This is a genomic window from Pedobacter kyonggii, assembly GCF_004310665.1.
Lineage (GTDB): Bacteria > Bacteroidota > Bacteroidia > Sphingobacteriales > Sphingobacteriaceae > Pedobacter > Pedobacter kyonggii.
Map to the genome: position 1 here is coordinate 1 of NZ_SIXF01000003.1, position 57,671 is coordinate 57,671.

Here is a 57,671-nt window from a genome sequence, read left to right on the forward strand (position 1 = left end):
ATGTTTTCACTTGATCGATTTTTTATTTAAGGGTTTTTATTTTCTAGTCTGGAAGTTTGCTTCTGTGTGCTGATATGGGAATATGAAGTTTTGGGTCTTTATTTGACGCTATTTTGGCTTCTAGATAGCTAATTTGATGATTCTTTTCAGGTTTACAGTGAAAATAGCAAGTGCACCCTGCATTTCCATACCATCTATTCCATAGGCTATTGCCCGTCCATATCCGTGAACGTTTTTTAACTCGCTGTTTTTGGCTTCAATCTTGTATCGGTGCCGGGCTTGGTTCTTGTAATATTCAGTCTCCTGAAAGATCATTTGCTCCTTGTGCAAGTCTGATTTTATGGATACCGAATAGCTTTTAGTTTTTGCGCCAGGCTTGTAGCAATTTTCCCTCAATGGGCAAACCTTGCATTTTTCAACATCAAAATAATAAGTATCTACCTGATTGATCCCATCCTCTTTTTTCCCCTGCCTTGCTTTTCTAATAGCCAGATGTCCCGCTGGGCAAACAAACATGTCAGCATCCTTATTGTAATCGAAGCTGTCCCCGTCTTTTCTAAAGCCCTGTGTTATCGAGGGGTTCAGCTTTGCCACGATTTTGATGTTCTTATCATTCTCACCCTTAAGTCTTAGATTTTCCTTACCCGAATATGCTGAATCGCCAATTATTGTTTCAACTGCTATTCCATTCTCCTGGCTCATCTTCAAAAGATTTGGTAACTCCGGACCGTCACCTTTTTCTCCTGAAGTTACCACCGCGGCGGTAATGATTCGTTCCTCTGTCATTGCTAGATGGGTTTTGTAACCAAAAAAACTGCTGTCAGCTGTTTTGTGTCCCACCCTCGCATCAATATCCTTGGATAGGGTATAGTTGCCCTGAGTATCCTCTACAGTCTCTTTCAAAAGATTGAGTTTCTCTTTTACAGCTGGCATTTCGCTTAATGTCTGATCAGACTCGATAAGTTTTTGCAATTCCTTGCAGTATTTAATTTCCTTTAGGATATCGTTTGAATCGTTTTTCTCCGGCATTTGACTCCTGAAATCATCATCCATCAGATACACTGCCTTGCGCAGCAACTTTGAACSTTGCCTAAGTACCTCAACAGCTGAATATGGGTTGGATCTGGAAAGTGAGTGCGTCGCGTCAACAATGATAGATTTGGATTTGATAATACCTTTTTCAAGAGCCAATGAAACGGTTTTACCAATAAGTAAATTGAGCAGGTCCATATCCTTCAGCCTAAGCTTTCGGAACATCCGAAACGGTAAATATCGTTTTCAAAAGCAGATATTTGAACATACGCACAGGGCTCTCTGCCGCACGCCCATTGTCCTGACAGTATTTATCCAAAAGCTCGTTATATATAAAACTAAAATCTATAAGCTCGTTAATCTTGCGCAGCAGATTCTCCTTAGGGACAATCAGATCGTAGAGCCTGGAAAATTCGCTAAACTGGATTTTTTGTTGTTGAAGAAGCATTTTAAAGGCCGTTCTGGTACACCTTTAAAATACAAAAAAAAGGAGCAGAAATTATTAATTTCTACTCCTTTTTTCTGACCCAATCTTGAAGGGACTTTTTCAGTGCCCTCGATTTATACGGGGCATTTATATTTTAATCGCTATTCACTTATTTTTTGCTGTATTCTGCGTTTAAACCTTTAATTACTTCTGAAGTAACATCTAAACTTTCGTCGGCAAATAAAATAGCGCTGTTACCTTTTGAGTAAGTTAAAACCATTTTATAACCTTTTTCTTTAGCATAACCTTTTAAGTAATCGGCCACTTTATCATAAAGTTTTTCATTCTCAGCAGCTTGCTCATTCTGTAAAGCACCACCAGCATTTTGTTGGTAAGTTTGTAGTTCTTGTTGTTTACGTGCTAAACGCTCTTCAGTGCTTTTACGTTGATCGGCAGATAAAGTTTGTGCCGATTGTTGATATTGTGCAACTTCTCTTTGAAAAGCCTGGCCTTTAGCCTGCATGTCTGCCTGAGCATTTTTGGTCTTACCTTCAAATTTCACTTTTAGGTCTTTGAAGTATTCATATTTTGTAAGTAACGAGTCGGAGTTTACATACACAATTTTCTCAGTTTGAGAAACTGCTGCAGTAGTACCCTCTGTTTTTTTAGTTTCAGTAGTTTTAGTGTCTTTGTTCTGGCATGCAGAGAAAGCAGTTATCAAAGTTGCTGTTGCAAGTAAACCAAAGGTTTTAAAGGTTCTTCTTTCCATTCTTGTTTAATAAATTTTAGCAAACTTATATAAATTAGTTTTTATATCCAATTTAAAGAAAGGCCTATCGTAACACAAGTTGCTGCAGAGTAGATTTTGCGTTGGGCCGTTGGTTAAGTATTTAATTTACTAAATGCTAAGCACCTACCACTAACCGCGAAATCTGATAAGTGATGATTTGAAAAGCAAGGTCAGTATTTCAAACAGTTGTTCGTCCCGCTGTCCGCTTTATTTCATGCCCGCTGCCATCGGGTTTAGGTGGCATGGCTAGTAATGGCTATTTGGGGTCGCTGGGTGGCAATAGCAAATTTCAAAACACCAAACGTTCCTACAGAACGAAAAAATGTTTCATTTTTTTTCTACCCATGAGGCGTTGCTCTGGAACGGGTTGGCGGATTAGAAATGTTAACGCTTAATGTCCATGTGAGGCTTAAAATGAGGATGAGGCTTTCCTCTGGAACGGTTTGCGATTTAGAAATCTTAATCCTTAGCGTCCCCTTAGGGACGTTTCGTGGGTAGCCAATTAAATAATTGGCGTTTTCGTTTTGTAGTAACGTTTGGTGGGGCTGGTGCGATAATCCTATAATATTTGCAGGTTGTGGCCACCTAAACCCGATTGAAATGGAAAGCTCCCGCTTCTTCTGCGGGACTTAAAATGGAAAGCGGGAAGAGACATGGATTGGAAAGCTGGTTTTGCTTTCCAAAACCTGATTTAAACCTGTTTTAATCGCTTTAACTGTAATCTCTTAACAGCTCAAAATTTATCCACATATTAGTTTAAATGCCAAAATTTCCGTATTTTTGATACTTATTGTTTTTAATTAAAATATGAGCGAAGAACAGGATTTAAAGTCAAATTATTCGGCAGATAATATACAGGTTTTAGAAGGTTTAGAAGCGGTGCGTAAGCGCCCTTCAATGTATATAGGTGATACTGGTGTAAAAGGTTTACACCATTTGGTTTACGAGGTTGTAGATAACTCAATTGATGAGGCTTTAGCCGGTCATGCAAATACAATCGACGTTAGAATTTTAGAGGGTAACTCCATCAGGGTTGAAGATAATGGTCGTGGTATTCCGACTGGGATTAATACAAAAGAAAATAAATCGGCGTTAGAAATCGTAATGACGGTTTTACACGCAGGTGGTAAATTTGATAAAGATACCTACAAAGTATCTGGAGGTTTGCACGGTGTGGGGGTAAGTTGCGTTAACGCTTTATCTACACATTTAAAAGCCGAAGTTCACCGTGAGGGTAAAATCTGGATGCAGGAGTATAACATCGGTAAACCTTTATACGATGTTAAAGAAGTGGGTGAAACCGATAAACGTGGTACTATCGTAACTTTTAGTCCGGATGCTACCATTTTTACACAAACTACTGAATATAAATACGATACTTTAGCAGGTCGTTTACGTGAGTTGGCTTTCCTGAATAAAGGAATTAGATTAACCCTAACTGATGAGCGTGAGAAATTGGATGATGGTACTTTTTTATCAGAAGTTTTTGAATCAGAAGGTGGCTTAAAAGAGTTTGTTACATTTTTGGATGGAACAAGAGCATCTTTTTTACCAGAACCAATTTATATCGATGGTATTAAAAATGGCGTTCCGGTTGAGCTGGCTTTTCAGTACAACGATAGTTACTCAGAAAATGTGCACTCGTATGTAAACAACATCAATACACACGAAGGAGGTACACACATTGCAGGTTTCCGTAGAGGTTTAACACGTACGCTAAAAAGTTACGCCGATAAATCTGGCTTATTGAAAAACCTGAAAATGGAAATCACTGGTGATGACTTTAGGGAAGGTTTAACAGCTGTAGTTTCGGTTAAGGTACAAGAACCTCAATTTGAAGGCCAAACCAAAACTAAATTGGGTAATACCGAGGTAATGGGTGCGGTTGATATTGCTGTTGGCGAAGCTTTAGGAGCTTATTTGGAAGAAAATCCGAAAGAGGCTAAAATGATCGTTAACAAAGTGATCTTAGCTGCTACGGCCCGTGCTGCAGCACGTAAGGCGCGTGAGATGGTTCAACGTAAGAGTGTAATGGGTGGTTCTGGTTTACCAGGTAAACTTGCCGATTGCTCAGACAGTGATCCTGAAAAATGTGAGATCTATCTGGTAGAGGGCGACTCGGCGGGTGGTACCGCTAAACAAGGTCGTGATCGAAACATTCAGGCTATTTTGCCACTAAAAGGTAAAATCTTGAACGTAGAAAAAGCGATGGAGCACAAAATTTACGAGAACGACGAGATTAAAAACATGTTTACGGCAATCGGTGTAAGTATTGGTACGCCAGAAGATGATAAAGCATTAAACCTAACTAAATTACGTTACCATAAAATCGTAATTATGACGGATGCTGATATTGATGGTTCTCACATTACCACTTTGATCCTAACATTCTTCTACCGTTATATGAGGGCATTAATCGAAGCAGGTTATGTTTACATTGCATCTCCACCACTTTATCAGGTTAAAAAGGGTAAAGATTTTGAATATTGCTGGAATGATGTACAACGCGATGCGGCTGTACAACGTATTAAAGGTAATGGTAAAGAAGATAGCGTACACATCCAGCGTTACAAAGGTTTAGGTGAGATGAACGCAGAACAACTTTGGGATACTACTTTAAACCCAGCTACACGTACTTTATTACAGGCTACAATTGAAAGTGCTGCAGAATGTGATCATACTTTCTCTATGTTAATGGGCGATGAAGTTGCTCCACGTAGAGAGTTTATTGAGCGTAATGCGAAGTATGCAAAAATTGATGCTTAACCCCTAAATCCCCTGAAGGGGACTTTAAAATACGAACAACCCTCTTCAAGTTAAAACTTGGAGAGGGTTTTTTTGTCAGATTCGTCATTGCTGAGGCAAGAAGCAATCTTAATGCTTTGGGTTTTACCAGCGAACGTTGTAAGATTATTCATTTTGCATATGTTCTTAAAGGCATTCATGAGCTCACTTCGTTCGGTTATCTTCGTGCCTAGCAATGACGATCACTTTATCGTGGTGTAAGATGTTACCATCTTACACGATATTGAATTTTTCTAATTTGGGTGGATTTAATTGTCACAAGTCAGATGGTAACATCTGACTTCACTATAAAAGACAAAAGCCATTCGTAATCAAATGGCTTTTTGTCACTATAAATTTTCTAAAAAGATTCACTCCATCCAGAGCAAACACATTTTGATTAACTAACCATCTCAAAAACGAGATTTATTTTAAGCCCCTACAGATTACAAAATGTAATATGACCCTACAGGTGCCAATTCGGTTTGAGGTTTGTCCTCGTATATTTTATTGTCATCCAGCATCTGGCAAAGATCCCGTTCAATAGTCCTGCAGATTGTTGTAGTTGGTGTATCTGTAGGTTTATTTTCAAAAGGATCCTGAAGATGTACCGCCATTTTTTCAACTAACAAAAAGAATGCTGCAATAGCCACTACCAAAGGCACTTCCATGTAACCAAAGTATTCAATTAAGCCAAAAGGCAGTAATACGATGAATAAATGGATAGACATGTTAATGTATTTGCTATAAGTAACCGGAAAAACGGTGTTTTTTATTCTTTCCGATCCGCCCATGTGGTTACATAAAGCTGTAATGGTTTTATCGATTTCTATTTGCTGGTATTTATTAATCCAACCTTCTTGCAGTGCCTTTTTTAAATCCATGGCGTGTAACTCCAGTATCGTTGTAGTTACATTTTTACGTTTTTTAATAAAAGCGATTTCCTCTGCACACAGGTATTCTTCCAAACCTTTGCGTGGGTTAAAACCTCTTAGCGATTGGCTTAAGGCATAACACCAGGCAATCTGTCTTTTGATAAACTTCGCCTTAAATTCTTCAATTTCATCTGATCCGTAAGGATTTTCGACGAAAGATAATATCTGGCGGGAAAGGGTTCTAGAATCGTTAACAATAGCACCCCAAAGAATTCTGGCTTCCCACCATCTATCATAAGCCTGGTTAGACCGAAAAGCCAATAGAAGCGAAATGATTGTTCCTAGTAGCGCTGGTACTGCAACAGGAATGGAAATGCGTGTAACATGAAAGTTTTCATACAATATCACAATGCCTATAGAGTAGGCAATAACAAACATAAGTTCTTTTTTGATCTTTCCGAATATATAAGTGAGCGGAATATTATTTCGTAACAGCATGATATAAAGTTTTAAATGTGGTAATTAAGCGTTTGCTTCTTGCAACTGCTTTTCGTGAATTTTTGTATCGATTAAGTTTTCGCTAGCATGAACAGTCAATGTATTTAATTGAATTACCTCGCAGCCTGCACGTTCTGTTAATATTTTAGGGTCTATGCTATATTTGTTAATTGGCGTAAAATTGTATTCTTTTAAGTAGGCAATACGTTCTACATCAAAAGCTTCAATAAAGTTTTTGAAAGCAGCCACTGTACTTCCGTAAAAATATTCGATCCCAATGGTATTGATCTGAGTAGGATATTTTGCCTTGGCTTGATTTATTTGCTGGTAAAACTCGTCGCTAACATTTTCGTAATCACGACTGCGGCGACTTAACATCAACATATCAGTTATCGAATCTGATAATTTAAAGGCATGTACAAAAATGATGTTTAAAGTTTCGTTTTTTTGATTTTGAACAAGTGCATCAATAATTTTAATGCTTTCTAATTTAAAGTCGGTTGGTACTAATACTGTTTTCATCGCTATATCTTGTTTAAATGAATTGAAAAATTATTTATACAAGTTTAGCCTGATGTTATTATAGCTAAATAAGAGCGAGATTAGAATGAGATTAGAACTCACTCCTTTTTTGAGTAGCCAGTTTGCGGATTCACTAGTCATTAGTTCATTTGTGGGATAGCATACAATATGATCTTTAATAATTGGCTGCTCTATTGATTACTCGGCTAGTTACTAACCTCAGTTCAATCATTAATTGCGTAAGTTAAAGAGGCTATAAAACATTCATTTATAGATTCAAATATTAATCGAAGTCAGGTTACTAGATTGATCTACAACTAAGCAGTTTAAACAATAATCCTTATATCAATGATCAATTTTTTCAATGACCAATAACTACTGCTCAGCGATCAGAACTCGAAAACCTTAATATTCTTAATTTCTTAATGGTTAAGCGAAAGATGAATTGATAACTAGTTTTCAGCTCCTAATGCATTGATGATCAATAATCGACATCCAATAAATAAGCGCAAATTAATTAAGCTCTCAACCATGGAACTAATAAACTTTTCATAGGCAATAAAACCTTAATCTCTGTGCCAACCCCTTCCTGCGATTTGATGGCAATACTACCTCGGTGTAAACGGATAATATTTAATGAAAGGGGTAAGCCAACGCCATATCCCTTAAAATCATTGGTATTAGATGCGCGATAAAAAGGTTCAAATATATGTTGTATATCTGTTTGCGGTATTCCAATCCCTCTATCTGTTACAGCAATTGAGAGCATATTAGCATTGCTTTCGATACTAATGTTTACCAGATTCTCATTTGAGTATTTACAGGCATTGTTTACAATATTACTGATGGCAAGCTTAATCAGGTTTTTGTTTACCCGCAGTGTTAGTAATTCATCATCATCAGGAAGTTTGGTGAAGTCGATTTCTATTTTACTGTTGGGATGTACCTGGTTAACTGATTCTTTAATTTCCCATAACAGTTCGTCCATCCGTACCTCTTCCCAGGGTTGGTTTTTTCCATTAAATCCAGATTGTGCCAGACCCAGTAAACTGGTTAAGATATGCTCTAATCTTTCTGCCTCATCTTTAATTTTAGATAAGGCTTTGTGTTGTTTAGGGTTATCCTCAACGGTTTTCATCGCTAGCTCAACCTCGCCACTAATAATAGTTAATGGTGTTCTTAACTCGTGCGAGGCATTACTGATAAAGTTATTCTGCGTTTCGAAAGCTGTTTCTAAACGGTTAAGCATGTTATTAAAGGTTTGGGCCAATTGCGACATTTCATCATTGCCTTTTTTTACATCCAACCTCAAATGTAAATTTTCTGCCTTTATCTTTTTTACGCTCTTAATTATATTTCTCAGGGGCATTAACATGTAATTGGAAAATTTCCAGCCAACTACAAAAGATAAAATAACAGAAAGGAAAAAACCGATAATCAAGATTCTTTGGAGGTCTTTTAACTCCCGAAAACCAAAAGGATCATTTGCAGAAACAATTACAATGTATCCGTTATTTGGGTTTTTAAAGAATTTTCCGGCGTAAAAATGATTTTCGACTCTATAACGCGCCATAGCACCCGCTTTTATCCGGTTATAAAAGCTGGATGGTAATATACGGTCAACTTTATCTAATGATTTTCCTGCTTCAATGATATACTCTTTTTCTGAAGGTAGGCGCTCCAGGTATTGATTACGCATTTTTGCATAAACTTTATTGTTGCCATCTTCATACAATTTGATCTGGGCAGCAATATTAACCCTGGCCTCTAAACGCTTATAAAAATCTTCAAAGGCGAAATCGTTAGAAAAATACCAAACAAAACCACTTAATAAGGAGATAATAATTGCCGATAAAATGGCGAAAAGTAAAGTAATTTTCTTGGCTATCTCCATTTATTTTTCCTTTAATATATAACCCAAGCCTACTGCGGTATGGATAAGCTTTTGATCGGCATTTTTATCTATTTTTTTGCGAAGATAATTAACATAAACATCAACCACATTGGTGCCAAGGTTAAAGTCGATATCCCAAACGTTTTCTAAAATGTCTATCCGAGATAAAATTTTAGATTTGTTTTTGGCCATGTACTCGATCAGCCGATACTCTGTTGCTGTAAGTATAATTTCCTTTTGGTTTCGTTTTACCGTTTTTGCGCTTAAATTAATTTGGAGGTCTGCTACGGAAATAATCTGATCTTGCGAAACCACACCATGATATCGCCTCAACAGCATTCTTATCCTCGCAAAAAGTTCAGCAAATTTAAATGGCTTTATTAAATAATCATCTGCACCATTATCTAGTCCGTTTACCACATTTTCGGTAGTGCCTAAAGCCGTAAGCATAATAATAGGTGTATTTGGTTTATGTTCTTTAATGATTTTACAAAGTTCCAAACCATTTATTCCAGGTAGCATAATATCGAGAATAATCAGGTCGAACTGATTATCTAAAGCCATCTGTTTCCCAATTAAACCATCGGGGGCTATACTTACAGTAAATCCCTCATCGCTTAAACCTCTCGAAATTACAGATACAACACTCGGTTCATCTTCTACAAGTAATAAATTCATTTGCTGGCAAGTAATCTAAATAATAGGGAATTACAAAATATTAATTGATGATAGCTGGGTTTTAATGCTTTTTTAACGCAAAGCCGACACAATTGTTTGAATTATCGGAAATTGACGTAAAAAAAGGCCTCTCGGGCGAGAGGCCAGTTATGTTTAACCACAGAGGGAACGGAGGAATGTCACAGAGTCCGCAAAGGTTTTTCTTGCACTTTAGGCTTCCATCTTTAAAAGATTTGCTTCACAGAACTGTCGGGCTCTTCGCTGCGCCCAGAATGACAATACTCCGTGCTTTCCGTGCCTCCTTGGTAAATCCTTTGACTCCGTTCAGGATGATACAGCGTTTTAACTTCCTTTCTCCGATTTTTCCTTTAAAGACTTTAATCCGTCTTCGAAATCTTTGCCAATCATATTGTCCATAAATAAACAAAACCATTTATTTATTATTCCTTTACTTTCACCACTCATGGTCCAGATTACTTTATTTCCATTAGTTTCTTTTTCAATATCGAAACGGGTATCTGCAACACTTTCCATAGGTTTGATGAATTTCAATTCCATATCAACCATTTTGTTGATTTCAACCGTATTGATTTTCATTTGTCCGTTACCACTTTTTTCTCCATTCCATTGGTATAGGTGACCAGGTTGAGCGATATTTCCTGTAATGGTTACCTTAGCTTGTGGGTCCATTTTAGACCACGCGTTCCATTTATAAAATTCATTATAATCGGCAATGTTTTTATAGATTACACTATCTGGAGCATTAATTGTTATTGTCCGATTAACAGAATAGCTTTTTGGTAAAAAAAAACTACCTCCAATAATGATTATTGCCAATACGACAATAATACCAAGTAAGATTTTGAGGAATTTCATAATTTGATTTTAGTTTGGTTACCTAAATTTATAAAGAAACCAGCTTAAATCAAAGTAAAATTCACTAAACAATTTTGATCTTCGATTGAGGCGAATTGATCTTAAAATGCATTAAATCGGCAATAGACTGTGCCTTTTGTTTAATCAGATCTGCATTTTCTCCTACAAAAAGATCGTCGACAGTTTGGAAGAAAAGGTTTTTCCAGGTTTCAAATGCTTCAGTTTGCAAGGGTGTTTGTTCATTTAGTGCAAAATGGGTGAGCATAGGATTACCTTTGTAAATTGCTTTTCCGAAAAGAATGCTTTCCCAGAAATCGTACATTTTAGGAAGGTGGTGCGACCAGTCTACTTTTGCAACGTCGGTAAATATTGGCCCAATCTGTTTGTTAAGCGCAACCTTTTTATAAAAGGTATCCACTAGAACGATAATATCTTCTCTATTATGAATATCTTTTTTCATGGTACAGTGATTTTAAACTTAAAAAACCCAGAACAATCAATGACAGGAATTTGATGGTGTCGACAATGATGTACAAAATATGATGATAACTTTTGATTGGAGCATTGCCTACCAAAACCAGTTTAGCCCTTTCATCGAGTAATGGTAATAGCCAAAAAGTATCTGCCATTAAAAGGATAGTAACGGAGAAAAGTAAAATACTACGGATGTTTTTTAAGGGGGCTGGTAGGGAGCAGACTAAAATGATGATGACCAATACGATCTCTATTTTATTAAGTGCCTGAAAAACCAATTGTCCGATACCTAAGCCAAGTGGAATTGTAATCCCTGGAGCCTGGAATTTTAACGGAGCTTCCAAAAAACTAATTCCACCAATTAAACCTGCCCAAAAAATAACACAAAAGGTTGTGATTAACTTTTTCATCAGGTTCAAATATCATTTAAAATAGCTTAATAAAAATGATTAGCGTCATAAAGAAAAATTACATTTATCTATAAAGCCTAAGAATCATCTTTTTGTAATTAATAACGGCCTTATATTGCATTAATATATCTCCACCAATAATACTCATGATAGGTGGGTGGCCAAACTGTTGGTAGGTTTCGCTAACCGATTGCAGATCGAAAGCCACGGTTTCGTAGTTTTTGATCTTTAACGATCCGATTTTTACCTCAGGAATAGTTGCTTGAATGGTGGTTGTGGTAGTAAAAAGGGTAGCAGCGTTAATCTCATCAGATACTTGCAGTGTTTCTGATAAATGTTGTTCGATTAATGATTTATCGAAAACACTCCGCGATGCACCAGTATCTAAAACAGCAAAATGTTTTTCCTTAAAAACAACAACTTCCACCAAAAGGTGGAAGCCGTCATCTTGTAAGTTTATTAGTTTTAGTGGGATTGAAATTGATCTCATTGTGTATTGATGTCTACTGCCCTTCGACTACGCTTAGGGTGACAATTTATTTAAGTGTAAAAAAAATGCCGCGGAAATACGAAGTACACGAATGATAAATCTATTCCGCGCTTCTGTGTTTCCGTGGCAAAAAAATGATTGTATGTTTCTGTGTCAAAAAATAATGATGTAATTAGTATTAAATCAATTTCATTTCTGCCAATACACTGTTCATATTTCTTACGGCATCGGCACTTTTGTTAAATGCGGCCTGCTCATCCTCGGTTAATCTAAAATCGATGATTTTTTCCCAACCATTACGACCAATAATTACTGGTACACCTAAACAAATGTCTTCCTGTCCGTATTCTCCTTCAAGAGAAACACAGCAGGTAAACAGTTTTTTTTCATCCCGCAAAATGGCTTCAACCAATGCTGCGCCTGCTGCTCCTGGGGCATACCAGGCCGAAGTTCCGATCAGGCCAGTTAAAGTAGCACCACCAACCATGGTATCAGCTGCAACTTTATCAAGCGTAGCTTTATCCAATAAATTGCTTACCGGTAAACTTTGGTAGGTAGCTAAACGGGTTAAAGGAATCATGGTAGTATCGCCATGGCCTCCAATTACAAAGCCCTGCAAATCGTTCGGGTTGCAATTTAAAGCCTGCGATAAATAAAATTTGAAACGGGAGCTATCTAACGTTCCGCCCATACCGATAATACGGTTTTTAGGCAGACCCAAGGATTTTAATGCAAGGTAAGTCATGGTATCCATCGGATTACTGATCACGATGAAAATGGCTTCCGGAGAGAATTTTAAAATATTTTCGGCAACACCTTTAACAATACCCGCATTAATGCCGATGAGTTCTTCTCTGGTCATCCCTGGTTTGCGGGGCAAGCCTGAGGTAATTACCACCACATCAGAGCCGGCAGTTTTGCTGTAATCGCCAGTTACACCGGTAATTTTGGTGTCGAAACCCAAAAGGGTAGCAGTTTGCATCATGTCGATCGCTTTGCCTTCGGCAAAACCTTCTTTAATATCTAACAGGACAAGTTCGTTCGCTAATTCTTTGCGGGCAATATTATCTGCACAAGTGGCACCAACTGCGCCTGCGCCAACAACCGTTACTTTCATATATTTTATTTTAATGGTTTGCGTATCGTTCAATATTAATCGAAGGTAGAAATAAATATAAGGTTTAAAAATCCTTTTCAAAACTTTATAATTTGATGATGGTTTACTTAATAAGTTCGAAAGCAGTAGTATTAAAGCAAAGGTCAATTATGGAAAACAAGCTAATTTCAAATATCGATTATAGAGCCTTTAAAGGTAAAAATGTAACGGAATTAATAAGATAGAGCGTTTTAGCTTTTCCTTTGCTGTCATTCTGAGCGCAGCGAAGAATCTTATCGTTACCTTGTAGGATGTATTGATTGTTTTTTGAAAATGTACGTTCAGGTTTTCATAGGCGAGTTCAGTCCCGCTCTTTGCTAAATTCCGATGAAAAAATCGGAATACCGCTTTCGATCGGGTTTAGGTGCTGCCAATTGTGCTGCTATCCTGGGCTGAAAACCCTATGAAGATTGTCTCACCCTTAGGGCATTACCCATTAAACCTACCAGGTTACAAAACCTGATAGTTTTTTAGTTAGATGGTTTTATAATTTTCTTGATCTCGTCTAGCGTATATACTTTATAAACAAAACCAAATCGCTTGGTGTTCTCTTCAACTGTTGTATCAAAACCAGCTTTCTTACGTCTTTGGTTTACGTTTTTAGCATCTTTAATAGGAATAACATATTCGAAAAACTCTTTTTTCCCTGTTTTAGGATTGGTAATCTGCATAGAATAAACCTGTGTTCCATAAATCTGTTCTTTCCCTTCGTTACTAAGCTTTCTATCCAACATCATTGCAGTATATTTAAACGGTAGTTCACCTTTTTTGCACGCCTTTTTAATGAGCGGGTAGTATTTAGGAATAATACTAGAGTTATGCTGTATTACATAAAATACTGAAGTATTTGTTGGTTCGCCTACCAGGGTTTTTCCAGGATAGCCATATTTTGCAATAATGGCTTCAACTTTTTTAAGATGAATGGAGTCTATTTCTTTCATTATTTTCCATTGATTTTTCTTGAGCATCTCTTTCGAAGAATTAAATAATGCTGCAATGGTATCTTTTCTTTTTTCGGAGGTTTCAGTATCACCAAATTCTCTGATGCCTTGATCGTGTTGTAAAATAGAATCTAGCTGCTTTTTTAATTCTATATTAATCTGCTGTTGTGCAGATACAATTGAGACGGTTCCCAAAATAAAAAGAAAAAGTAAAATGAATTTCATAGCGTATCCCGGCAATTTTGAATTGTAGTATATTACTAAAATAGTAGTTTTTTGATTGATATCTTTCTTGTTAACCAAGTTTAACTTTATTTAACAAGCTAATATATCCTCCTCTTTGCAAACAATAACTATTTTAAAGATTTTTTGCATTAGATTTTTTGACTGGGGCTTTTTTAAGTTTTGACTACAGACTTTTGTTTTCTAAACCCGATAGGAGCGAACACGTAGTGCAACGAAGTAAAGCGGAGAGCGGGACTGAAAACCCCGATGAAAAACTGCACCACCATTTCCGAAAAAATAAAAGGGTCAAAAAAGAATAGGCTTGATAATGTGCTTTAAAAAACCTATCAGGTTTGTCAACTATATTTTTGTTGATAAAATCCTGACAACTTCAACCCTCAAATTCCTTATTTTTGAAGAACCGTTATTATTCTGAAACGGTTAATTCTTTACTGCACAATATGTACTTAATTTTTGATACTGAAACCACTGGTTTGCCACGTAATTATAATGCACCCATTACCGATACGGATAATTGGCCGCGTTGTATACAGATTGCATGGCAACTACACGATGAGATGGGGAGATTGGTTGAACATCAGGATTATCTGGTTAGGCCAGAGGGATTTAATATTCCGTACGATGCGGAACGGATACATGGTATTTCTACCGAACTTGCTGCCGAACAAGGTATCGGTTTCGACGAAATGCTGGCCAAGTTTAACGAAGTATTAAACAAGGCCAAATTTATTGTAGGCCAGAATGTTGGTTTCGACGTAAACATTATGGGCTGTGAGTTTCACCGTTTTGGTATAGCTAACCGTTTGGCCGAGATGCCTGTGCTAGATACCTGTACCGAAGTTACCGCCCAGCTTTTACAATTGCCGGGAGGTAGGGGCGGAAGGTTTAAACTGCCAACCTTAACCGAGCTACATTCTTATTTGTTTGGCGTTCCTTTTAACGAAGCCCACAACGCAACTGCCGATGTGGAAGCAACTACACGTTGTTTCTTGGAATTGGTAAAAAGAGAGGTTTTTAAAAAAGAAGAACTACAGGTTGACGTAGAATATTTTCCTCGTTTTAGAGAAGTAAACCCAGCTACGATTGAAGGAGTTGGTTTAAAACACATCAATTTAAAAGCTGCTTCTGATGAAATCCGCAAGCGTTTACAAAAAGCTGAGGGCGGAGGGATTTCGAAACAGGAGCTCGCAGGAAACAAGCAGGAACTTGCTGCAGCAACTTTTGTTCATTTACACAACCATACTCAATTTTCTGTATTACAAAGTACCATCAGTATTCCCGATCTGGTAAAAGCTGCGGCAGCACAAAAAATGCCTGCGGTAGCCATGACCGATCATGCGAATATGATGGGGGCTTTCCACTTTGTAAACCATGTTTTAAACCATAACAAAGCTGCCGAAGCAAAAAATGCTGCCGCAATTGAGGCGGGCGAGCGCCCAACAGAAGTGGTAATGACACCGATTGTTGGGGTAGAATTTTTTGTTTGTAACAATCACTTAGACCGGACCGCAAAAGATAACGGTTACCAGATGGTGCTGTTGGCGAAGAATAAAAAAGGCTATCACAATTTAGCTAAAATGTCTTCTATCGCTTATACCAAAGGTTTTTATTACGTTCCACGTGTCGATAGGGAAGTAATTGAACAGTATAAAGATGATATTATTGTTTTATCGGGTAATCTATCCGGAGAGATTTCTAACAAAATTTTAAACATGGGCGAAACCCAGGCTGAAGAAGCGCTGATATGGTGGAAGAACATGTTTGGTGACGATTTCTATGTGGAGGTAATGCGTCACAACCAGGAAGATGAAGACCGTGTAAACGAATCGTTGATTGCGCTGGCTAGAAAGCATGCTGTTAAATTAGTGGCTACCAATAATACCTATTATATTAACAAAAAGGATGCAAATGCGCATGATATCTTGCTGTGCGTAAAAGATGGCGAAAAACAGGCAACACCAATTGGCCGTGGTCGCGGTTACCGTTATGGTTTGCCCAATCAAGAATATTATTTCAAATCTGGTGACGAAATGAAATCGCTTTTTGCTGATTTACCGGAGGCGATTGTAAATATTAAAGAAATTGTAGATAAGATCGAAATCTACAAACTTGCCCGGGAAGTACTCTTACCTAAATTCGATATTCCAGACGAATTTTTAGTGGCTGAAGATGAGGCCGATGGAGGAAAACGTGGGGAAAATAAATTTTTGCGCCACCTTACTTATGAAGGTGCCAAAAAACGTTATGGCGTGTTAACCCCTGAAGTTATCGAGCGTTTAGATTTCGAATTACAGACCATTGAAAAAACCGGTTACCCGGGTTATTTCCTAATTGTTCAGGATTTTATTGCCGAAGCCCGTCGCAGGGATGTTTCGGTAGGGCCTGGCCGTGGTTCTGCAGCAGGGTCGGTGGTGGCTTATTGTTTGTGGATCACGAATATCGATCCCATTAAGTACGATCTCCTTTTTGAGCGTTTCTTAAATCCCGATCGTGTATCCATGCCCGATATTGATATCGATTTTGACGATGAGGGTCGTGGCCGTGTAATGGAATACGTAATTGGCAAATACGGTTCAAGCCAGGTGGCGCAGATTATTACTTATGGAACCATGGCTGCCAAATCTTCCATCCGCGATACAGCAAGGGTATTGGATTTGCCACTTTTTGAAGCAGATAAGATTGCCAAGCTGATCCCGAATATGAAGCTCGCAAAAATCTTCACGCTGGATGAGAAAACATTGAAAGAAGCTTTGCGCCCTGATGAATATGAACGCGTTGTTGAATTGAAAAACCTTGGCGCATTAAAAGATTTGAGTGCCGAAACCATTCAACAGGCACAGATTTTAGAGGGCTCTTTACGGAACACCGGTATTCATGCCTGCGGAGTAATTATTACACCAAGCGATATTACCAATTTCGTTCCCGTTTCTACCGCAAAAGATTCCGATTTATATGTAACCCAATTTGATAACTCGGTTGTAGAAAGCGCGGGTTTATTAAAGATGGACTTTTTGGGTTTAAAAACCCTAACCCTGATAAAAGATACCGTAAAACTGGTTAAAAAACGGTTTGGCATCGATCTCGATCCGGATAATTTCCCAATTGATGATGTATTAACCTATGAGCTTTTCCAGCGAGGTGAAACCATCGGGATTTTCCAGTACGAGAGTCCGGGCATGCAGAAATACATGAAAGAGCTGAAACCAACGGTTTTCGACGATTTAATTGCGATGAACGCACTATATCGCCCGGGCCCGATGGAGTATATTCCAAGTTTTGTTCGCCGTAAAAATGGCGAGGAAAAAATTAAGTACGATTTAGATGCCTGCGAAGAGTATTTGAAAGAAACTTACGGAATTACCGTTTACCAGGAGCAAGTAATGCTTTTGTCGCAGAAACTAGCTGGATTTACCAAAGGTGAAGCCGATGTGCTGCGTAAGGCGATGGGTAAGAAACAGAAAGACGTTCTGGATAAAATGAAACCAAAGTTTGTGAAACAAGCGGCTGAAAAAGGTCACGATGCCACAACTTTAGAAAAAATATGGAAAGATTGGGAAGCATTTGCATCCTACGCCTTCAACAAGTCGCACTCTACCTGTTATGCATGGATTGCCTATCAAACGGCATACTTAAAAGCACACTATCCTGCCGAATATATGGCTGCAGTACTGTCCAATAACATGAGTGATATTAAACAGGTAGCTTTCTTTATGGAAGAGTGTCGCCAGATGAGTGTTACGGTATTAGGCCCCGATGTGAACGAATCTGACCTCAAATTCTCGGTAAATGCCAAAGGCGAAGTCCGCTTCGGTATGTCGGCAGTAAAGGGTGTGGGTGAAAAGGCGGTAGAAAGTATTATCGAAGAAAGATTGGCAAATGGCCCTTATGGTAATGTGTACGATTTCGCTAAGCGATCTAACACCCGCATTGTAAATAAAAAAGCTTACGAGAGTTTTGTTTACAGCGGTGCTTTCGATGCATTTGGAGGGCACAGGGCGCAGTATTTTTATATCGGCCCGAATGATAAAATGAATGGCATTGAAAAGATTATCAAATATGCCAACGATTTTCAGAATAATGAAAGTACGTCACAAGCTTCCTTATTCGGTGGCTCGAAAGCAGATCTTATTTTAGAGCCAAGTTTGCCAGTTTCGCCAGAATGGGCATTAATGGACAGGTTAAAGTACGAGAAAGATGCCATTGGGATTTTCCTTTCTGGCCACCCTTTAGACAATTATAAACTCGAACTCGATAAATTCTGTACCCATGGCGTTAAACAGCTGAGTATCATTAATAAGGTACGCATGGGCGATAATAATGAAGAGGTTTTGGCCGAATTCGAAAAGCTGAAAAACCGTGAGCTTTGTGTAGGCGGACTTGTGGTAACCGCATCACAAAGGATTACCAAAACGGGTAAGCCATTTGGTACTTTTGTTTTCGAAGATTACGACGATGCGAGTGAAATGGCCCTGTTCGGGGAAGATTTTTTAAAATTTAAATCATTTTTAACCGAAGGATATTTCTTGCAGATTAGGGGTAGGGTTGGTGAGCGTTTCGGTAAAGCAGGCGATTGGGAGTTTAAAATTACTGCAATTAACTTAATGTCTGAGCTGAGGGATAAATTAGCTAAAAGTTTAACTATCCAGGTGCCAATCGAGCGGGTTAACGATCAACTGATGCGCGAGATCGAAGCCATATTAGCAGACAATAAGGCAAACTCGGAGCAACAAAACTGCCAACTTAACTTCGCTATTTTTGATCGGGAAAAAGAGATTATGTTGGATATGCCATCAAAAAATCTTAAAATAAATCCAAACAATAAGTTTTTAGAACAATTACTCGGGCTTAATGTTGTAAATTACAAGTTGAACTAGGTATAAGGTGTTCTTGAGGCGTCATGCTGAATTTATTTCAGCATCTTAATCGTGATAGACCCTGAAACAAGTTCAGGGTGACGTGCGGATAGAAGAGTTTACCTAATGTCAAATTGACACTACTAATGGGTTGGCATTACAATTGAATACATATATTTGAACATAAAAAAAATAATTATGGCATTAGAAATCACAGATGCAAACTTCGAGGAGCTTGTATTAAAATCAGATAAACCCGTATTAGTAGATTTTTGGGCAGAATGGTGTGGCCCTTGTCGCATGGTTGGTCCTGTAGTAGAAGAAATCGCTAAAGAATATGATGGTAAAGCGGTAGTTGGAAAAGTAAATGTTGATAACAACCCTCAAATTTCAATGCAGTTTGGTATCCGCAACATCCCTGCTTTATTATACTTTAAAGATGGTCAGGTTGTTGACAAACAAGTTGGTGCTGTTCCAAAATCAGTATTAGCAGAAAAACTAAACAAGCAATTGGCTTAGTTTAAGCTTAAAGCAGAAAAACCAAAGCCTAAAGGCTTGTAACATATTTAAAACCCAAGTTCATTTGATGAATTTGGGTTTTTTATTGCAAACATAATTTTGTTTCTTTAATAAAAAACTAACAATCATGTCTATTAACTTATTTAACAATAAAACTTTAGGTGTTTTATTGGCAGGTTTAGCCCTCAATTGTGCAAATATTGCATGTGTATCGGCGCAAAACCCTGTTGAAACGAACGAACCATCAGCAGATTATAAGCCAGCATTTGCAGGGCAGACCCGAATTGCGGGCGTAAAGACCAAAACCCCTCTGGATATTAAGATTATAAATGAAAAGTTGGAAAATCCATGGGCTATTTCAGTTCTTCCGAACGGTGGTTTTCTAATTACACAAAAGCAGGGTACCATGGTGATTCTTACACCAGATGGGAAATTAAGTAAAAAAATAACTGGTTTGCCTAAGGTAGATGCTTCTGGACAGGGTGGTTTATTAGATGTAACCTTAGACCCAAACTTTGCTAAAAATAGAATGATTTATTGGGCCTATTCAGAGCCTCAGGACAAAGGTGTTTTACTGGCTATTGCCAAAGGTAAATTGGCGGCTAATGAAACTACAATAGAGAACCAAACCATTATTTACCGTGCTACACCAGCATATGGCGGTAAACTTCAATACGGTTCAAGAATTGTTTTCGATAAAAACGGCAATTTATTTGTAAGTACAGGAGAACGCTCGGGTAGCGATATCAGAATTCAGGCGCAGTATTTAAATTCTTCTTTGGGTAAAATCTTACACCTTACTACCAATGGTAAAGCTGTGGCGAACGGACCATTTGCCGGCAAAGCAGATGCAAAACCGGAAATTTATGCCTATGGATTGCGGAATCCAGATGGTTTAGCCATTAATCCTTTAACCGGTGATTTATGGGAAGCCGAATTTGGCCCTAAAGGTGGCGATGAGGTGAATATTATTAAACCAGGTAAAAATTATGGCTGGCCAATTATTACCTACGGAACAGAATACAGTGGTAAAAAAGTAGGCGATGGTATTCAGCAGAAAGAAGGGATGGAGCAGCCTGTTTACTACTGGAATCCAAGTATTTCGCCAGGCTGTATTGCATTTTACAATAGTAACAGCATTGCCGAATGGAAAGGAAATTTATTTGTAGGCGGTTTGGGTGGTTCTCATATTATTAGATTGGTAATAAAAGATGATAAAATTGTTGGCGAAGAGCGATTGCTGGAAGGCAAAGGTGAACGTTTCCGCGATATGGTAGAAGGAAAGGATGGAGCGCTTTATTCGGTAACCGATAATGGCCACTTGTTTAGAATAGCTAAGAAGTAAGTTAAGTAATTATAAAATATAGATCCCGAATTCATTTATTGAGCTCGGGATTTTTTGTTTTAAATCATTTTATTTGTTTTTGGAAATGTGGGGTTCAGCTTTTCATCGGGGTTTTAAGGAGGGGCTGTTAAAATAATATGAACTTATTCGGAAAGGTGCTTTAGTCGTGCTTGGGTTTGTTCAGTCCTGCTGTTCGCTGTAGCCCTCATACTTCGGGGCTGCCGCTGCCATCAGGTTTAAATTAATTAGGTTTGGTGGTACTTGGGCTGGGTTGCCTTTCTGGCGTTGATTACTCCCGTCCTTGTTTTAAGGAGGGGTGCCCGCAGGGCGGGGTGGTTAGCGTTAGGGATTGTAAGGGTTCAGTACCAATTCTTCATCGGTACCGGAGCGTAGCGCAGCCCTGCAAAGCCAGACCCTTGTGTAGCTTGGGAACGCCCACATCAGTTAGCAGTTCTCAGTTGACAGTTTGGTTAAGCTTTCTGAAACATGATTGGTTTTTTTTATAAATCTTTTATTAGCTTTACCATATGCAGGCTGTAAACTACGAAAACGAAACAAGCTATGGTAATTTAGAATTGCTTGCACAGCAAGTGGTAGAAGGTTTTATTACCGGACTGCATAAAAGTCCATTTCATGGCTTTTCGGTCGAATTTGCAGAGCACCGCCAGTATAATAATGGCGATAATGTTAAAAATATCGACTGGAAATTATATGCCAAAACCGATAAACTTTATAGTAAACGTTTTGAAGAAGAAACCAATTTGCGCTGCCAGTTTGTGATTGATGTTTCCTCATCAATGTACTTTCCTGAACCGAAGAATAACAAATTGATTTTCTCGATACAGGCTGCTGCATCTTTGATGTACCTGTTGAAGAAACAGCGTGATGCCTTTGGTTTAAGCTTATTTACAGATGAAATACTGTTAAATTCGCCAGCAAAGTCTACTACCGTACATCAGAAATATTTGTTTACGCAGTTAGAAGAACTGTTACATAAACCCAAGGTAAATGCACAGACTAATTTAAGTGAAGCTTTGCACCAGGTGGCCGAATTGATTCATAAACGTTCATTGGTAATTGTTTTTAGCGATCTTTTTAATACACAAACCAGCACAGATAAAACGGACGGGTTTTTTGATGCTTTACAGCATTTAAAATTCAACAAACATGAAGTGGTGGTTTTTAACGTGGTAGATAAATCAAAAGAAGTTGATTTCAATTTTGAAAACCGTCCATACCAGTTTATCGATATGGAAACCGGCGAAACGATTAAAGTACATACCAATCAGGTAAAGGACAATTATACAGCGGCGGTTTCCTCGTATCGACAGCAGATTGCGCTAAAATGCGCCCAATATAAAATCGACTTAATTGATGCCGATATGAACGATGGGTTTTACCCTGTCCTTCAGTCTTACTTAATCAAAAGGCAAAAATTAGGCTAAAATTTGTTGCAAACAACACAGATTCAGCGTTGTTTATTAAATGATTTAAATTTTAAACTCCTTAATATGTTAGAAAAAGGCGCTACAGCACCAGATTTCGAATTGAATGCTACTCCCGATCAGAAAATAAAACTTAAAGATTTTAAAGGTAAAAATGTTATCCTGGCTTTTTATCCTGCCGATTGGAGCCCCGTATGCAGCGACCAAATGGCGCTTTACAACGAAATGCTAAAATATTTTAATAAGTATGATGCGCAGATTTTTGGTGTTTCTGTTGATAGTGTTTGGTGCCACCTCGCTTTCCAAGAAAATAGAAAACTGCATTTTCCACTTTTGGCCGATTTTGAACCAAAAGGCGAAGTGTCAAAAGCTTATGGTGTATACGATGAAGAACTTGGCGAAAGCAAAAGGGCACTTTTTGTAATTGATAAAGAAGGGAAAATTGCCTGGAGTTATTTGTCGCCAATAGCTGTTAACCCTGGCGCTGATGGAATTTTAGACGCATTGGAGGAATTAGATAAGAAATAAGCTATGAGTACCTTAAAACCTGAAATAAACGATCAAGATCACATCCAAGGCGATGATTCGGCGAGTGTAACCATTGTCGAGTTTGGTGATTATCAATGCCCATATTGTGGTAATGCCTACCCGATTATGAAGGAAATTGAAGAAACATTCGGTCATCAGATCAAATTTATCTTCCGTCATTTTCCTTTGGCGAATGCTCATGAGTTTGCTTTTCCGGCTGCCATTGCTGCAGAAGCAGCAGGTTTACAAGGTAAGTTTTGGGAAATGCACGATGCACTGTACGAAAATCAATACCGTTTAAATGGTGAGCTGTTCGATGAACTGGCCGAAACGATTGGTTTAGACCTGGAGCAGTTTCAGCAAGACAGCACTTCGAAAGAAATCAAAGGCAAAATAGAAGATGATTTTGATAGCGGTGTAAGGAGTGGCGTAAACGGAACACCTTCGTTTTATGTAAACGGAACCAAGTTTGACGGAGGCGCAACCGATTTGTACCAGATGCTTAAAGAAAGTGCCGAATAAGATAAAACATGCACGGTGGCAATCAATCTTTTATATACAAGCTTAGTAATTTATAGGGCAAGCCTCTTTTAGTCGAGCGAAAAGTTAACTTCTATATTGTATTTGAAGCGAAGGCTTTTGATCACGTGAACCTCACAATCATCCTTAGCTAAGCGTTGGGAAATGATGAATGATTGATTAGGCTTAAGGTTCATCTTCTGCTTTATATTATATGCTTTATTGCAGCCTTTAGCCACATAACCATCCAGACAAAAAGAAATATCAGTTATTAATTGTTTAGTTGTGTTTTTAATCGTGATTTTGGCAAATGTACCTGAATCGCTATTGTGTGTATATTTGACTTCTTTCACGTAAACGGTGTTTCGCCTGTTAGTGGTATCATTTAACATTGATTTTGATGATTCAGGTTTTTGAAAAGCCGTAATTTTACCCTGCTTTATCTGTTTACTTATTTCCTGAAATGGCATTTTCAAAGCTCCACAACAGATAATCATTAATATTCCTAATTCTTTAGTAAGCATAATTTGAGTTGTTGTGGTTCAATAACCGTAAGTTATTGCTTTTTTTTAAATAAACCTATTGCATAATTTATGCCCTCATGGTGAAGGATTTTACATAAAAAACCTCATGTATTTTGCAATACATGAGGTATCAGATAAGGGTAACCGGAAAACTAAAAAACTAATTATGAGTTTTTAGAATTTAACAAAATTGAAATCGCTTCGTGTTTTGTTATATCAAAGGTGCACTTCAATTATGAAGTTTTAGTGAAGAAAACTTCATCTTATTCATATGCGTTGCTTATGTTACAAGCGAAAGTGAAAACGAAAGAGGCTGTCATTTTAAGACAGCCTCTTTCGTTTATTTGACTGACAATACTATAAATTTCCCCTCAATTCCTGTTCGCGTTCTAACGATTCAAATAAGGCTTTAAAGTTGCCTGCACCAAAGCTTTGTGCGCCTTTACGCTGAATAATTTCGAAGAAAAGGGTTGGGCGGTCTTCAACTGGTTTAGTGAAAATCTGCAACAAATAGCCTTCTTCATCGCAATCAACCAAAATGCCCAGGCTTTCTAGTAATGCTATTTCTTCATCAATTTTACCTACGCGTTGCGGCATCATATCGTAATAGGCTTCTGGTGGTGCACTTAAAAATTCCACACCACGGGCTTTCAGTTCTTTAACCGTTTTAACAATATCTTTAGTGGCAACAGCAATGTGCTGAACACCTTCGCCCTCATAATATTCCAGGTATTCTTCAATCTGCGATTTCTTTTTGCCTTCGGCGGGTTCGTTAATTGGGAATTTAGAATAGCCATTTCCATTACTCATTACCTTACTCATCAAAGCCGAATATTCGGTGTTAATCTGTTTATCGTCAAAAGATAAAATGTTCACAAAACCCATTACATCCTCATACCATTGTACAGCCTCGTTCATGCGGTTCCAGCCTACATTGCCCACACAATGATCGATATATAAAAGACCAGCATCGGCAGGTTGATAATCGCTTTCCCATACACGGTAACCCGGCATAAAGGGTCCGTCATAATTTTTACGCTCAATAAACATGTGTACAGTTTCGCCGTAGGTATAAATGCCACTCATCTTAAGTTCTCCGTTTTCATCCGTTAAAGTTTGAGGGGCCAGATAGGGTTTCGCACCACGTTTTGTGGTTTCTTTGAAGGCATTATAGGCATCGTCTACCCAAAGGGCCAATACTTTTACCCCGTCGCCATGTTTTTTTACATGCTCTGCTATTGGATGATCTGATTTTAATGCCGTAGTTAAGATCAATCTGATTTTACCTTGTTGCAATACATATGATGAACGATCACGTACACCAGTTTCTGGTCCGGCATAAGCCAAACTTTGAAACCCAAACGCGGTTTTGTAATAGTGAGCCGCTTGTTTAGCGTTGCCTACATAAAATTCTATATAATCTGTTCCGTTAATAGGCAGAAAATCTGGTGCTTTTGATATTTTTTCTGCGAATGTTTGTGTTTCCATTGTTGTTGTTATTAAGTCCGAGGTCGGGGGTCCGAAGTCGGATGTGTTGTTGTTTTTATTGTAAAGTTTGAATGTTGGATTATTGCTTGCTGCCCAATTTTCTGCTCTTTTTCTTCGGACCTCGGTCTAAAGATTTCCGACTTATTTACTCTATGTTAATCTGCCAGCTTTTATGGTAATTTTCATCCTCGATATCCAAGGCATCCTGTGTTAGCATTAAAGGTTTAAAAGGATCGATCATCACCGCCAGCTCATCAGTTTTTTCTTTTCCTATCGATTTCTCTACCGTACCGGGATGTGGACCGTGTGGAATACCGCCAGGGTGTAAGGTAATCTGCCCCTTAACCACGCTCTTACGGCTCATAAAATCACCATCTACATAATAAAGCACTTCATCGCTATCTACATTACTATGGTTGTAAGGCGCAGGAATAGAATCAGGGTGATAATCGTATTTGCGGGGAACAAAAGAACAAACCACAAAATTATGTCCTTCGAAAGTTTGGTGAACCGGTGGTGGTTGGTGCAAACGGCCTGTTATCGGCTCAAAATCGTGGATAGAGAAAGCATATGGATAATGATAACCGTCCCAGCCTACATAATCAAAAGGATGTGTACCGTAGGTATACGGATAAATTAACCCTTGTTTTTTAATCAGCACTTTAAAATCACCATATTCATCAAAGGTTTGCAGGTTTTCAGGTAGTCTTAAATCACGCTCACAGTAAGGTGCGTGTTCCATTAACTGTCCGAACTGATTTAAATATCTTTTTGGTGGTCTTAACGGACTGAAACTTTCTACAATAAACAGTCTGTTTTGTTCTGTATCAAACTCCATCTGGTAAATGGTTCCCCTCGGGATGATCAGATAATCGCCATAAGCAAACTTAATTTCTCCGAATCCTGTTTTCAGCTTTCCAGAACCTTCATGTACGAAGATCATCTCGTCGGCCTGGCTGTTTTTGTAGAAATAATCGGTCATCGATTTTCTCGGCGCTGCCAAAACGATGTGTAGATCGCTATTTACCAGGACGGCTTTTCTGCTTTTTAGAAAATCATCTTCAGGTTTAATATTGAAACCGATCAAACTCGTGTGTTTCAGGTGTTTTTCGCGGGCAATTTTTGGCTCAACACTATATGCTTCGCCTAAATGTTTTACAATGGTTGGCGGATGACAATGATAAACCAATGAATATAAACTCGAAAAACCTTCGGTTGATACCAATTCTTCGGCATAAAGATTTCCATCAGGTTTACGGAAAACCGTGTGACGTTTAGCTGGAATTTGCCCCAATTTATGATAAATAGGCATAATAAAATGATGTTATGGTTAGAAAAGAAAAAATCCTAATGAATTAACAATTAAAACGGTAATGCGTTTCAATTAAAAAAGAAAGGGTAAGCAAAAATTACAGAGAATATTGAGCCATGATCAGCTTGGATAGCATCTTATAGCGACGGGCCGCAATAGCGTCGTTTACTAGATTAATATGTAATGCTTTTAAGATCATGGTTTTAATGGCACCAAGGTAAGTATTTTATTTAAAAGTTGAAATTTTAATTACCTTTAATTACTTACTATACGATCATCCCGATGAGATTTATTTTTACATGCTTAATTTTTTTAGCCTTGAGCTGTGCTGCTTTCGCACAACAAACGGCCAAGTACACCATTAGGGTTATAGACCGAAGTGGAAATGCAACAAGAGGCTCCTTTTACGCTGCAGCGGATGATGGCCTAACAATTATCAGAAACCGGAAGGATACCTTAAAATTAAGTGCCGATAGTATTAGTGCATTATACATTCATCGTAAAGGGATAGCTGCACCGTTGGCCATTGCCGGAGGTTTAACATTTTTTGTATTGGCTGCAAAAAGCGATAAACTGGTCGAGTCGGTAGTGCTTATTGCTGCAGGAGTGCCTGTTGGGGTATCTGGTGGAATATTACTGGGTGGATTACTCTCCAACAAAAAACATTATAAAGCACTTCAGGCAAAAGATTTTCCTTTAATTAAATCAAACCTTCAGAAATATACTGTGTTAAAATAATAACGCTTAAGTTTTATTTTGAATGGCCTAATTTCTTAGCTTTACCGCGTATTTAACCAAATCATATATGAAACTAGTATCTTATAAAACCGAAGACAGGGAGCATCTTGGTATATTTATCAACGGACATATTTATAACTTAAATAGTTGCGATAAATTGCTTCCAGATAATATGAGTACGTTTTTGCAAGGTGGCGAAGTGTTAATGGAGAGAGCAAAAAGGATAGACGATCAAATAAAAGATGGTAGTTTAGCCGCTAAGGAAGAAATTTTTTACGAGATTTTAGCGCCTGTTCCGCACCCTACCAGCTGTCGCGATGGATACGCTTTCAGACAGCATGTTGCTGCGGCACGTAGAAATAGAAAGGTTGATATGATCCCTCAATTCGATGAGTATCCAATCTTTTATTTCACCAATCACAACGCTATTCAAGGTACTGGAGAAATTGAATGTATGCCAGACCATTTTGATAAACTGGATTTCGAATTAGAGATTGCTATTGTTATTGGTAAAAAAGGTAGAAATATTAAAGCTGCTGAAGCTGATGAATACATTGCCGGTTATATGGTAATGAACGATATGAGTGCCCGTACCTTGCAGATGGAAGAGATGTTGTTGAATTTGGGCCCAGCCAAAGGAAAAGATTTTTCTACTGTAATTGGCCCATGGCTGGTAACGCCTGATGAATTATTGCAATATAAAGTTGCACCTAAAGAAGGGCATGTTGGTAATGCTTACGATCTTAAAATGACCTGCCGGGTAAATGGCATCGAAGTTTCGAAAGGAAATGCCGCTGATATGGACTGGACTTTTGCCGAAATTATAGAACGTTGCGCTTACGGTGTAGATATTCTTCCAGGGGATGTAATTGGTTCAGGAACAGTAGGTACGGGTTGTTTCCTGGAGTTAAACGGGACTGGTTTGCTTAACGATCCAAATTATAAAGTACAGTGGTTACAGCCAGGTGATGTTGTGGAAATGGAAATAACAGGGCTTGGTGCTTTAACCAATACAATTACTAAAGCAGATACCGATTTTTCGATTTTGGCATTGAAGAAATAAAGGGGCTTTAAATTGATTATACTTATTTAGAAATTAATTTATTTAATGCCAGATTATTAAAGCGGTCGTCATCTTGAATTCAGTTCAGGATCTATCTGATTAGATACTGACCACGTAGTAGCTACAAGACAATTGAAAATGCTACTTCTACTTGTAAAACAAGTTCAACATGACGACCGTTGCGAAAAACCCAAAGAAACAATATCATCAAAAGGGATTACGGTTTAAATTACTTAGGCTAACCTTGTTAACTAAACCCGATAGTAGCGTTATCTTCTGATTTTTCATCGGGAATATAGCGTATAGCGGGACTGCTGTTTCCCAATAACCACTGCATTTGTTTTCCAAAAAAAATAATTATAAAATTTAATCATTAAAATTTTGGTATCACTTAAAACCGAAGATTTAACGCCCGTAGAGCTGCAAAATTATTTGCAATATGCCATCGCTCCGCGACCGATCTGCTTTGCCTCAACTATCGATGCCGAAGGGAACATTAATTTAAGCCCCTTCAGTTTCTTTAATATGTTCAGCACGAATCCGCCGATCTGTATTTTTTCCCCATCGAGGAGGGTGCGTGATAATACCACCAAACATAGCCTTGAAAATGTACTGCAGGTTAAAGAATGCGTTATCAATATTGTAAACTACGATATGGTGCAGCAAATGAGTTTGGCCAGTACCGAATATGCCAAAGGCGTAAACGAATTCGAGAAAGCAGGATTTACCATGTTGAAATCTGATCTGGTTCGGCCACCAAGGGTTGCCGAAGCACCAGTGCAGTTTGAATGTGCTGTAAATGAGGTGATTTCATTAGGTGATCATCATGGGGCAGGAAACCTCGTGCTGGCTGAAATAAAAGTAATCCATATTAATGAAGCTATTTTAGATGAAAACGGTCGGATCGATCAGCAAAAGATCGACCTCGTAGCCCGTTTAGGAGGCGATTGGTATTGTAGGATTACGAACGATAATTTGTTTAAAGTAGCCAAACCCCTGGCTAAACTGGGTATTGGCGTAGACCGTTTACCACATTCGGTGCGTTTTTCTAAAGTATTATCAGGAAATGACCTTGGGATGCTGGGAAACGTTGAACATTTACCAAGCGATGAAGAAATCGACCTGATCAGTACCCATGCAGAAGTAAAAGAAGTGCTCGATGCTACCATAGGTGATACAACTAACCGCGAAAGAGAGCTGCACGAACTGGCAAAAAAGTTTCTTCATAACGGAGCGGTAGAACTTGCTTTAAAGGTAGTTTTACTTTAAATTTATTAATGTAATTTTTAAGCTATGCATACAATTGTTCAGGTAGATCAGTACATTATTAATTCAGCAGAATTTGCTATTCCTATTTTAGATCATTTAAGGAATCTGGTTCATAAAGCCGATGCACGGATTGAAGAGAAAATGAAGTGGAGCATGCCATTTTTTGATTTCAAAGGTACGGTTTGCCACATGGCCTCCTTTAAAAACCATTGCGCTTTTGGTTTTTGGAAAGGATCGTTAATGCAAGATGAGTATGGAATTTTTAAAGAACGTACTGAAGCGATGGGTTTATTGGGCAAAATAACATGTTTGGAAGATTTACCTCCAGATGAAATTCTTATTGCATATATTCAACATGCCATTCAGTTAAACGAAAACAATGTAAAATTGCCAGCAAAATCGAAATCTACAGCGCAGAAAGAACTGGTTGTCCCAGAGTATTTAATGGAAGCGTTGCAGGAAGATCCCGAAGCATTAGCGGTTTTTCAGAATTTTAGCACCTCCAATAAGAAAGATTATGTATTGTGGCTTGAAGAAGCTAAAACAGAAACCACCAGGCAGAAAAGGCTGGTAACCACATTGGTATGGCTTGCAGAAGGTAAAACAAGAATGTGGAAATATAAAAAGTAAGTTATATAATACTTACAATTTTCATGAAACGGGCCTTATAATGGCCGTTAAACTCGGTAATTGTTACCCCATGTGCTTTGCCCGAAGAAGCGTGGATAAACTTGATCCCGTTTTCGTCAATCGAATAAATAATGCCCACGTGTCCTATTCTTCTTACTCTAGAATTGCTCCCGGTGAAAATAAGTACATCTCCAACCTTTGCATTTTCTAAACTGGTTTCTTTGCCTGTTGCACTAAACTCGCGTGAAGAACGCGGAACCTTAAAACCAAAGTTACTGAATACATAACTTACAAAACCTGAACAATCAAAGCCAACTTTAGGATTACTTGTTGCATAACGATAGGGGATACCTAACATACTTTTAGCAAATTCGATTAAACTTTCAGATTGCTTAGCTGAGGAATTGTTTGATGATTTATCCTCTTTAGGTAGGCTGGCAACGAGCTTTTTAACTAACTCCTGGTACTGGGCCGGGATGATGGTTTGGGCTTTTCCTGCCGTGGCAGACAAAATGAAAAACGCAATCGGGACTATTATTTTCTTCATATGTAGGAGCCAAAGATATAAAAAATATCCAAAGTCGATTAAAATGTTGAAAATGAGTGCAAATAAAAAAGTCCAAACAATTTGCCTGGACTTCTGACTAAAATTTTTGTTTTCGATTAAATACTTGGGAACATGCTTTGTGCTCTTTCACCAATTAATGGAATAGGTTTTTTTTCCCCCTGTATTGCAGCAATTAATCCGATAATCCACAATACGAATAATCCAATTTGAACAATCCGGAGTATATAAACAGCATCTATAAAGCCAGTCGCAAAAATTAAAGGGATTAAAAATAAGCTTAAACCCCAACTCAAAACGGTTGATGCCAGATGGAACAGCAGTGTCTGTTTTAAATGATATCGGCTTAATTCGGTCTGGTTATCTTTATACATGGCGAAATAGGCAATTAACCATCCAATAAACCAAAAGTAGCTTACTATTGCGGCATTTTTTCCATTGTCGACTGTTTTAAAAGGTGAGTTTGTTTCCATAGGTTTTTTAGTTTTCGATTTAGCATGTAAATTACTAAATAATATGGATATTATGGTGTGGTAACTGCAACAGGTAAAATCTTGCCATTAAAGAATTTATGTCCGGTTTTAGCAAAATCGGCAACATATTTCCCCATTTCGAAGGCCATAACCGGGCTTTGGTATCCAGGGAAAGCAGCTTCCAGCATTTCTGTTTGTGCAGACCCTAATGCAAGGCAATTGATTTTGATTCCTGTTTCAGCTAACTCGAACGCCAGACATTCAGTTAAGGTGTGCAGCGCTGCTTTACTCGCCGAGTAAGCTGAAAGCCCTGGGAATTTAACGCTCCCTTGAAAACCACCCATACTACCGATGTTTACAATGTGGCTTCCGCTTTGCATTAGAGGCAAAATATGTTGAATCATCCTGAAATGTGAAATCACGTTGCTCTGTAACATTTCGCCCAGATCAATTTCTGTGGTTTCTAAAAAAGGTTTATTAATTAAGGCCCCTGCATTGTTAATTAAGATGTCAACAGATACTAATCGTTCCTTTAAAAATGGAACTAATGCAGCGTAATCATCATTTACAATGTCAAATTCTACTGGTAAAAGTGTACAGTCTGGATTAATGCCTTTAGCAATTTCTAAGAGTTTACGCAGTTTATCTGCCGATCGGGCAATGGCTACAATTTTGTTCTCTTTCTGTAAGCTAAACTCTAAAGCAGTTTCGAAACCGATTCCACTACTTGCACCTGTAATTATAATGTTCATTAAAAAAAGTTAAAAATTGTTGTAAAGTTAAAAGGTTTAAATTGATAAGAACTAAACGTTTTATAAATTCAGTGGGTTAAAGAGTTCAACATTTCCATTTATTTTTTCAAAATCAGCAATATTATTTGTTAAAAGTTTTCCGCTCATTACTTGAGCTGTAGCATAAATAATTGCGTCGGGCAGTTTTATCCTATTGTTTTTTCTTATCGCAATAGTCATATTTACTACGGCATCATTTAAAGGTACAACGTTTAAAGAATCTATTAGTTCGCTAATATAGTTTTCTTCAAGATTGCTATTAAATGCATACCCAAGTAATTCCATTTTTGAAATTATGGAAATAGAATACATGATATTTTCTGTAAATACTTTTTCTGGAGCTAAAAGTTTTTAGATAAATAGATAACAATATTCGTATCAAATATTACGTTCCCACTCATCTCTTAAATCACTTTGCCATTTAGACGGATCTTTAATGTCTTTAAACATAATGTTGCCTTCAGTATTATCAATTGCCTTTTTTAACTTCTGGTACGATCCTTTTGGCTCTTCCACCAGATTTGGCTGATGGTTTTTTATATCAACATCTTCTACAAAAGATAATGCCTTAAGCATCTTTTCGAGAAGCGCAGCATTTTGTTCGTTATCTACTTGTACTGTGATGGTTGTCATAACGTAAAGTTAATGAAATTAAAGAGATAAATCAATCCCCCACAATCAACTGGCTTACCGGGTTTTTAATTACATGTAAGCCATCGCTGATCAATTTCGTATGATCAAGCTCCCTGCCAGCTTTTATTTCCAGATAAACCTGAATTTCCTTTTCCAACTGATGATAAATCTTTTTGTGGTAGATAATCTCCAGAATTTCCAATGCACAAAGCCAATCCTGCCTATGGTTCGATTTTAGTTGTGCAAAAATTTCGGCAAGCTTATCCAAACCTTCGCCACTTTCCCTAATCTCTCTAACCGTTTGGTATAAATCGTGCAGTTTTAAAGTCTTATCATCATAAGTAATCTGATGCGTTTTCTCGTTACTAATTAATGTAATCTCTTCATAAGCGTCTTTATCGGCAGCTCCATTAAAAACTGAAATAATGGTTTCGCCTATGGCCATATCATAAATGCCCCATTCGGGTTTAAACAAGATATTCCCGTTGCGCTCTGTAACTGTACAGTCTTTAAAGGCAATTAAAAGGAGCTTGTTGCTTTCCGTAATAATGTCCTTAACCATACCAGTTACTTTAATGCCGCTTTCAAATAAAAGTTCAGTTTTTTCACCTGTAATTATCCCTAAAGCCTGTAATTCAGCTATGCTATAATCTTCCAGTGATTTTACTGCATCTTTTAACCGACCAACAGGAGACGAAAAACCATCAGCATGGTAATCTTTTCCATGGCCTACCAATTGTTTTCCCTTAAATGCCAATGCCGAAGGACCGGTTGTTTTAATAAAGGTTACCTCATCTTTTGTACCCACACCAATATCGGTAAATACACCGCTTACCTGTAAGCCCGAACTATAAACCGCTGTGGCTACATTTTTACACGCAATTGCTTTCATAATACTTTCTGTTCCACCTTTTCTAAAGGCCATGGTATTGGCAAAGGTTTCCAGAACATCAATCAGATTTTGGAATGTTTCGGTTACAAAAAGCTGCGGTTGTGGCTTGGTAATATCGTAAGCGTAGTTAATCGTATCGATATTGTACCAAAGTTTCTCCACATCATTTTGCATGCAGGTTGCACTTTCACCGATAGAAGAAAGCAAACCCGCGCCATAAATTTTTGGGTTTTCTAAAGTACCAATCAAACCATACTCAACCGTCCACCAGTGCAAGCGACCAAGTAAAGCCATTTCAGAAGGTTCGCCCATGTTTTCGCTGATGTAGCGCAGCTCTTTTTCTGCCTTGGCAATCTGAAACTCATCTGCATCTATGGCTTCTTTCAGAATCGATAGTTTCCTAATGGCCTCGTAAAGCTCAAAGTCTTTAGCAGAAAACATAGCTTTTGCGCCAATCGAGCCAAAATAACTTAAATAATTATTGTAATCCGTATCGGCAATAATAGGGGCGTGGCCAGCACTTTCGTGTATAATGTCTGGTGCAGGTGTATATTCGATGTGATTAATCTGGCGGATATCGGCAGCAATTACCAATACGCGATAAGCCTGATACTCCATAAATGCTGCTGGCGGAATAAAGCCATCAACAGTTACAGCGCCCCAACCAATCTTACCCAGGTTATCGTTCATTGTCTGCAGATCTGGAATGTGTTCGATACTCAAACCCGCTCGCTGTAAACCTTTTATGTAAGGGTAATAAGCAACATTTTTAAGATAACTATAATTCTGGCGCATCACGTAACGCCACACCGCTTGATCGATCGGCGTGTACTTTTCGTAATTCTGGGCAACAATAAATTGCTTTAAATGATTGGGCAATTTTGCTACCTGCGCATTATTAAAATCATTAAAATGGCTCATGGTTAATCTGAAAATAAGTTGGTCGGCAGCTAAGTTATGATGTTGTTTTTATCTTATCAAGAAAGTGGTTGGATAAATTAACAGGCGAAAGTAATAAAGGTTTCGAGTGGTTAAAATGATAGATTAATCACTAGAAAAGTTAAGTCATCATTTCATCGGTGAGGTTCGGTCGGGCTGTTTGCTATATCTTTTGCTGCCCTTCGACTCCGCTCAGGCTGACAGCAAAAGGATACCGCTTCCATCCCGTTTATAAACAAAGGTTTGTACTGATGAGCCTTGTTTTTTCTGCATGTTGCTAAAAAAACGAAAATAAGAGTAATGCCGTGGCCATTTAAACCAGATTGGAACGTAAAGCCCGGAGCGAGGTACGAGTGAGGACTTGATTAAAGGCGGGACTGAAGAAACCGAAATGCTCCTGTAACTGCTTTCCAAAAAAAAGGATAAGATTAAAAGCAATTTATAACAAATCCGGTAGAAAGTCATCTTCTCGGCCGAAGCACCACGGAGTGTTCCAAAGGAACTCCTTCGGAGGAGAGATCTTTGAACGGTGCCTCCGAGACAAACAATTACTGAAGGTTATTAATGCTTCTTCTCCTCCTTTTTACCGCCAATTTTTTTAACGCTAAAGGTAAAATAGTGCTGATAGAGGTAACTGAAAAGCGCCATTAAAACCGAAACCAATATTCTCGAAAGCATTGCTAAAGTTGGATAATCTCTTAAAAGTTCCAACAAAAACTTCAATAAAACATAATTGGCCAGTATGTTAATGAATTGAAGGTTTAAAAACCTAAAAAGCTGAACCCTCCCTTTTAATTCGCTATGAGTAAATATCACATACTTATTAAGCAAAAAACTGGTTGGAATAGCAACGGCATAATCGACCAATAGCGATGCGGTTTCTCTCTGAAGTACAATTACCCCAAAATCTACTTCTTCGGTTTTAAAAATGAAAAAGTAAGCAAAATAATAACTTAAGATCCCTAACAGCAAAGTACCGCCACCAGTGGCCAGATATCTGAAATTATGTAAGGAAATAAATTTTTTAAAAGGAGGGTAAAAAAAATCTATTACGGCTAAAATTACTGTACGCATTACTTAAAACTGTTCGTTGTTATTATTGGGCTACACCAAATTGCATAAGCGGTCGTCATCCTGAATTTATTTCAGGATCTTTCCTGCGATAAAGATGCTGAAACGAGTTCAGCAGGACGTGGTGGCCTTGAAATATGCGATTTGTTGTGCAACCGTTATTACTGGGCGCAATTTACAATTAAATTTTTATTGCTACTGTAATGAGATAATTTATCGATTTACTGATTATTAGCATAAGAAGCAGATTGTGCAACAAAATCAATCACCACGCACCAGGTATAAGAAGGGTGGGGCTGTATACTTACACCAACGGTATTAAGCTTGTGTTTTTGATCGAGTAAATTAAAGCGATGGCCGAGGGAAGGTACACCACAATCTAATAATAAGTGGCAAACAATATCTAAACTGTTCGAGTAACCGAAATCGATATTTTCGCTCATGGCCTTATTAGGGAAGTATCTGGATAATCGTTTAGAAAATTTATCTCCGTTACTGCTTTCGTGCGTATCGAGATTATTCCTGTTTAAATCCTGTGCATGGCTCCTGCTTAATGATGTTAATTTATCATCAGGATAAAACATCATCAGGTTTTTTACGCCACGCAAATGTTTAAGTAAAGAAGTGTAGTAGGAATTGTTTCTGGTAATCCTGAGTTCATTGTAATTTCTGTATTTCCGCACTTTAGCATTGTAGTTATTGATGTAATCTTCCAGAAAAGTATAATAAAACTTTTCGCCATCAATGCGGATCAGGTTCATATACATCACAATGTTTTTTTCTTCGTTGCTTAAGTAGGACGCATTAGCTGCGGTATTGGCTTTGCGGAATTCGGCATCAGTCCATTTTTGGGCACTAACCTGGCCAATAAAAATTAAGAGAAACAAAGAAGGTAGAAGTATTTTCAGCATAGGATGATTTTCATGGATAACGTCTTTTAATGCAGATTATTTTTCTGTCGGGGATTTAGGTCGTATTTAGCGTATGGCGTTTAGCGGTTAGCGTTGACGAGCTACGACAAAAAATAACCACTAAGACACTAAGAACACAAAAAAATTAATCTTTGTGCCTCCGTGTCTTGATGGTTAAAAAGTGCGAATGGTTTATAAAAACATACCGCCTGATGCTTCAATGCGCTGAGCATTAATCCATCTGGCATCTTCAGTGCATAAAAAGGCAACTACGCCGCCAATATCATCAGGCAGACCTACGCGGCCTAAAGCTGTATTCGAGGCGATTCCTGCATTTACTTGTTCGTTGTCGCGCACTACACCACCTCCAAAATCAGTTTCAATGGCGCCAGGAGCAACAACGTTAACTCTGATTCCTCTTGCACCTAGTTCTTTAGCCTCATACCTTGTTAAGGTTTCCACGGCACCTTTCATCGATGCATAAGCTGCGTAGCCAGGGGTGGCAAAACGTGCCAAACCAGTAGAAAGATTAATAATCCCACTGCCATCATTTAATAACGTTAAAGCCTTTTGGGTTAAAAAGAAAGTCCCTTTAAAGTGGATGTTTACCAAAGTATCAAATTGCTCTTCGGTAGTTTCGGCAAAAGATGCATGGATACCAATACCTGCATTATTCACTAAAAAATCGAATTTTTCGGCATTAAAAACAGATTTCAGTACTATTGCAACTTCTGCGAAAAAGGCATCGAAAGTTTTAGTATCAGCAACGTTTAACTGTAATGCTACAGCCTGAACTCCTAACTGTTTTATTTCGTTAACAGTAGCTTCCGCTTCTTCTTTTTTAGATTGGTAGGTAACAATTACGCCAATTCCTTTTGCCGCAATTTTTAAAGCAGCATTTTTTCCTAATCCGCGGCTACCACCGGTTACCAGGGCAATTTTATTTTGTGTTTCCATTTTCTTTTAATTTATTAAACAAAGTTAGATGGAAACCCGCTGTAAAAATGGTGATAGCTTAAGTATAAATGGTGACGGTTTAAGTTTTATATGGTGACAATTTCCTTATTTGTGGCCAAAGACTGGAAATAAGCCTCTCTGTACTGTTTGGGTGTTTGGCCAGAGAAGTGTTTAAAAAACTTGGTAAAGTTAGATGGATCGTAAGTTAGGGTCCTTGCTATTTCGGCAATAGGCATACTTACATTCTGTAACATTGATTTCGAAATTTCCATTAAACGTTCTTCAAAGAAGTAACAGGGAGAGTGGCCTGTAGCCGATTTAATGGTATTGCTTAAGTGTGTGGGGTGAACGTGGATAAGCTCGGCAAAGTCTCTTACTTCAAACATCTCAGTTGCCCTTCCAGATACCACATCGTCTAAATGTTTATCCAGCTCTTTCAAAAAATCGGCCGCGATTTCGTGTTGACGGGCAAAAAATTTCTGTGGAATTTTCATATAAATGATTTTGATCGCTAAACAAATATACCATTCGAGCAATCGATTATGAAATTACCTAATGCGCATTTGTCTTTTTGTGACTGAAGGATTATTAATCACTTTCTAATAAAGGATTAGCAGGCTGCCAGAAATTTGCTTGCAATTGTCAGATAATAGAATGGTGTAATAGTAGGTGCCAATAGGCAATATGGTCTCTTTGTATTTTCCATCAAATTGTTTTTGTCCAATACTTTCGAAAATCATCGTTCCCAATCTGTTATAAACCCTAACTATGGCTTGTGGATAGTTGTTGATGTTAGGAATTACCCATAAATCGTTAATGCCGTCGCCATTCGGAGAAAATGAATTAGGAATAACCAATTCTGATCCATTTATTTTTATCTCAAGTTTAGTTTTAGCGCTCTCGCATTGAAAAAGCGAATGGGTAATATAATAATCTGAATTCGCGTTGATATCAACCTTAAATTTTCCCTCTGAATTGCTTGAAATAGGAGATGTTTCATTATTTCTATAGAGGTTATAGAAGCCTGAATTCCCCCTATTGTTTACACTGATGTTAATTATCGTTGGGCCACAGATGGTTATTGGTTCGATTATAGGTGGAGGAATAAACTGGGTATTCCCTTGTATATAGAAACTTTTTGATATTGAGCCGCAATTTGATTGGTCGGTTATTAAAAGTTCATAAGTTCCAGATTCAACCTGAAAGAGAGATGCTGAATTACTGATCTCTTTTTGTAGAGAGTTTGTCCAACTGAATTTATAAGGCGGAACACCGCCAGCTACAATCAGCTTTTCTATTGATCCGCCTTTTTGTCCACAATCATCAGGGGTAATTTCAATTTCAGATTGATTTAGTGTTAGTGGGGATATACTTTTGATCTCTACCGACCTGTAGGGTATCTCACAATCATTTTCATCTGTAAAATATACGGCATAGGTACCTGCAGTTAAATTATTTAATTCGGTATCTGTGCTAATAATTGTTCCAGAACTATTTTTCCATTTTATCGCTTTTGGTTTTACATCTCCCTGTAATGTTAAATTTATTGTGCCGTTGTTTAGGTTACAACTGGCGTCGGTTGTTTTAATCTTAAAATCAGAGAATTTAACAGGTATGGCTTGTTCGATGATATAAGATTTGCTCACTGCTTCGCATCCAAATTCATTGGTAGCTTTTAATAAATATGTTCCTGGTGCAGCGTTTATTAACTCATTTGTAGTAGATACTTCTTCTGAGGCTGTGTTTAACCAACTATATTTTGTGGCTCCTGTTACCTTTATTCCTTTTATAAACCCAGTGTTAGCACTGCAAGAAGATGCTTTTTTGGTTATAGATGTTTCATCAATAATTATCCCATTGACAACATTTATCTTAATTGGATCGGATACGATCGCTGGGCAATTGCTATTATCCCTTACTTCAAGGATATATGTACCTTCTCCAATATTTAAAAGATCTAAGTCTTTGCCTACAACTTCATTTTTTTCATTTGTCCATTTGTATGTGATATTCCCTGTAGATGAGGCTATAATACCGATAATACTGCCAGTTTTATTCTTACAAGATGTGTTTGTAGGTTTAGCACCACTAAAATCAGCACTAGGACCAACAACATTCTTTAAGATGTATGGTCCAAAATTTTTAATACAGCCATCTGTCCCAATAATTCTAAGCATGTATTTACCTTCTGGTACATCTTTAAGTTCACGCTCTTTACCTATAATTTTTTCATTTTCATCCAACCAGAAAAATTCCTTGTAATTAAATGGAAAAAGATTGAGGATGGACCCCAGTTTTCCACAAGAGGGATGTATAAGATTTGCAACGGTTCCAAAGGCTAACTGCGGACTCCGGTCTTCCACAATTACCCATTCTGAATGCGTAATACAGCCAAACTGGTTTGCTTTAATCCTGTACTTTCCTGCAGGAACATTAATTAAATCTAACTTATCACCAAATACTTTACCTGTTTCATCTTCCCATTGTATTTTATTTACATTTACCGTTAAAACACCTTCTATTTTTCCATTCGGCTCGATGCAGGTTTGGTGGGTTACTTTAAATATTTTAGGCCCAGCATTCAGCATATAGATTCTCGGATCAGAAAATTCAGAGGTAACATTATTCAATGTCGCTGATGCTAAAATGCTATAACCAGCTTCTATATTGCCATTATATTTCCAATTGCCAGAACCATCGGCTAATACGCTAGCAAAGTAACGTTTGGGTTGACAGTTCGTGCATTCTAAATCGGCGTAGAATAGCTCTATTTTTGCTCCAGATTTGGATCTTCCTTTTATTGTAGTAGCAGTAACATCATCTAGTAAAGCTTCAATAGGTTTCCCATATGGACCTGTGTTCACTATTAGATACGGTATTTGAGGATTACACAAGAATGAGTTATGAGAAAGCTCTACTGTATTACTTTTTTCTGCCCAAAGTGTTCCTGGAAAGAGTTTCTCGTAATTTTTGTAATCATTTGCATTTGCAAAAATGTTTCCTTCGCTAATGTCGGTACCACCTACCAAAACGCGCCCATTTATTGAGTTTAAGCTAAGGGCCTGAGTAAAAAGAGGTAATGATTTAGTTCCATCTTTTGATACACCAAAACTATTTCTTGCAATTAGAATATTGGCATTATCAAAGCCTAAAAGACCTAAAGAAATCCCGAATACATTATCAGTAACAGTAATATTAGCTGGATAAGGGTGGTTAAAATTCGCATCAATAGAAAAATTATTGCCTCTATTGCCAATATTACCCGTTATTCCTGGCCTTTCCTCATTTTTGTTTGCATAGAAGATGTTATTTTTAATCTCCATATTAAATGGAGCAGGAATTAGTTCGCCAGGAATGGCAATAAAACTTCCAAATTCACCATATATAATATTTCCTTCGACTTTACTATTACCTCCAATAATTAAATTTGATATACGATGAATTTGAGATATACACTGAAGCTTGTTAGCTATAGTCACACCGTCTTCTTCAATACCCATAATGGTGTTTTTTATAGTAAAACTTTGTATGGACGATTTTGAATTTAAATCGTTGAAATTTCCTGAAATGCCAAGTATGTTATAAAAAACGTTCCCTTTTCCAACCGCTCCTATTTTTACGTTTTTATTTGCATTTTTAAAATAAATGGTGTTTGGACCACTAGCTGTTCCGGTAAAAGAATAATAAAAATTCTTAACAATAATCCCGTATAATTCAAAAACACTAACCCCATTTACCTTAAGGAACGACTGATTTGTGAATGTTACATGTTTAAAATTGACACCATCGAAAACAATTTTTGTATCGTTTATAGAAAGTGTATTTCCATTTTGCGTAGAGGCATCGATAATCAAGTCTGATGTAACTTCTGGCAAATCAGTTAGTATTCTTATTGTTCTTCCTGCTGTAGAAATATCAGCAATGTCAAATTTAATATAGTCTATTTCTGAATTTCCATTTGCAGCTGATTTGGTTAAAGCCTCTCTAAAAGAATCTGGTCCCGAATCATTGTTGGAGCTTACAACGAAAGTTTCTGCTATTGCTGTTTGGCAAAATAAGATGAAAATAAAAAAATAGAATATTCTTTTATACATTAGTGAGGGCAATAATTTAAAATTTTATAAAGATATGTTTTACTTCGGATAAACTGATATAATGACTGATTTTGTGAATTAAAGCCAGTTAATATTAAAAGGTAACATTAATTCTTAAATGTTAAACACCTGTAGTTTTTTCACAAATCTTTCCTGCTGGTACCAATCGTTATAAACCAATTCTACTTGTTTCACCTCAAAAGTGCCAAAATCAAAATCCCTGTACTTTTCGATAAGACCAAGCAAAGCGTCTACATGGATTAACTCAGATCTGAAACGGATCACTGTAGCGTGGGCGGTTTGGATGGCATAACGTTTATCGATGCTTTGTTGCAGATCTGAATTTTTAAAGCCTGCTCGCAAATCATCTCTGATTTCGTTTAAGGTATCAGTTAAAAAACCTTGAACTAAAATGCAGGATGGCGATGCCGTAAGTCCTTTAAACTGAATCTTGAAACGCTTATGTCTGGCTAAAACCTGTTGGATGAGCTTAATGTAATCCTCAACATGGATATCCTTTAAATCAAAGCCCTCATAACAGGAAATGATAGACATTAAGGTGATGTGTATGTCGGTATTCCGGTAATAATATTGAGCAGGTTCAATTGCTTTTGCTTCAGCTAAAAATTGCTGGATTTTACCTTTCGTTGCAGCATCTGGTCTGATCACTAAGGTAAATCCAAAACGCTGATCATTGTCTGAATCGATTAAATGATCTGTTTCATAATTTCCGGCAGATATCTTTGCGACTGATTCGGTATAAAGTTTATGGTAATGCTCGGCTAAATTCATTTTTTGTACACAAAAAGAAAGCGTATCACCGATACAGGATTGTCATCCTGAGCCTGTCGAAGGATCTACTTAGATTTGTAGTAAAGCGTTTCGACAGGCTCTCCGTAGGAGTCCTTTGGACAACGTGACAGATTGAGGGAAAATTAACTTTATGATCCCCCAAATATTATACTTAGATACCCTTAGGCACCTAACGTGGTCAAAATTATGCCAACAAAGTTTTCCAGCTTACTGCCGAACCTATAATGTTTCCTAAATCGGCAATGGCTACACGTTCTTGCTCCATACTATCGCGATGGCGGATGGTAACGGTGTTATCTTCCAAACTCTGATGATCAACAGTGATACAGAAAGGTGTGCCAACGGCATCCTGGCGGCGGTAACGTTTACCGATAGCATCTTTTTCTTCATAAATACAGTTGAAATCAAATTTCAAGGTATCCATAATCTCACGGGCCTTTTCAGGTAAACCATCTTTTTTGGTTAATGGGAAAACAGCCACTTTGTACGGAGCCAAAGCTGGATGTAAACGCAATAACGTACGGCTATCCTGTTTATCATCGGTGCTTAAATCTTGCTCTTCAAAAGCATTAATCATCGTTAACAAGAACATACGGTCTAAACCGATCGAAGTTTCGATAACATAAGGAACGTAGTTGCCATAAGGTTTACCTTCTTCATTTAAATCGTTATCGAAATATTGCATTTTCTTGCCAGAGTATTCCTGGTGTTGTGTTAAATCGAAATCGGTACGGCTATGGATACCTTCAACCTCTTTAAATCCGAACGGGAATTCGAATTCAATATCAGTCGCCGCATTGGCATAGTGTGCTAATTTTACGTGGTCATGGTAACGGTATTTTTCGGGCGAAGTACCTAGAGCTTTATGCCATTTTAAACGTGCTTCTTTCCAATATTCAAACCATTTTTTGTCTTCACCCGGGCGAACAAAAAATTGCATTTCCATTTGCTCAAATTCGCGCATACGCATAATAAACTGGCGGGCAATTACTTCATTTCTGAAAGCCTTACCAATCTGCGCAATACCGAAAGGAATTTTCATCCTTCCTGATTTTTGAACATTTAAAAAGTTTACGAAAATACCCTGTGCTGTTTCCGGACGAAGATAAACTTCATCGCTACCTTCAGCCATTGCACCAAATTGAGTACTGAACATCAGATTAAACTGGCGAACATCAGTCCAGTTAGAAGTTTTAGAAATCGGGCAGATTACTTTGTAATCAACAATTAAATCTTTTAGCTGTGCTAAATTTTCAGATTTAAGCGCAAGGTTCATTTCGACCTCAAGCGTTAAACCCTTTTTAACAAATCTCCAGCTCGCTTCCTCAACAAAAGGATATTTTGCGTGATCTAAAATCGTTTCCTCATCTTTAAATGTTGGCACCCAGCTCGCCTGGCCCTCATCACTTAAACCCAATATTTCTTGTTGAAATGCCTCGAATTTTGCTTTGTTTTCTGCACTGAAATTGGCCAGTTCCGAATATAGCTCATCAATTTTATTCTCTAATAACTGATCGGCACGGTAACGTTTTTTAGAATCTTTGTTGTCGATCATTGGATCGTTAAAACCATCAACGTGTCCGCTGGCTTTCCAAACCTTAGGGTGCATAAAAATTGCAGAATCAATCCCTACAATATTTTCATGCATTTGTACCATGGCTTTCCACCAATAGGTTTTAATGTTGTTTTTTAATTCAGCACCCAATTGGCCGTAATCGTAAACGGCACTTAAGCCATCATATATTTCGCTGCTCTGGAATACAAAACCGTATTCTTTAGCGTGTGATATTACATTTTTAAATTGTTCGTCGTTATTCTTTTGAGCCATAATGCAGCAAAGATAATAAAAAGGCGGAGGGTTTAAAGGTATAAGGCTGAAGGTTTTTGATCAATGGTAAAGGAACTGCGGATTTTAGAATTTCTGCACTTAACTTAGGTGCTATAAGGTGTCTTAGGTGGTCGGAAACAGACGAAAGGTGTCTTACCTGGCTGCATATCCGTCCTTAAATTCTTATATGGTTCAAAATAATTAGGAAAGCAATTGCAGTGCTAATCGGTTTAATCAGTCCCTGCTTTCTGCTTTACTTTGTTACACTCGTGCTCGTTGCAATCAGGTTTGGGTGGCCAACATGGTAAAAATATTAATGTTTTAATTTTGTGGTATATAAAAAAATAGGTGTTGCTAAACTTTAGCAACGCCTATTTCAATTTTAGAAAATAATTAGGTTTTTGTTGGCTTAAATGCTGATGTCCCTTTCCTCTTCAACACTTAATACGCCATCGATTTTTTTGATATCTGCAATTTTATGATTGCCCGGAACAATTACGATTACACCAATTGAATCTAAGGTTTCTACATCTTTAACACCAATTTCCTTCAGCTCTTTTGCCACTGAATCCATTGCGCTATCTTTTACAGATATTAACCATTTTGTTTTCATCTTATTATTCTTTCTATTGGACCAATTGGATCGATAGGGAATTTCGGATTAACTAAAATCGGAAATTTATCAATTGGGTATTTTATCAATCTTGTTTTTGTAGGCGCTTGTACCAATCCTGCACCTACATCTCTACCAGGTAAAGGTAAGGTTTTTGCAGTTGAGGTTAATTTTCTCCATAAATTAATCCCTCTCAAACCCGATGCCTGTGCCCATAGTGCAGCAATACCAGCAACATGTGGGGTTGCCATACTGGTTCCATTCCAGCTTGCATACTTGGTAGGCAGTTTTGTAGAAGAATACACGTTAACACCCGGAGCAGCAATATCTATAGCACCATAAGTTGGGTAAAGACCTCCGTTAGAAAAAGCGGCTACGTTCATATTTACATCTACAGCACCCACGGCCATTATTGATGGGCAATTTGCAGGGTGCATTACCTGTCTAACAGTACCTGGCCTCGCCGAATCGTTTCCTGCAGCAGCAATAATTAAAGTGCCTTGTGCTAAAGCACGGGCGGCAGCGGTTTCAAAAACAGCAGAATAGCCTGCTCCGGTTACAAAGCCCCTTAACGACATGCTTACCACATCACAACGGTTGGCAATTGCCCAGTTAATGCCGGCAAGAATGCCCCCATCTCCACCAGAACCACCATTGCTTAAAACTTTTCCAATATAAATACTGGCGGCATAAGCAATACCGTATCTTTCTGTTGCCGATGGCGAACTAGAAGGACCACAGGCAGTGCCCGTACAGTGTGTGCCGTGGCCATGTCCATCCTGTGTGCTTTCTCCGCTAATAAAACTTTGATGAACAACAGGACGGCCAGCAAAATCAGGGTGATGGAAATCGAATCCTGTATCCAATATGGCAACTTTAATGCCTGCACCATTGTATGGGTTGTATCTTAAAAAGCTGGTTGGTACAACATTGGTTGCTTTTAATCCCCAGGTAGCGCCAACAGACTCTACTTCCGATTCTTGCTCTTCATAGTTGTAATCTTCTGTTTCGGTTCCAACCAATACATTGGTCATTTGGTTTACCGCATCTCTGTACCCCTCTACATAATTTTGGGTACTTTCATCCAGCATTCCAATAGCATAAACTACCCTTTCCTTTTCTACAATCATTTCGCTTTCGCCTAAACTGCTGATCGAATTTTCAATTTTTGGTTTTTCGTTTACGATAGCGATACCCAGCTTATCTAGTACAATACCATCGGTTTTAGCGAGGTCTTTATCTGTGAAAAACTCGTTTTCAAATTCTAAAGAGCTTTTTAAGTTCAATCCGCTAATAGAATTGATCTGGTTAATAGAATCGGAGGTGTTGGATCCTTCTGGTAGTAGTACAAGGTATCTTCCTGTGTACTCTACTTTTTCTTCTTTTTTCAAGGTTTTTGACATGGTTTTAAGGTTTTAGGTTTTGCCTACTCTATTCAGGATTTTCGGCTTGTTCCTTTGTGTTAAACAATATCCAAAATTGAAATAGTTACAGCGGAAAAATGGTAGGTAAAACACTAAAAACCAGTGGTAAAAGCAACAAAATAAAAAGCAGTAAAAACAACAATAAAATATGGGGTTTTCCCCATATTTTATCTATAAAAGTTTTATCACATTTGGGAATAAAAGTTAACTTTAATTAAAACTCAAAAATTATGGAAATGCAACATCTACCTAGCTATGCTATCGTATTTTTATGTGGGGTACTAGTATGTTATCTGTTACTAAAACTAATCGATCTTATGAAAACAAATGAAAGGCGGGGGCATCCAAATACCATGGATCCGGCAATAATTCAACAAATGGTAGATGGTTACCGGAATAACCATTTAGCTGCAATTAATAAACTATTGGGAATAAACGATGCTCATTCTGTTTCTTTCGGTTTAAAAACCTTGAAAAAATTTATTGCCGATATCGAATTTTTCAGCAAAAAAGTAGATCCGCGCATTGCTGATGGAGCATTGGGTATCCGTTTCTATTACGCTGCTTATCCAAAAGAGAACGAATGGAATGGTTTTGAGGATGAAAAATCGATAGAAAAAAATTATGCTCAAAAACATACACTTGTTATGATCCCTACTTTAAGGAAGAAGAGCAGTGATGGAAGTTACCAGGATTATGACTTTAATCCTTTAGACCGTGCTACTTTTCCGTTAAAAGAAAGAGAAAAAGAGCAACCAATTACCTTAATGGCCATGAGTTCGGATAGTAGTGATAGCCAATCGCGTGAGGTAATGGCTCAAAATCACGGGCAGCTTATTCCACCAGCTGATTCAGCTATGCAGAACTATTAATGCACTATTTTGATGAGCGATTCTCAACAATTTCTAAGTGACAGTTTTCTCTGGATTGAAGGAGGGGCTGCGCTGATAGCGCTATACTACTTTAAACGATTAAAGGAGCAACATTGGAGATATTTTATCTATTATCTGATCATTATTTTTATTTGTGAAGTTATTGGGAAATGGGGAGGACAGTATATTAATTTTTCAAAAACAAAATATTACAATTACATTATTATCCCCTTCCAGTTTATATTTTTTTACTGGTTATACGGTGCAAAATCTTTTAATAATAAAACGTTATTTTGGACTATTACTGCGCTATACATAGTCTCATTTATATTCAGCGCACTTTACTTTAAAGAAAGAAGAATAATATTTTCATTTAACTATACTTTTGGATGCCTTATTTTAATGGTTTTGGTTGTAATGGAATACTATAAACAAATTACGTCTTCAGATATCATTAATTTTAATAAAAATAGAATGTTCTATATTAATTTAGGTGTCACCTTATTCTATATTGGCACCCTTCCTTTTTTAACATTTTATTCGCTTTTGAGGGTTTATACTCAAATTTGGAACATTTATTTTGATTATTTTTTGATTTCTAATATTGTAATGTATGTATTATTCTCAATTTCATTCATATGGGGAAAACAGAACTCTTAATTACCATTATCCTTTTTAACTTGTTTTTTGTGCTCTTTGTAGTAGCCATTATGGTTTATATCAAAAAATATAAAGAACGGAAACGAGAATACCTGAATGAGATTAAAATCACCAACGAAATACATCAAAAAGAACTTTTAACTACGCAGTTAGAAATACAACAGGCCACCATGCAACAGATTGGCCGCGAATTACACGATAATATCGGACAAAAATTAACATTGGTGAGCCTTTATACCCAGCAATTGGTACACGAAAATAAGGTGCCTCAGGCAAGTAAAAGAATTGAGCAGATTTATCAGATCATTAATTCATCGTTGCAAGACTTGAGGAGTTTGTCGAAAAACTTAACGAACGATAATATAAGTGAAAATGAAATTGTAACTTTAATACAGGAAGAAGTGAACAACCTCAATGCTTTGAAAAAATGTAAGGTAACCTTTCAATGCAATTTCGAAAGTATAGATCTGGAGTTTGTGAAAAAGAATGTACTATTAAGGGTAACCCAAGAATTTCTTCAAAACAGCTTAAAACATGCATATTGCAGCAACATCAAAATCCAATTAAATTCTTCTCCTAAAGTGTTTTTAGCATTAAAAATAGAGGATGATGGAGTAGGATTTGATTATGGTAAAATCACTTCTGACGGTATAGGATTAAAAAACATGAAAAAAAGAGCCGAAATTATCGGTGGACAATTTAATTTAGAAAGCAAACCCGATTTAGGCACTACACTTACTATTATTTTAAATGGCCCGGCATGAAAAAAACTATAGTTATTGTTGATGATCATATCCTGATTGCAAAAGCACTTCAAGGTATTATAGATAATTTTGCAGCCTTTGAGGTAATGTATGTTTGTGAAAATGGAAAAGAGCTGATTAAAAACTTCGAAAACAGCAATAAAATCCCCGATATTTTACTTTTAGATATTAGCATGCCCATTATGGATGGTTTTGAAACTGTAACCTGGGTAACTGCGCATCATCCGGAGGTAAAAGTAATGGCCCTGAGTATGCAGGGCGAAGAAAAAAGTGTGATTAAAATGGTTAGCAACGGTGCCAAAGGCTACCTGTTAAAAAATGCACATCCGGTAGAGCTCGAAAACGCGCTTACTAAATTGAATATCAACGGATTTTTTTATCCCGATTGGGCATCGAAAATTATTTTCTCCAGCCTGAATAAGACAAAAGATGCAGAAATCAAAATTTCAGACCGGGAAAAAGAGTTTTTAAAATACACCGTTACCGAGCTTAATTATAAAGAAATAGCCGATAAAATGTTCTGCAGCCCGAGAACTGTTGAAAGCTATCGCGATCAGTTATGTGAAAAACTCGAACTTAAAACCCGGGTAGGATTGGCTGTTTTTGCCATCAAAAATGGATTTGCTTAGCAAGCTGGTTAACTGTTTAAATTGTAAAACTGGTTAATTGAGGTTTAGGAACTGCATTACAGTTAACTGATTTCAACAATTAACCAATTAACCTTACTTTTGAAGCATGAAATTCCATCATTTGCTATTTTTGGTCATGGTTGCAGTTTTTACCTCATGCAAACCAGAAGAAAAAAGCCATCAATATATTAAGTTTAGCACACCCAAGGAGTTATATCAATTCTTAAAATGGTCGCCAGAAAACCGTTTTCCATTAGTCAGTGCCCATCGTGGAGGTCCAATGCCTGGTTTTCCTGAAAACTGCATCGAAACTTTCGATAATGCCACAACTTATAATCCAGTGATTATCGAATTCGACATTGCTTACAGTAAAGACTCGGTTATGATGATTATGCACGATGATCGGCTCGATCGCACTTCGACAGGAAAAGGACCGATTGGCAATTATACTTATGAAGAACTGAAGGCTTTTAATCTTAAAGACGATGAGGGAAAAGAAACAAAATTTAAAATCCCGTCTTTAGATAGTGTATTAAGCTGGAGCAAAGGAAAAGTTTTATTAACCATCGATTTGAAAAAGGGTGTTTCTTATGCCAAAGTGATCGAAAAGGTAAGACAATATAAAGTAGAAAGTAATTCAATAATCATTACCTATACGGCCAACCAGGCTAAGGAGGTACATCAGTTGGCACCCGAACTTATGATTTCAGCTTCAGTTCAAAAGAAAGCCGAATTAAAACGGTTAAATAGTTTGGGTATTCCCAATAACCGTATTGTAGCTTTTGTTGGTGTTTCTGCTCCAGAAAAAGAATTGTACCAATACCTGCACAACAAAGGCATTACCACTATTTTAGGTACCATGGGGAATATTGATAAAAGCGCCATCGCCAGTCCGGTAAAAAATGTTTATTATCATTTGGTTAACAATGGTGCAGATATTTTATCTAGTGATAATTTACCACAGGCATCAGAAGAACTGGATAAGTTTAGGTATAATAAAAAATTAAGTTCAGCGCATATTAATTAACCACAGATGGAAAGGATGAACACAGATCGGTTTAACCAATTATGAAATCTGTGTTTATCTGTGCAAATCTGTGGTAAAAAACACAAAATGAGCATTTCAGTTAAAAATCTTTCTAAACATTACGATAAGCAAAGGGCGGTTGATTCGATTAGCTTTGAAGCCAGGCCAGGTCGTATTTTGGGTTTTCTTGGCCCTAATGGAGCTGGTAAATCTACCACCATGCGTATGCTTACCGGTTATTTAGAGCCTACATCTGGTGAGGCTGAAATTTCTGGTAAAAGCATTTTTTCTGATGCCATTGAAGCTAAAAAGCATATTGGCTACCTCCCTGAAAATACGCCGCTTTATGCTGATATGTATGTAAAGGAGTTTTTAAATTTTGTTGGCCAAACTTATAAGCTTAACAATTTACCTGCACGGATTGATGAAGTCATCAAAATGGTAGGTTTAACACCAGAGCAGCATAAAAAAATCGGTATGTTATCCAAAGGGTACCGCCAGAGGGTGGGCCTGGCACAGGCCATTATCCATAATCCAGCGGTTTTAATTTTAGATGAGCCCACTTCTGGTTTAGATCCAAATCAATTGGTTGACATCAGGCAGCTGATCAAAACATTAGGTGCAGCTAAAACGGTTGTCATTTCTACACACATCATGCAAGAGGTTGAAGCCATTTGTGATGACATTATCATTATTAGCAAAGGTAAAATCGTAGCGAAAGATTCGCTCGAAGGCTTGAAAAAAATGCATCAACAACAATCATTAGAAGATATTTTTAGAAAACTTACTGCTTAATTCATGTTTCGCCCAAAAATAAAAAACGCCTTAATAACCCTTCTATTTTTAACACCTGTTATATTGAAAGCCCAAAACACCACTAATATTGGTATTGGTGCTGAAATAGGTTTACCATCTGGAAACTTCGTTAATTTATCTGGAATAGGTTTGGGTGCATCAATAAAGGCTGATTTTCCAATAGCCTCAGATTTTGCCATATCCTTAAATGGAGGTTTTATGAATTTTTTTGGTAAACGCAACCAGTTTCTTAAAGTTCAGGATTTAACTTATATACCCGCTAAAGCTGGCTTGAAGTATCAGATGGGAGAAAGCTTTTACGCAGAAGGGCAGTTAGGTGCAGCATTGCCATTAAATAACGGACAAAAAACTTTATTTGTTTGGTCGCCTGGCATTGGAAATCTGTTTAAACTATCTGGAGAAAATAAACTGGATTTAGGTATAAGATATGAAGCGTGGACGGGCAAAAATGAGTTTTCTGATTTAAATAAAATAAACACCAAAGGTTTTGTTGGAATCAGATTTGCGTATATGTTTGGATTATAGCTAATAATTACGAGGCCAAATTTTGTTTTTAATTCAATTAATTCAGATAAACATACAATGATTTATGCCTTTTTATATTGATTACAACTTTTTGGAATAAAATAGATTGTTTATAATCATCAGTAAATCAGTATCTTGTGTATTTGTTTTTAGTTTATTTATTTTATTGTAACGTTTCTGGCATAATGCTTGTCTAAATGCAACAAATAATTAACGAACAATAAATAAAAATCACATGAAAAAAGTATTACTTTCTTTATTAATGGTTGCAGGCCTGGGCTTTGCAGCTTCAGCTCAAACAGAAGGAGCAGTTCAAAAACTAAGCATTGGCGCTGAATTTGGTTTACCGACAGAAAAAAATTCAAATACCTTAATCGTAGGCGGTTCATTGCAGTACGAGCATCCAGTGGCTAAAGATTTAAATTTAACTGGTTCTGCTGGTTATTTATCATTAATGGCTACAGGAGATGCCAAAGATTTTCTGAAAGCTCTTGGGCAAAAAACCAGTTATGGTGTTATTCCATTAAAAGCGGGTGCCAAATATTATTTTGGTGGTAATTTTTATGGTGCTGGTGAACTAGGTGCAGCAATTAGCACTGAAACAGGTGGTAGCACTTTGTTTGCATTTGCACCAACTTTAGGCGCATCATTTTCTGTTGCCGATAAATCTAGTTTAGATTTCGGTTTACGTTACGAAAATTGGTCTGGAAATGGCGGTTCTACAGGCTTTATCGGCTTGCGTGCTGCATTCGCATTCGGTTTGTAATAAATAACATAATTCATTCAAAAGCCTCCAAGAAATTGGGGGCTTTTTTTGTAAACAATGATTCTATTGGGAATCGAATCCTTGTTTAAATTTAATTGTAATTATTGCTGATCCTATAATACATTCATTTAATCAATTCCTTTTAAATTTGCAGGAATAAATGGTTAACTTCGGCGTTTTAATAGCACATGTACGCAGTTTTTAAACGCGAGTTATTCAGTTTCTTAAGTTCGATGGTTGCTTATATTACCATTGGCATTTTTCTGTTGGTTTCTGGCCTGTTACTTTGGTTTTTTCCGGATACCTCGATACTTGATTATGGTTATGCCGAACTTGATGGTTTTTTCAGTTTGGTTCCTTATCTTTTCATGTTTCTTATTCCAGCCATTACCATGCGCTCTTTTGCCGAAGAACGGAGAGAAGGAACGTACGAACTTTTAATCACGCGGCCGATCCAAATCTGGCAAATTATTGTGGCAAAATATTTAGCGAGCTTAGTTCTGGTACTTTTTGCCCTAATCCCAACCTTAATTTATTACTATAGCATTTCAAAGCTAGGCTTTCCTGAAGGGAATATCGATTCAGGATCCGTTATTGGCTCTTATATCGGTTTATTTTTATTGGGCGCGGCCTTTACATCCATGGGCATTTTCTCATCGGCATTGACTAAAAATCAGGTGATTGCTTTTGTGATCAGCGCTGCTTTATGTGCATTCGCTTTTTTAGGTTTCGATTACAGCAGTCAGCTTGCTGCATTTCAAAGTATCGGTAATATTATCAGCAGTTTAGGGATTAATCAACATTATACTTCGATAAGCCGCGGTGTTTTAGACACCAGAGATCTCATTTACTTTATTACTTTTTCCGTGCTGTTTTTATTGGTCACCAAAATGATAATGGGAGGGAAACGATAATGAAGCTGAAGAATAAATGGGTTAATCTTACCATCATTATAGCCGCACTAATTATTTTAAATGTTGTGGGGCAGTATGCTTTTCATCGTTTTGATTTTACTGCTGATAAACGTTTTACTTTAAGTGATAAAACGAAATCTCTATTAGAGCAAAATAAAAAAACGGTAATTATTACTGTATTTTTAGCGGGAGAGCTACCCTCTGCTTTTAAACGGCTGCAGGCTGCGGTATCTGATATTTTATCTGATTACCAAGCTTATGCCAAGGCAGAGGTTAAGGTGGTTTTTGTTGACCCGATAGCAGGGCTTAATCAGGCCGATCAAGATACAGTGATCAATAATTTGTACGAAAGAGGAATAGAAGCCACCAATTTAAGTATTAAAACTGAAAGTGGATTAACGCAGAAACTCGTATTTCCGATGGCTATGATGGAAAGCGAAGGGAAGGAATTCCCCATTAAACTCTTTCAAAATTTAGATACCCGCGGAAATTACGAAGACAATATAAACCGTTCTATTGAAAATCTGGAGTATATTTTTACTTCGAGCTTAAAGAAAGTACTTTCGGGTGAAAACCCCCGGATCGGTTTTTCGGAATCAAATGGCGAACTTTCCGATTTACAACTGGCTGATGCCATTCACACCCTATCGAGCAGTTATCTGGTTGGCCGTATTGATCTAAATAGTATTGATAAAGCAGGGCTTGATAAATTAAAAATGTTGATCATCGCCAAACCCACAAAAACTTTTACAGAAACCGAGAAATACAAAATCAATTATTTCGTAATGAACGGTGGGCGGGTACTTTGGAGTATCGATCAGGTAAATGCCGAATTGGATAGCTTGCGCGGAAAAAGTGGACAGATGGCCGTTAACAGTAATTTGAACCTGGATGATATGCTTTTTATGTACGGTGCAAGGATTAATTATAATATTATTGCCGATCCGGCAAACAGTGCCGAAATTCCCATTTCTACAGGTGTTGTAGGCGGGCAGAACCAGATGCAATTGGTGCCCTGGATTTATTATCCGATTTTATTGCCCGATACGGTAGAAAGCGTTGTGAAAAAGTTGGATGGTGTAAAATCTGAATTTCCAAGTACAGTAGATACTATTGGTGTTAAAGGCGTAAAAAAATCCTATATTTTAGCTACATCTCCCTATAATAAAGTGTATAATGTACCGAAATTGTTTAGCTTGCAAATGGTAAGCGAACAGTTAGATCCACGATCTTTCCGAAGTAAACCACAGCACGTTGGTTTAATGTTGGAAGGTAATTTTCCATCGGTTTTTGCTGGGCGACCTTTACCGGCTACCATTACACAGCCTTATACCCTAGAAAGTACAGGCAAGCCGGCTAAAATGATTGTGATTGGAGATGGCGATATTTTTAAAAACCAGGTATCGGAGCAAAATGGAACACCCTTTCCCTTAGGTTTCGACCGTTATTCGCAGCGTACTTTTGGTAATAAGGCCTTATTGCTCAATATTGTTGATTATTTTACGGATAACGACAACTTAATTGCGTTACGAAATAAAGAAGTAAAAATTAGATTGTTGGATAAAGCCAAAATTAAGCTCGAAAAAACGAAATGGCAATTTATAAATGTGGTAGCACCCTTGCTATTGTTAATATTCTTTGCGATTTTTCAACATTATCACCGCAAATACAAGTACGCTAAATAATTTTTATATTTTTGAAGAAGACTAAATAATATCATGAGATTTATTGTATCCACATCAACTCTATTAAAACACTTACAAACCGTAAATGGTGCATCAAGCAGCAGTACGGTTTTGCCTATATTAGAAAATTTTCTCTTCGAAATTAAAGATGGAAACTTAACTATCTCTGCTACCGATCTGCAAACTAGCATGACAACTGCTTTGGCTGTAGAATCAAAGGAAGAAGGTAAAGTGGCTGTTCCATCTAAAATTTTATTAGATACGCTTAAAACATTGCCAGATCAGCCCATCGCATTTAATATCGATGATAGTACTTTTGCGATCGAGATCAGTGCCGGAGATGGTAAGTATAAATTAAGTGGTGAAAATGGTGATGATTTTCCGAAGATTCCCGTAGTAGAAAACGCATCTTCTGTAAATTTACCTGCATCTGTTTTAACTGAAGCCATTACAAAAACTATTTTTGCAGTAAGTAACGATGAGTTGCGCCCGGCGATGACAGGTGTATTCTGTCAGTTATCTCCTCAGCACATCACTTTTGTAGCTACCGATGCACATAAACTGGTAAGGTATCGCCGTATGGATAGCAAAGCAGATAAAGCAACCTCATTTATTCTTCCTAAAAAAGCTTTGACGCTTTTAAAAGCAGCTTTACCTTCAACTGATATTAATGTATCAGTTGATTATAATGCAACAAGTGCTTTCTTTAAGTTCGAAAATATCAATTTAGTGTGTCGTTTAATAGACGAGCGCTATCCAGATTATGAGGCGGTAATTCCAACAAATAATCCTAACAAGCTAATTATCGATAGAAGTTTGTTTTTAAATACACTTCGTAGGGTTGTAATTTTTGCGAATAAAACGACACATCAGGTAAGACTGAAAATTAGCGGAAGTGAATTAAATATCTCGTCTGAAGATTTAGATTTTGCTAACGAAGCACACGAGCGTTTAAGTTGCCAATATGACGGCGAAGACCTAGAAATAGGCTTTAATGCACGCTTTTTGATCGAAATGTTGAGTAATTTGAGCGGTGATGAAGTTACTCTAGAACTTTCAACACCGAATAGAGCAGGGCTTTTAATTCCACAAACCAATGATGAAAATGAAGATGTTTTAATGTTGGTGATGCCTGTTATGCTAAATAATAGTTATTAAGAAAAAACTAATTTATTAGTTTTATTAACAAAATGGCTTGGTTTTTGACCGAGCCATTTTTGTTTATAATCAACTAACACAACCAATGAAAATCTATAACAATCTCTCGAAATCACTGATTTTGCTCACCCTCTTATGTAATATAGGTCTATCATCCTGTAAAAAGGAAAATCCAGATGAAGTTGTAAAAGGCCAGGCGAAGGTAAAAATGGTCAATGCATCGCAGGCCGATATACATCAGGATGTTTATTTGGATAATGAAAAACTAACCACTGTTGCTTTGGCCTTTGGCGAAACCAGCGACTATGTAAAAATACCTTCTGGTAATAGAAACGTTTCTTATGCTGGCACAAATAATACAACTACTGATACCTCTTTAAACTTTACGCCGTCTATTACTTACACTACTTTTTTGGTTACCAATAAAAAAGGAGAGATGGAAATAGTGAGTTATGAAGATAATTTAAGTAATACCGAGTCAGATAAAGCTAAAATTAAATTGATTAATCTTACTCCTAATTTTGCCACTGGCATAAACGTTATGGTACAGGGCGGTACCCAGTTTGTTAATGGACTGGCTTTTAAAGAAGCATCTAACTATTTTGCAGTAGATACAGGATTCAATTTAAGATATTCGGTAGTAGGCTCTGGTAGCGTTAAAACTATTGATAAAACGAGTTTAAAAGGAGGTAAAATTTATACGATTTGGTTTAGTGGTAGTACTGCTGCAACATTAGAAGCGCATATCATTACCGATAATTAATTTCAAAGTTTAATATGCTTTCTGCTATCTTTACGTTTTATTAGCATTAGCGATTAATTATGAAAAACAAAGTATTGTTTCCTAAAATATTTCTTCTTCTTATACTTGCGGTTTTAATCAGCTCATGCATCAAAAATGACAATTTAATTGAAGGTGATGCTAAAGTGCGGTTTTTTCAAGCCGCTTCAACTGATACAACCCAAACTTTCTATTTAAATGGGATACAAATAGGAACACCAGTTGCTCACGGTACAAATACAAGTTATGTAGTCGTTGCTGGCGATTCTGCTTATAATATAGCCTCGCGAAATATAAATACTGGTGTTGATGTAGCTTCATTAGGAGAGCAAACATTTAAAATCGGGCAGAATTATTCTGTTTTTTATTATAAAGAAAAAACTGGCGATCCTGCAAAGTTGAAAGTTTACACTGATGATGTAAGACCAGATCTTGATTCAGCCAAACTAACTTTTTTAAACCTTGGTTACACATTAGGTTCGAGTGTTATAATTACAGATAGTACTAATACAACAAATCCTGTAGAATCTACAATTGAGTATGGAGCGATTAAAACTTTAAAGGTTAAAGTTAATAAAAATATGAAATTTGCCTTTAAATTAACTAGCCCTACTGCAACAAACCCACCGCCTGTGGTATCACGCTTAGATTCTCTTAATATTAATAATGGTAGAGTTTACCTTATATTACTTGATGGTGATAAAAAGGGAGAGCTTAAAAATCGAATCATTTCTGCTAACTAAT

General features: G+C 37.3%; 52 protein-coding genes and 1 pseudogene. 23 read left to right on the forward strand and 30 right to left on the reverse strand.

Annotated elements, in window-relative coordinates; genetic code table 11:
- Window positions 1-120: 120 nt before the first annotated feature.
- Both EYS08_RS04315 and EYS08_RS04320 read right to left on the reverse strand, forming a co-directional pair.
- A pseudogene (locus EYS08_RS04315) lies at window positions 121-1,480 on the reverse strand (transposase).
- A gap of 148 nt (window positions 1,481-1,628) precedes the next feature.
- Entirely contained in the window at window positions 1,629-2,228 is a 600-nt protein-coding gene (locus tag EYS08_RS04320) for an OmpH family outer membrane protein (protein WP_029279685.1), read from the reverse strand.
- 828 nt (window positions 2,229-3,056) lie between these two features.
- Between EYS08_RS04320 and gyrB the strand changes: the two genes are divergently transcribed.
- Window positions 3,057-5,015 carry a DNA topoisomerase (ATP-hydrolyzing) subunit B gene (gene gyrB / locus EYS08_RS04325; protein WP_131028630.1) on the forward strand — a complete coding sequence of 653 codons (1,959 nt, stop codon included), beginning with the start codon at window positions 3,057-3,059 and terminating at the stop codon, window positions 5,013-5,015.
- 464 nt (window positions 5,016-5,479) lie between these two features.
- Here the strand turns inward: gyrB and EYS08_RS04330 are convergent, their stop codons facing one another.
- The 10 genes from EYS08_RS04330 to EYS08_RS04375 all read right to left on the reverse strand — a co-directional run bounded on the left by EYS08_RS04330 (window position 5,480) and on the right by EYS08_RS04375 (window position 14,072).
- Window positions 5,480-6,406, reverse strand: coding sequence for a bestrophin family protein (locus tag EYS08_RS04330; protein ID WP_131028631.1), 927 nt, complete (start codon window positions 6,404-6,406; stop codon window positions 5,480-5,482).
- 24 nt (window positions 6,407-6,430) lie between these two features.
- Entirely contained in the window at window positions 6,431-6,928 is a 498-nt protein-coding gene (locus tag EYS08_RS04335) for a hypothetical protein (RefSeq protein WP_131028632.1), read from the reverse strand.
- Between the two features lie 517 nt (window positions 6,929-7,445).
- Window positions 7,446-8,822: a sensor histidine kinase gene (locus EYS08_RS04340; protein WP_131028633.1), complete on the reverse strand. Its 1,377-nt coding sequence runs from the start codon at window positions 8,820-8,822 to the stop codon at window positions 7,446-7,448.
- Complete coding sequence (locus EYS08_RS04345; RefSeq protein WP_131028634.1) at window positions 8,823-9,500, reverse strand: response regulator transcription factor; 678 nt, start codon at window positions 9,498-9,500, stop codon at window positions 8,823-8,825.
- A 342-nt stretch (window positions 9,501-9,842) separates the two neighbouring features.
- On the reverse strand, window positions 9,843-10,376 hold the full coding sequence (locus tag EYS08_RS04350; RefSeq protein ID WP_131028635.1) for an SRPBCC family protein: 534 nt from the start codon (window positions 10,374-10,376) through the stop codon (window positions 9,843-9,845).
- 64 nt (window positions 10,377-10,440) lie between these two features.
- A complete protein-coding gene (locus EYS08_RS04355) occupies window positions 10,441-10,836 on the reverse strand; it encodes a group III truncated hemoglobin (protein ID WP_131028636.1) in 396 nt (131 codons plus the stop codon).
- Window positions 10,817-11,260, reverse strand: coding sequence for a hypothetical protein (locus EYS08_RS04360; protein ID WP_131028637.1), 444 nt, complete (start codon window positions 11,258-11,260; stop codon window positions 10,817-10,819). Before EYS08_RS04360 ends, EYS08_RS04355 begins: the two co-directional genes overlap by 20 nt.
- A 64-nt stretch (window positions 11,261-11,324) precedes the next feature.
- Complete coding sequence (locus EYS08_RS04365; protein ID WP_131028638.1) at window positions 11,325-11,750, reverse strand: aspartyl protease family protein; 426 nt, start codon at window positions 11,748-11,750, stop codon at window positions 11,325-11,327.
- A 178-nt stretch (window positions 11,751-11,928) separates the two neighbouring features.
- Window positions 11,929-12,867 carry a malate dehydrogenase gene (gene mdh / locus EYS08_RS04370; RefSeq protein WP_131028639.1) on the reverse strand — a complete coding sequence of 313 codons (939 nt, stop codon included), beginning with the start codon at window positions 12,865-12,867 and terminating at the stop codon, window positions 11,929-11,931.
- A 509-nt stretch (window positions 12,868-13,376) separates the two neighbouring features.
- Window positions 13,377-14,072, reverse strand: a complete 696-nt coding sequence (locus EYS08_RS04375) for a DUF6624 domain-containing protein (RefSeq protein WP_131028640.1) — start codon at window positions 14,070-14,072, stop codon at window positions 13,377-13,379.
- A 461-nt stretch (window positions 14,073-14,533) separates the two neighbouring features.
- Here EYS08_RS04375 and dnaE point away from each other — a divergent pair, with 461 nt between their 5' ends.
- The 6 genes from dnaE to EYS08_RS04405 all read left to right on the forward strand — a co-directional run bounded on the left by dnaE (window position 14,534) and on the right by EYS08_RS04405 (window position 23,305).
- Entirely contained in the window at window positions 14,534-18,967 is a 4,434-nt protein-coding gene (gene dnaE / locus EYS08_RS04380) for a DNA polymerase III subunit alpha (protein WP_131028641.1), read from the forward strand.
- A 177-nt stretch (window positions 18,968-19,144) separates the two neighbouring features.
- Window positions 19,145-19,465 carry a thioredoxin gene (gene trxA / locus EYS08_RS04385; protein ID WP_029275428.1) on the forward strand — a complete coding sequence of 107 codons (321 nt, stop codon included), beginning with the start codon at window positions 19,145-19,147 and terminating at the stop codon, window positions 19,463-19,465.
- A gap of 127 nt (window positions 19,466-19,592) precedes the next feature.
- Complete coding sequence (locus tag EYS08_RS04390; protein WP_131028642.1) at window positions 19,593-20,810, forward strand: PQQ-dependent sugar dehydrogenase; 1,218 nt, start codon at window positions 19,593-19,595, stop codon at window positions 20,808-20,810.
- A 527-nt stretch (window positions 20,811-21,337) separates the two neighbouring features.
- Window positions 21,338-22,255 carry a DUF58 domain-containing protein gene (locus EYS08_RS04395; protein WP_131028643.1) on the forward strand — a complete coding sequence of 306 codons (918 nt, stop codon included), beginning with the start codon at window positions 21,338-21,340 and terminating at the stop codon, window positions 22,253-22,255.
- Between the two features lie 66 nt (window positions 22,256-22,321).
- A complete protein-coding gene (locus EYS08_RS04400) occupies window positions 22,322-22,783 on the forward strand; it encodes a redoxin domain-containing protein (RefSeq protein WP_131028644.1) in 462 nt (153 codons plus the stop codon).
- Between the two features lie 3 nt (window positions 22,784-22,786).
- Window positions 22,787-23,305 (forward strand): DsbA family protein, encoded by a 519-nt coding sequence (locus EYS08_RS04405; RefSeq protein ID WP_131028645.1) that lies wholly within the window; start codon window positions 22,787-22,789, stop codon window positions 23,303-23,305.
- 68 nt (window positions 23,306-23,373) lie between these two features.
- Here EYS08_RS04405 and EYS08_RS04410 read toward each other — a convergent pair whose 3' ends face one another.
- From EYS08_RS04410 to EYS08_RS04420, 3 genes are all read right to left on the reverse strand, one after another.
- Window positions 23,374-23,826 carry a hypothetical protein gene (locus EYS08_RS04410; RefSeq protein WP_131028646.1) on the reverse strand — a complete coding sequence of 151 codons (453 nt, stop codon included), beginning with the start codon at window positions 23,824-23,826 and terminating at the stop codon, window positions 23,374-23,376.
- A gap of 357 nt (window positions 23,827-24,183) precedes the next feature.
- A complete protein-coding gene (gene hppD, locus EYS08_RS04415; protein WP_131028647.1) occupies window positions 24,184-25,314 on the reverse strand; it encodes a 4-hydroxyphenylpyruvate dioxygenase in 1,131 nt (376 codons plus the stop codon).
- Window positions 25,315-25,459: 145 nt separating this feature from the next.
- Window positions 25,460-26,626 (reverse strand): homogentisate 1,2-dioxygenase, encoded by a 1,167-nt coding sequence (locus tag EYS08_RS04420; protein ID WP_131028648.1) that lies wholly within the window; start codon window positions 26,624-26,626, stop codon window positions 25,460-25,462.
- A gap of 282 nt (window positions 26,627-26,908) precedes the next feature.
- On the opposite strand from EYS08_RS04420, the gene EYS08_RS04425 reads away from it, so the two are divergent.
- The 4 genes from EYS08_RS04425 (at window position 26,909) to EYS08_RS04440 (ending at window position 30,326) form a co-directional block, all read left to right on the forward strand.
- A complete protein-coding gene (locus EYS08_RS04425; RefSeq protein ID WP_131028649.1) occupies window positions 26,909-27,364 on the forward strand; it encodes a hypothetical protein in 456 nt (151 codons plus the stop codon).
- Window positions 27,365-27,431: 67 nt separating this feature from the next.
- Complete coding sequence (locus EYS08_RS04430; protein ID WP_131028650.1) at window positions 27,432-28,427, forward strand: fumarylacetoacetate hydrolase family protein; 996 nt, start codon at window positions 27,432-27,434, stop codon at window positions 28,425-28,427.
- 381 nt (window positions 28,428-28,808) lie between these two features.
- Window positions 28,809-29,696, forward strand: coding sequence for a flavin reductase family protein (locus tag EYS08_RS04435; RefSeq protein WP_131028651.1), 888 nt, complete (start codon window positions 28,809-28,811; stop codon window positions 29,694-29,696).
- 24 nt (window positions 29,697-29,720) lie between these two features.
- Window positions 29,721-30,326 carry a YdeI/OmpD-associated family protein gene (locus tag EYS08_RS04440; RefSeq protein ID WP_131028652.1) on the forward strand — a complete coding sequence of 202 codons (606 nt, stop codon included), beginning with the start codon at window positions 29,721-29,723 and terminating at the stop codon, window positions 30,324-30,326.
- A 1-nt stretch (window position 30,327) separates the two neighbouring features.
- Here EYS08_RS04440 and EYS08_RS04445 read toward each other — a convergent pair whose 3' ends face one another.
- From EYS08_RS04445 to EYS08_RS04515, 15 genes are all read right to left on the reverse strand, one after another.
- Complete coding sequence (locus EYS08_RS04445; RefSeq protein WP_131028653.1) at window positions 30,328-30,873, reverse strand: C40 family peptidase; 546 nt, start codon at window positions 30,871-30,873, stop codon at window positions 30,328-30,330.
- 116 nt (window positions 30,874-30,989) lie between these two features.
- Entirely contained in the window at window positions 30,990-31,364 is a 375-nt protein-coding gene (locus tag EYS08_RS04450) for a DUF4870 domain-containing protein (protein ID WP_131028654.1), read from the reverse strand.
- A gap of 50 nt (window positions 31,365-31,414) precedes the next feature.
- On the reverse strand, window positions 31,415-32,116 hold the full coding sequence (locus EYS08_RS04455) for an SDR family oxidoreductase (RefSeq protein ID WP_131028655.1): 702 nt from the start codon (window positions 32,114-32,116) through the stop codon (window positions 31,415-31,417).
- Between the two features lie 60 nt (window positions 32,117-32,176).
- On the reverse strand, window positions 32,177-32,440 hold the full coding sequence (locus EYS08_RS04460) for a PIN domain-containing protein (RefSeq protein WP_165456374.1): 264 nt from the start codon (window positions 32,438-32,440) through the stop codon (window positions 32,177-32,179).
- Window positions 32,441-32,533: 93 nt separating this feature from the next.
- A complete protein-coding gene (locus EYS08_RS04465) occupies window positions 32,534-32,788 on the reverse strand; it encodes a hypothetical protein (RefSeq protein ID WP_131028657.1) in 255 nt (84 codons plus the stop codon).
- Window positions 32,789-32,819: 31 nt separating this feature from the next.
- Window positions 32,820-34,601 carry an aromatic amino acid hydroxylase gene (locus EYS08_RS04470; RefSeq protein ID WP_131028658.1) on the reverse strand — a complete coding sequence of 594 codons (1,782 nt, stop codon included), beginning with the start codon at window positions 34,599-34,601 and terminating at the stop codon, window positions 32,820-32,822.
- A gap of 579 nt (window positions 34,602-35,180) precedes the next feature.
- Window positions 35,181-35,693 (reverse strand): GtrA family protein, encoded by a 513-nt coding sequence (locus EYS08_RS04475; protein WP_131028659.1) that lies wholly within the window; start codon window positions 35,691-35,693, stop codon window positions 35,181-35,183.
- 218 nt (window positions 35,694-35,911) lie between these two features.
- Window positions 35,912-36,601 (reverse strand): CAP domain-containing protein, encoded by a 690-nt coding sequence (locus EYS08_RS04480; protein ID WP_131028660.1) that lies wholly within the window; start codon window positions 36,599-36,601, stop codon window positions 35,912-35,914.
- A gap of 192 nt (window positions 36,602-36,793) precedes the next feature.
- Window positions 36,794-37,558 carry an SDR family oxidoreductase gene (locus EYS08_RS04485; protein ID WP_131028661.1) on the reverse strand — a complete coding sequence of 255 codons (765 nt, stop codon included), beginning with the start codon at window positions 37,556-37,558 and terminating at the stop codon, window positions 36,794-36,796.
- Window positions 37,559-37,644: 86 nt separating this feature from the next.
- A complete protein-coding gene (locus EYS08_RS04490) occupies window positions 37,645-38,052 on the reverse strand; it encodes a helix-turn-helix domain-containing protein (RefSeq protein ID WP_131028662.1) in 408 nt (135 codons plus the stop codon).
- Window positions 38,053-38,157: 105 nt separating this feature from the next.
- Window positions 38,158-41,652 (reverse strand): gliding motility-associated C-terminal domain-containing protein, encoded by a 3,495-nt coding sequence (locus EYS08_RS04495; protein WP_131028663.1) that lies wholly within the window; start codon window positions 41,650-41,652, stop codon window positions 38,158-38,160.
- 114 nt (window positions 41,653-41,766) lie between these two features.
- The gene (locus EYS08_RS04500; RefSeq protein WP_131028664.1) at window positions 41,767-42,444 is read right to left on the reverse strand and encodes a 2'-5' RNA ligase family protein; all 678 of its coding nucleotides are present in this window, start codon (window positions 42,442-42,444) and stop codon (window positions 41,767-41,769) included.
- Between the two features lie 205 nt (window positions 42,445-42,649).
- Window positions 42,650-44,293, reverse strand: a complete 1,644-nt coding sequence (locus EYS08_RS04505) for a glycine--tRNA ligase (RefSeq protein ID WP_131028665.1) — start codon at window positions 44,291-44,293, stop codon at window positions 42,650-42,652.
- Window positions 44,294-44,702: 409 nt separating this feature from the next.
- Window positions 44,703-44,906, reverse strand: a complete 204-nt coding sequence (locus EYS08_RS04510) for a hypothetical protein (RefSeq protein WP_131028666.1) — start codon at window positions 44,904-44,906, stop codon at window positions 44,703-44,705.
- Entirely contained in the window at window positions 44,903-46,309 is a 1,407-nt protein-coding gene (locus EYS08_RS04515) for a S8 family peptidase (RefSeq protein ID WP_131028667.1), read from the reverse strand. Before EYS08_RS04515 ends, EYS08_RS04510 begins: the two co-directional genes overlap by 4 nt.
- A 338-nt stretch (window positions 46,310-46,647) precedes the next feature.
- Here EYS08_RS04515 and EYS08_RS04520 point away from each other — a divergent pair, with 338 nt between their 5' ends.
- The 12 genes from EYS08_RS04520 (at window position 46,648) to EYS08_RS04580 (ending at window position 57,670) form a co-directional block, all read left to right on the forward strand.
- The gene (locus EYS08_RS04520; protein WP_131028668.1) at window positions 46,648-47,202 is read left to right on the forward strand and encodes a hypothetical protein; all 555 of its coding nucleotides are present in this window, start codon (window positions 46,648-46,650) and stop codon (window positions 47,200-47,202) included.
- A gap of 638 nt (window positions 47,203-47,840) precedes the next feature.
- Window positions 47,841-48,626 carry a sensor histidine kinase gene (locus EYS08_RS04530; RefSeq protein WP_131028670.1) on the forward strand — a complete coding sequence of 262 codons (786 nt, stop codon included), beginning with the start codon at window positions 47,841-47,843 and terminating at the stop codon, window positions 48,624-48,626.
- Entirely contained in the window at window positions 48,623-49,255 is a 633-nt protein-coding gene (locus EYS08_RS04535) for a response regulator transcription factor (protein ID WP_029275396.1), read from the forward strand. Before EYS08_RS04530 ends, EYS08_RS04535 begins: the two co-directional genes overlap by 4 nt.
- A gap of 106 nt (window positions 49,256-49,361) precedes the next feature.
- Window positions 49,362-50,282, forward strand: coding sequence for a glycerophosphodiester phosphodiesterase family protein (locus EYS08_RS04540; RefSeq protein ID WP_131028671.1), 921 nt, complete (start codon window positions 49,362-49,364; stop codon window positions 50,280-50,282).
- Between the two features lie 87 nt (window positions 50,283-50,369).
- Window positions 50,370-51,077, forward strand: coding sequence for an ATP-binding cassette domain-containing protein (locus tag EYS08_RS04545; protein WP_131028672.1), 708 nt, complete (start codon window positions 50,370-50,372; stop codon window positions 51,075-51,077).
- Window positions 51,078-51,140: 63 nt separating this feature from the next.
- Window positions 51,141-51,623 (forward strand): hypothetical protein, encoded by a 483-nt coding sequence (locus EYS08_RS04550; protein WP_131028673.1) that lies wholly within the window; start codon window positions 51,141-51,143, stop codon window positions 51,621-51,623.
- A gap of 235 nt (window positions 51,624-51,858) precedes the next feature.
- Complete coding sequence (locus EYS08_RS04555; RefSeq protein WP_131028674.1) at window positions 51,859-52,389, forward strand: hypothetical protein; 531 nt, start codon at window positions 51,859-51,861, stop codon at window positions 52,387-52,389.
- 188 nt (window positions 52,390-52,577) lie between these two features.
- Window positions 52,578-53,303, forward strand: a complete 726-nt coding sequence (gene gldF / locus EYS08_RS04560) for a gliding motility-associated ABC transporter permease subunit GldF (protein WP_131028675.1) — start codon at window positions 52,578-52,580, stop codon at window positions 53,301-53,303.
- Window positions 53,303-54,988: a gliding motility-associated ABC transporter substrate-binding protein GldG gene (gene gldG, locus EYS08_RS04565; RefSeq protein WP_131028676.1), complete on the forward strand. Its 1,686-nt coding sequence runs from the start codon at window positions 53,303-53,305 to the stop codon at window positions 54,986-54,988. The genes gldF and gldG overlap by 1 nt, the downstream gene beginning before the upstream one ends.
- 33 nt (window positions 54,989-55,021) lie before the next feature.
- The gene (gene dnaN, locus EYS08_RS04570; protein ID WP_086545224.1) at window positions 55,022-56,146 is read left to right on the forward strand and encodes a DNA polymerase III subunit beta; all 1,125 of its coding nucleotides are present in this window, start codon (window positions 55,022-55,024) and stop codon (window positions 56,144-56,146) included.
- A gap of 85 nt (window positions 56,147-56,231) precedes the next feature.
- A complete protein-coding gene (locus EYS08_RS04575; RefSeq protein WP_131028677.1) occupies window positions 56,232-56,909 on the forward strand; it encodes a DUF4397 domain-containing protein in 678 nt (225 codons plus the stop codon).
- 59 nt (window positions 56,910-56,968) lie between these two features.
- On the forward strand, window positions 56,969-57,670 hold the full coding sequence (locus EYS08_RS04580) for a DUF4397 domain-containing protein (RefSeq protein WP_131028678.1): 702 nt from the start codon (window positions 56,969-56,971) through the stop codon (window positions 57,668-57,670).
- Window position 57,671: the final 1 nt, after the last annotated feature.

Excerpts from the sequence above, each read along its gene's own strand:
- EYS08_RS04320 (WP_029279685.1), bottom strand. The coding sequence starts at position 2,228 with ATGGAAAGAAGAACCTTTAAAACCTTTGGTTTACTTGCAACAGCAACT.
- gyrB (WP_131028630.1), top strand. The coding sequence starts at position 3,057 with ATGAGCGAAGAACAGGATTTAAAGTCAAATTATTCGGCAGATAATATA.
- EYS08_RS04330 (WP_131028631.1), bottom strand. The coding sequence starts at position 6,406 with ATGCTGTTACGAAATAATATTCCGCTCACTTATATATTCGGAAAGATC.
- EYS08_RS04335 (WP_131028632.1), bottom strand. The coding sequence starts at position 6,928 with ATGAAAACAGTATTAGTACCAACCGACTTTAAATTAGAAAGCATTAAA.
- EYS08_RS04340 (WP_131028633.1), bottom strand. The coding sequence starts at position 8,822 with ATGGAGATAGCCAAGAAAATTACTTTACTTTTCGCCATTTTATCGGCA.
- EYS08_RS04345 (WP_131028634.1), bottom strand. The coding sequence starts at position 9,500 with ATGAATTTATTACTTGTAGAAGATGAACCGAGTGTTGTATCTGTAATT.
- EYS08_RS04350 (WP_131028635.1), bottom strand. The coding sequence starts at position 10,376 with ATGAAATTCCTCAAAATCTTACTTGGTATTATTGTCGTATTGGCAATA.
- EYS08_RS04355 (WP_131028636.1), bottom strand. The coding sequence starts at position 10,836 with ATGAAAAAAGATATTCATAATAGAGAAGATATTATCGTTCTAGTGGAT.
- EYS08_RS04360 (WP_131028637.1), bottom strand. The coding sequence starts at position 11,260 with ATGAAAAAGTTAATCACAACCTTTTGTGTTATTTTTTGGGCAGGTTTA.
- EYS08_RS04365 (WP_131028638.1), bottom strand. The coding sequence starts at position 11,750 with ATGAGATCAATTTCAATCCCACTAAAACTAATAAACTTACAAGATGAC.
- mdh (WP_131028639.1), bottom strand. The coding sequence starts at position 12,867 with ATGAAAGTAACGGTTGTTGGCGCAGGCGCAGTTGGTGCCACTTGTGCA.
- EYS08_RS04375 (WP_131028640.1), bottom strand. The coding sequence starts at position 14,072 with ATGAAATTCATTTTACTTTTTCTTTTTATTTTGGGAACCGTCTCAATT.
- dnaE (WP_131028641.1), top strand. The coding sequence starts at position 14,534 with ATGTACTTAATTTTTGATACTGAAACCACTGGTTTGCCACGTAATTAT.
- trxA (WP_029275428.1), top strand. The coding sequence starts at position 19,145 with ATGGCATTAGAAATCACAGATGCAAACTTCGAGGAGCTTGTATTAAAA.
- EYS08_RS04390 (WP_131028642.1), top strand. The coding sequence starts at position 19,593 with ATGTCTATTAACTTATTTAACAATAAAACTTTAGGTGTTTTATTGGCA.
- EYS08_RS04395 (WP_131028643.1), top strand. The coding sequence starts at position 21,338 with ATGCAGGCTGTAAACTACGAAAACGAAACAAGCTATGGTAATTTAGAA.
- EYS08_RS04400 (WP_131028644.1), top strand. The coding sequence starts at position 22,322 with ATGTTAGAAAAAGGCGCTACAGCACCAGATTTCGAATTGAATGCTACT.
- EYS08_RS04405 (WP_131028645.1), top strand. The coding sequence starts at position 22,787 with ATGAGTACCTTAAAACCTGAAATAAACGATCAAGATCACATCCAAGGC.
- EYS08_RS04410 (WP_131028646.1), bottom strand. The coding sequence starts at position 23,826 with ATGCTTACTAAAGAATTAGGAATATTAATGATTATCTGTTGTGGAGCT.
- hppD (WP_131028647.1), bottom strand. The coding sequence starts at position 25,314 with ATGGAAACACAAACATTCGCAGAAAAAATATCAAAAGCACCAGATTTT.
- EYS08_RS04420 (WP_131028648.1), bottom strand. The coding sequence starts at position 26,626 with ATGCCTATTTATCATAAATTGGGGCAAATTCCAGCTAAACGTCACACG.
- EYS08_RS04425 (WP_131028649.1), top strand. The coding sequence starts at position 26,909 with ATGAGATTTATTTTTACATGCTTAATTTTTTTAGCCTTGAGCTGTGCT.
- EYS08_RS04430 (WP_131028650.1), top strand. The coding sequence starts at position 27,432 with ATGAAACTAGTATCTTATAAAACCGAAGACAGGGAGCATCTTGGTATA.
- EYS08_RS04440 (WP_131028652.1), top strand. The coding sequence starts at position 29,721 with ATGCATACAATTGTTCAGGTAGATCAGTACATTATTAATTCAGCAGAA.
- EYS08_RS04445 (WP_131028653.1), bottom strand. The coding sequence starts at position 30,873 with ATGAAGAAAATAATAGTCCCGATTGCGTTTTTCATTTTGTCTGCCACG.
- EYS08_RS04450 (WP_131028654.1), bottom strand. The coding sequence starts at position 31,364 with ATGGAAACAAACTCACCTTTTAAAACAGTCGACAATGGAAAAAATGCC.
- EYS08_RS04455 (WP_131028655.1), bottom strand. The coding sequence starts at position 32,116 with ATGAACATTATAATTACAGGTGCAAGTAGTGGAATCGGTTTCGAAACT.
- EYS08_RS04460 (WP_165456374.1), bottom strand. The coding sequence starts at position 32,440 with ATGGAATTACTTGGGTATGCATTTAATAGCAATCTTGAAGAAAACTAT.
- EYS08_RS04465 (WP_131028657.1), bottom strand. The coding sequence starts at position 32,788 with ATGACAACCATCACAGTACAAGTAGATAACGAACAAAATGCTGCGCTT.
- EYS08_RS04470 (WP_131028658.1), bottom strand. The coding sequence starts at position 34,601 with ATGAGCCATTTTAATGATTTTAATAATGCGCAGGTAGCAAAATTGCCC.
- EYS08_RS04475 (WP_131028659.1), bottom strand. The coding sequence starts at position 35,693 with ATGCGTACAGTAATTTTAGCCGTAATAGATTTTTTTTACCCTCCTTTT.
- EYS08_RS04480 (WP_131028660.1), bottom strand. The coding sequence starts at position 36,601 with ATGCTGAAAATACTTCTACCTTCTTTGTTTCTCTTAATTTTTATTGGC.
- EYS08_RS04485 (WP_131028661.1), bottom strand. The coding sequence starts at position 37,558 with ATGGAAACACAAAATAAAATTGCCCTGGTAACCGGTGGTAGCCGCGGA.
- EYS08_RS04490 (WP_131028662.1), bottom strand. The coding sequence starts at position 38,052 with ATGAAAATTCCACAGAAATTTTTTGCCCGTCAACACGAAATCGCGGCC.
- EYS08_RS04495 (WP_131028663.1), bottom strand. The coding sequence starts at position 41,652 with ATGTATAAAAGAATATTCTATTTTTTTATTTTCATCTTATTTTGCCAA.
- EYS08_RS04500 (WP_131028664.1), bottom strand. The coding sequence starts at position 42,444 with ATGAATTTAGCCGAGCATTACCATAAACTTTATACCGAATCAGTCGCA.
- EYS08_RS04505 (WP_131028665.1), bottom strand. The coding sequence starts at position 44,293 with ATGGCTCAAAAGAATAACGACGAACAATTTAAAAATGTAATATCACAC.
- EYS08_RS04510 (WP_131028666.1), bottom strand. The coding sequence starts at position 44,906 with ATGAAAACAAAATGGTTAATATCTGTAAAAGATAGCGCAATGGATTCA.
- EYS08_RS04515 (WP_131028667.1), bottom strand. The coding sequence starts at position 46,309 with ATGTCAAAAACCTTGAAAAAAGAAGAAAAAGTAGAGTACACAGGAAGA.
- EYS08_RS04520 (WP_131028668.1), top strand. The coding sequence starts at position 46,648 with ATGAAAACAAATGAAAGGCGGGGGCATCCAAATACCATGGATCCGGCA.
- EYS08_RS04530 (WP_131028670.1), top strand. The coding sequence starts at position 47,841 with ATGGGGAAAACAGAACTCTTAATTACCATTATCCTTTTTAACTTGTTT.
- EYS08_RS04535 (WP_029275396.1), top strand. The coding sequence starts at position 48,623 with ATGAAAAAAACTATAGTTATTGTTGATGATCATATCCTGATTGCAAAA.
- EYS08_RS04540 (WP_131028671.1), top strand. The coding sequence starts at position 49,362 with ATGAAATTCCATCATTTGCTATTTTTGGTCATGGTTGCAGTTTTTACC.
- EYS08_RS04545 (WP_131028672.1), top strand. The coding sequence starts at position 50,370 with ATGAGCATTTCAGTTAAAAATCTTTCTAAACATTACGATAAGCAAAGG.
- EYS08_RS04555 (WP_131028674.1), top strand. The coding sequence starts at position 51,859 with ATGAAAAAAGTATTACTTTCTTTATTAATGGTTGCAGGCCTGGGCTTT.
- gldF (WP_131028675.1), top strand. The coding sequence starts at position 52,578 with ATGTACGCAGTTTTTAAACGCGAGTTATTCAGTTTCTTAAGTTCGATG.
- gldG (WP_131028676.1), top strand. The coding sequence starts at position 53,303 with ATGAAGCTGAAGAATAAATGGGTTAATCTTACCATCATTATAGCCGCA.
- dnaN (WP_086545224.1), top strand. The coding sequence starts at position 55,022 with ATGAGATTTATTGTATCCACATCAACTCTATTAAAACACTTACAAACC.
- EYS08_RS04575 (WP_131028677.1), top strand. The coding sequence starts at position 56,232 with ATGAAAATCTATAACAATCTCTCGAAATCACTGATTTTGCTCACCCTC.
- EYS08_RS04580 (WP_131028678.1), top strand. The coding sequence starts at position 56,969 with ATGAAAAACAAAGTATTGTTTCCTAAAATATTTCTTCTTCTTATACTT.